This is a genomic window from Fuerstiella sp. (assembly GCA_022447225.1).
In the GTDB taxonomy this organism is placed as follows: Bacteria; Planctomycetota; Planctomycetia; order Planctomycetales; family Planctomycetaceae; genus S139-18.
The window spans coordinates 57,672-115,342 of the sequence record JAKVAZ010000008.1; the positions used below are offsets into that span (position 1 = coordinate 57,672).

At 52.5% G+C, this 57,671-nt stretch carries 31 protein-coding genes and 1 tRNA gene (2 of these 32 cut by a window edge); 18 read left to right on the forward strand and 14 right to left on the reverse strand.

The genetic code is table 11. From position 1 onward, the window contains the following. On the forward strand, nucleotides 1-126 hold the 3' portion of the coding sequence (locus MK110_09620; GenBank protein ID MCH2211550.1) for an efflux RND transporter periplasmic adaptor subunit. It extends 2,094 nt beyond the left edge of the window; the window shows 126 of its 2,220 coding nt (coding positions 2,095-2,220); the start codon falls outside the window, past its left edge; it ends in the stop codon at nucleotides 124-126. A gap of 77 nt (nucleotides 127-203) precedes the next feature. Here MK110_09620 and MK110_09625 read toward each other — a convergent pair whose 3' ends face one another. Beyond that, nucleotides 204-1,223: a hypothetical protein gene (locus MK110_09625; protein ID MCH2211551.1), complete on the reverse strand. Its 1,020-nt coding sequence runs from the start codon at nucleotides 1,221-1,223 to the stop codon at nucleotides 204-206. A gap of 362 nt (nucleotides 1,224-1,585) precedes the next feature. Between MK110_09625 and MK110_09630 the strand changes: the two genes are divergently transcribed. Beyond that, the gene (locus MK110_09630; GenBank protein ID MCH2211552.1) at nucleotides 1,586-2,545 is read left to right on the forward strand and encodes a carbohydrate kinase family protein; all 960 of its coding nucleotides are present in this window, start codon (nucleotides 1,586-1,588) and stop codon (nucleotides 2,543-2,545) included. A gap of 411 nt (nucleotides 2,546-2,956) precedes the next feature. Continuing rightward, the gene (locus MK110_09635) at nucleotides 2,957-4,567 is read left to right on the forward strand and encodes a serine/threonine protein kinase (protein ID MCH2211553.1); all 1,611 of its coding nucleotides are present in this window, start codon (nucleotides 2,957-2,959) and stop codon (nucleotides 4,565-4,567) included. A gap of 196 nt (nucleotides 4,568-4,763) precedes the next feature. On the opposite strand, the gene MK110_09640 is transcribed toward MK110_09635, so the two are convergent. Next, nucleotides 4,764-5,459, reverse strand: coding sequence for a YggS family pyridoxal phosphate-dependent enzyme (locus MK110_09640; GenBank protein MCH2211554.1), 696 nt, complete (start codon nucleotides 5,457-5,459; stop codon nucleotides 4,764-4,766). Between the two features lie 705 nt (nucleotides 5,460-6,164). On the opposite strand from MK110_09640, the gene MK110_09645 reads away from it, so the two are divergent. After that, on the forward strand, nucleotides 6,165-9,968 hold the full coding sequence (locus tag MK110_09645; protein ID MCH2211555.1) for a hypothetical protein: 3,804 nt from the start codon (nucleotides 6,165-6,167) through the stop codon (nucleotides 9,966-9,968). Between the two features lie 110 nt (nucleotides 9,969-10,078). Further along, nucleotides 10,079-10,783 carry a hypothetical protein gene (locus tag MK110_09650; GenBank protein MCH2211556.1) on the forward strand — a complete coding sequence of 235 codons (705 nt, stop codon included), beginning with the start codon at nucleotides 10,079-10,081 and terminating at the stop codon, nucleotides 10,781-10,783. 43 nt (nucleotides 10,784-10,826) lie between these two features. Here the strand turns inward: MK110_09650 and MK110_09655 are convergent, their stop codons facing one another. Then, complete coding sequence (locus MK110_09655) at nucleotides 10,827-11,315, reverse strand: BON domain-containing protein (GenBank protein ID MCH2211557.1); 489 nt, start codon at nucleotides 11,313-11,315, stop codon at nucleotides 10,827-10,829. A 385-nt stretch (nucleotides 11,316-11,700) separates the two neighbouring features. Between MK110_09655 and MK110_09660 the strand changes: the two genes are divergently transcribed. From MK110_09660 to MK110_09690, 7 genes are all read left to right on the forward strand, one after another. Continuing rightward, nucleotides 11,701-12,771, forward strand: coding sequence for a sugar phosphate isomerase/epimerase (locus MK110_09660; protein ID MCH2211558.1), 1,071 nt, complete (start codon nucleotides 11,701-11,703; stop codon nucleotides 12,769-12,771). A gap of 67 nt (nucleotides 12,772-12,838) precedes the next feature. After that, nucleotides 12,839-13,057 (forward strand): hypothetical protein, encoded by a 219-nt coding sequence (locus tag MK110_09665; GenBank protein MCH2211559.1) that lies wholly within the window; start codon nucleotides 12,839-12,841, stop codon nucleotides 13,055-13,057. After that, nucleotides 13,054-13,803, forward strand: coding sequence for a class I SAM-dependent methyltransferase (locus MK110_09670; protein MCH2211560.1), 750 nt, complete (start codon nucleotides 13,054-13,056; stop codon nucleotides 13,801-13,803). Before MK110_09665 ends, MK110_09670 begins: the two co-directional genes overlap by 4 nt. A gap of 118 nt (nucleotides 13,804-13,921) precedes the next feature. Continuing rightward, complete coding sequence (locus MK110_09675; protein ID MCH2211561.1) at nucleotides 13,922-14,452, forward strand: hypothetical protein; 531 nt, start codon at nucleotides 13,922-13,924, stop codon at nucleotides 14,450-14,452. Beyond that, a complete protein-coding gene (locus MK110_09680) occupies nucleotides 14,427-14,699 on the forward strand; it encodes a hypothetical protein (protein ID MCH2211562.1) in 273 nt (90 codons plus the stop codon). The genes MK110_09675 and MK110_09680 overlap by 26 nt, the downstream gene beginning before the upstream one ends. Nucleotides 14,700-14,920: 221 nt before the next feature. After that, the gene (locus MK110_09685; protein MCH2211563.1) at nucleotides 14,921-15,760 is read left to right on the forward strand and encodes a class I SAM-dependent methyltransferase; all 840 of its coding nucleotides are present in this window, start codon (nucleotides 14,921-14,923) and stop codon (nucleotides 15,758-15,760) included. 529 nt (nucleotides 15,761-16,289) lie between these two features. Further along, nucleotides 16,290-16,376: transfer RNA gene (locus MK110_09690), tRNA-Ser, on the forward strand. 424 nt (nucleotides 16,377-16,800) lie between these two features. Here the strand turns inward: MK110_09690 and MK110_09695 are convergent. Next, on the reverse strand, nucleotides 16,801-18,141 hold the full coding sequence (locus MK110_09695) for an OprO/OprP family phosphate-selective porin (protein ID MCH2211564.1): 1,341 nt from the start codon (nucleotides 18,139-18,141) through the stop codon (nucleotides 16,801-16,803). A 390-nt stretch (nucleotides 18,142-18,531) separates the two neighbouring features. Here MK110_09695 and MK110_09700 point away from each other — a divergent pair, with 390 nt between their 5' ends. The 3 genes from MK110_09700 to MK110_09710 all read left to right on the forward strand — a co-directional run bounded on the left by MK110_09700 (nucleotide 18,532) and on the right by MK110_09710 (nucleotide 21,457). After that, nucleotides 18,532-19,311, forward strand: a complete 780-nt coding sequence (locus MK110_09700) for a hypothetical protein (GenBank protein ID MCH2211565.1) — start codon at nucleotides 18,532-18,534, stop codon at nucleotides 19,309-19,311. Between the two features lie 38 nt (nucleotides 19,312-19,349). Then, on the forward strand, nucleotides 19,350-20,063 hold the full coding sequence (ureG, locus tag MK110_09705) for an urease accessory protein UreG (protein ID MCH2211566.1): 714 nt from the start codon (nucleotides 19,350-19,352) through the stop codon (nucleotides 20,061-20,063). A gap of 344 nt (nucleotides 20,064-20,407) precedes the next feature. Beyond that, complete coding sequence (locus MK110_09710; GenBank protein MCH2211567.1) at nucleotides 20,408-21,457, forward strand: adenylate/guanylate cyclase domain-containing protein; 1,050 nt, start codon at nucleotides 20,408-20,410, stop codon at nucleotides 21,455-21,457. Nucleotides 21,458-22,454: 997 nt separating this feature from the next. On the opposite strand, the gene ureC is transcribed toward MK110_09710, so the two are convergent. The 8 genes from ureC to MK110_09750 form a co-directional block, all read right to left on the reverse strand. After that, nucleotides 22,455-24,170, reverse strand: coding sequence for an urease subunit alpha (gene ureC, locus MK110_09715; GenBank protein MCH2211568.1), 1,716 nt, complete (start codon nucleotides 24,168-24,170; stop codon nucleotides 22,455-22,457). Nucleotides 24,171-24,221: 51 nt separating this feature from the next. Further along, entirely contained in the window at nucleotides 24,222-24,980 is a 759-nt protein-coding gene (ureB, locus tag MK110_09720) for an urease subunit beta (GenBank protein ID MCH2211569.1), read from the reverse strand. A gap of 13 nt (nucleotides 24,981-24,993) precedes the next feature. Beyond that, a complete protein-coding gene (locus tag MK110_09725; GenBank protein MCH2211570.1) occupies nucleotides 24,994-25,833 on the reverse strand; it encodes an urease accessory protein UreD in 840 nt (279 codons plus the stop codon). A gap of 249 nt (nucleotides 25,834-26,082) precedes the next feature. Continuing rightward, nucleotides 26,083-26,778, reverse strand: a complete 696-nt coding sequence (gene urtE, locus MK110_09730) for an urea ABC transporter ATP-binding subunit UrtE (GenBank protein ID MCH2211571.1) — start codon at nucleotides 26,776-26,778, stop codon at nucleotides 26,083-26,085. Between the two features lie 106 nt (nucleotides 26,779-26,884). Next, nucleotides 26,885-29,788, reverse strand: a complete 2,904-nt coding sequence (gene urtD / locus MK110_09735; GenBank protein ID MCH2211572.1) for an urea ABC transporter ATP-binding protein UrtD — start codon at nucleotides 29,786-29,788, stop codon at nucleotides 26,885-26,887. Next, complete coding sequence (urtB, locus tag MK110_09740) at nucleotides 29,781-31,691, reverse strand: urea ABC transporter permease subunit UrtB (GenBank protein MCH2211573.1); 1,911 nt, start codon at nucleotides 31,689-31,691, stop codon at nucleotides 29,781-29,783. Before urtB ends, urtD begins: the two co-directional genes overlap by 8 nt. A 246-nt stretch (nucleotides 31,692-31,937) precedes the next feature. Further along, a complete protein-coding gene (locus MK110_09745) occupies nucleotides 31,938-33,323 on the reverse strand; it encodes a transporter substrate-binding protein (protein ID MCH2211574.1) in 1,386 nt (461 codons plus the stop codon). 1,092 nt (nucleotides 33,324-34,415) lie between these two features. Further along, nucleotides 34,416-44,375 carry a hypothetical protein gene (locus MK110_09750; GenBank protein ID MCH2211575.1) on the reverse strand — a complete coding sequence of 3,320 codons (9,960 nt, stop codon included), beginning with the start codon at nucleotides 44,373-44,375 and terminating at the stop codon, nucleotides 34,416-34,418. 1,506 nt (nucleotides 44,376-45,881) lie between these two features. Here MK110_09750 and MK110_09755 point away from each other — a divergent pair. The 3 genes from MK110_09755 to MK110_09765 all read left to right on the forward strand — a co-directional run bounded on the left by MK110_09755 (nucleotide 45,882) and on the right by MK110_09765 (nucleotide 53,895). Then, nucleotides 45,882-48,509 carry a hypothetical protein gene (locus tag MK110_09755; GenBank protein MCH2211576.1) on the forward strand — a complete coding sequence of 876 codons (2,628 nt, stop codon included), beginning with the start codon at nucleotides 45,882-45,884 and terminating at the stop codon, nucleotides 48,507-48,509. Nucleotides 48,510-48,632: 123 nt separating this feature from the next. After that, nucleotides 48,633-49,097 (forward strand): hypothetical protein, encoded by a 465-nt coding sequence (locus tag MK110_09760; protein MCH2211577.1) that lies wholly within the window; start codon nucleotides 48,633-48,635, stop codon nucleotides 49,095-49,097. A gap of 142 nt (nucleotides 49,098-49,239) precedes the next feature. Then, entirely contained in the window at nucleotides 49,240-53,895 is a 4,656-nt protein-coding gene (locus MK110_09765) for a tetratricopeptide repeat protein (protein MCH2211578.1), read from the forward strand. Between the two features lie 142 nt (nucleotides 53,896-54,037). On the opposite strand, the gene MK110_09770 is transcribed toward MK110_09765, so the two are convergent. Next, nucleotides 54,038-55,789 (reverse strand): GspE/PulE family protein, encoded by a 1,752-nt coding sequence (locus MK110_09770; GenBank protein ID MCH2211579.1) that lies wholly within the window; start codon nucleotides 55,787-55,789, stop codon nucleotides 54,038-54,040. Nucleotides 55,790-56,237: 448 nt separating this feature from the next. Next, nucleotides 56,238-57,671, reverse strand: the final stretch of a protein-coding gene (locus MK110_09775) for a glycosyltransferase (GenBank protein MCH2211580.1). Its footprint extends 3,807 nt past the window's final position; the window shows 1,434 of its 5,241 coding nt (coding positions 3,808-5,241); its start codon lies beyond the right edge, outside the window; it ends in the stop codon at nucleotides 56,238-56,240.

Below are 57,671 nucleotides of genomic sequence, written 5' to 3' on the forward strand. Positions count from 1 at the left end.
CTTAATCGTGATTCAGGTCTGTTTGTCAGCGGCCTCCGGGGACGCGCCCGTGTCGTGATCTCCAGTCGTTCCCTGGGCAGCTGGCTGTACCGGTGGATTCGCAAGACCGTTCATTTTCGACTGTAAACAGGACGCCGGTCTTCCGAAGACTTACGCTTCGTCCGACATGGTCACAACCAACCACACCAATGACAGTCTTTGATTCATGCCGGTTTCAGCTGAGTTAACAACAGATCATCGTCCAGAGACCGATGGGGAGCGATTCCGGAGGATTTGAGTCGGGCGTGATAGTCCCGAACAGCTTCATCCGGTGCAATAAGCCCGTCCGCCAGTGCACGCAGGACGGTGACAAATTCCAGCTGATCTTCAGCCATATTGATTTTACGTCCGAACAGTGCAGCTCGTGCGCCGTATTTTTTTGCTTCCCAAAGCATCCGAAAAGCGTCATGCGTTGTCCCCGATGGTCCCCCCAGGATGCCAGGAATCAGGCGTGGATCGTAATGGGTAAGCTGTTCCATTGCCGCCGGACCAAAATACGGCATCTTCAGAAAAAGCGGACGGGCCGACTGCGTCACTCCGGCCAGACAACGTGCGATGCAGTCATTCACGAATCGGGGAATGTCGTCGGGAGTCCTGTTGCCTGTTGCATTTGGAGCAAACACTTCGAGAAAATGACGAAATTTCTTTTGTTCGGCTTCGATTCGAAATTCACGATATTTTTCCGCGGTTTCCAGATCGAGATCCCGATCATTATTAAAAGTCACGGAATACAGACCGAGGTCCGCACCGGTCTGAAGCTCATCGGACGGACATTCGATCCGCCCACACTGGATCTGCTCAATCGTGGCCGAACGAAAGGCACGTGACGGTTCACTGCCGTAACTACCGCTCATTCCAAGCCAGACGTCCGTGGAATCATTGGCACGCACTGCCGGAGTGACAGAACTGTCATCGAACTGCCGTTCGATAATCGTCAGCTGTTCACTGGTGCTGGCACTCATCAGCATGATATCCACAAGACCCTGCGCGGTAATCCGGCGCATGGACTCACGGTACTGCTCCAGACTCTGAAACGGAAACTGATCCTGGTCATTGCCTGTGTTCATTCCAGGAGCTCCGATACCAAAGCCCATGTCTCCATCTTTGGCATCTGCCAGAATGAAATCGTCAACCGACGGATCTGCAGCGATTCGGGATAGTTTTTCGTCCAGTGTCTTCTTCATGTCGGGTCAGAACAGGTCGCTCAATGGATTGTGAACAAATTCATACGCGCTTAAATCATCCTACCGGCTGATTATAACCGTGTCGAACGACTACAATTGCCGGCTATAATTGCACTGCTGATTAGGACTGATTTACTTATTCCCGGTGTCCGGAAGGACACGAGATGCCGGATAGACAACCGAAGCAGGCAGGCGAAAGAAACATTCAGACCGATTGCTCAGAAATGCGGAAAACGGTAACTCACATGCACTGGTTGCCGTACAGAATGCTGAGTATGGGATGTTGCCGAATCTGTTTTCCCCGGGTTCCGAAAGATCGTATTCAGTCAGGCTGAACAATTCCGAATCTGATGAACGATAAAATGGCTGAAAAACCCAGGGCAATTGACTGCATTGTCTGCGGAGAAATCTGCGTTGATCTTCCTGTATCCACCGTAGATCGCTCCCGACCATTGATCGAACTCCCCATCGGGCATGTTGATCCCATTCTTCCAGGTTCAGGGGGCATCGTGGCAAACAGCGGTATGGCCATGACCCGTCTTGGACTCAGGACCAGCGCTTTTGGCTGCGTGGGTGATGATCTGTGGGGACGTTTTCTTCGGGAACGTCTGGCCGAAGAAGGTGTTGAGACTTCACATCTGGTCACCATGAAAGGTCGGCCATCGAGTGTTACTGTTGTTGTCGGCGGTGACGACGGAGAACACACTTTTTTATTTCATGCAGGTGCGTCTCAACGCTTCAACCGCAGCATGATCGAGCAGAAATTAGAGGTGTTCAAAGAGTGCCAGTACGCTCTTTTCGGTTACTACGCCCTGATGCCGGCACTGGAAAACGAACTTTCAGATGTCTTCCGACAGCTGCAGGGGACGGGCTGTCAAATCGCAATGGACACGGCGGGTGGAGGTGGCTCCATGACGCCGCTCAACCGAATTCTGCCTCATGTCAATATCTACATTCCCAGCCTGATCGAAGCACAGTCACAAACAAAACAGCGAGATCCCCGATCAATGATCGAATTTTATCGTCGCTATGCTCCAAATGCTCTCCTGGGCATTAAACTGGGTAATCAGGGCGCAATTTTAAGCCCGGCAGATGGCGAATGGATCCATATCGATCCCGTGACACCACCAGGCGTGGTCATTGATACCACCGGTGCCGGCGACTGTTTTTACGCCGGCCTGATCACGGGGCTCGTCCGTGGCAGGTCAATTGAGGAATCCGGCAGACTGGCTGCAGCTGCCGGTGCGTGTTCCGTGACCCAAACTGGTGCTGTCAACGGTCTGGGAGATTTGACATCACTGTTGCAGCTGGCACATGCCTGATCGCGCAGCCGAAACCCGGTTTCCGGGTCCAATTAGTGCTTTAGAACGTCAAATCTATCGAATCAGGAACACTAATTTTACGGATTCCCGGAATCATAAATTAGGGCACCTGGAGTTCCTCGGATAGGACTCTGCACAACGTATATTAACATGTGCGCAGAGTAGCGTGAGTAAATGACGATGGATTGAGCTCATATTGATACTGATCCGGAGTCGGAAGATATTTAATCAACACCTGTATTTCCTAATCTTGGTTGCGTAAACATTGGACTATTGTCCACCGTTCTGCTCGCTTAGGTTTCGAGTTGTTGACTCACCCAGGACTTTTTGCCGGTTGTCTGCCGACAACCGGAATACGTGTTTCCGATGAGCAAGTAAGTTGGTCATTGACCGCCCATACGGAAAACAAAGTTGTCCGAAACAAACAACACGTTCCGCACGCAATCTTCTGATCCTGACGCAACCGCCATCACGGATCCAAACCACATTCTGTACATGAATGCGGTCTCGTCGGAAGACGCTGCCCGTGAAACACAGGCACTCCTCGATGTTCAGTCACGAAATCCGTCGGTCGCACTAGCATTTCGACTTGAAGAAGGAACTCGGCAACTCCTGCGGAAACGCTTATTGATTGTCGGCGCCTGCCTGATCGCCGTGATGACTGTTGTTGCCGTGAGCATGGCGTTAAATCTTGGGTTAATGCCAGGCAGCATCTGGTTCCGAACACTGGCAATTGCCTTTTTAATTTCCCTTATGCTGTTTCTGCGCTTCGCCGGTCATATCTCTGTGGGGTCGTTACGCAGAATCGAACTATTGATAGTGGCCGTGCCTGTTATCGAGATGGTCGTGCTGCAAACATTCAGAACTGAATTCCAGCTACGACTTGACGCACCGGATATGATTCCGGCGATACGAGCAACTGTCGCACTCGTCACCTGCCTGCTCATTGCAATCTACGGGATATTCATACCCGGTACATGGCAACGAACGGCCATTGTCGGCTGCTGTGTTGCCCTGTTGCCGACAGTTGCAGCATTGATTCATATTCGTCTGGACCCGCAACTCCGGCTTTATGATTCATTCAATTACGCAATCCCTACTCTCACCCTTTCGATGGCAGTCGTTGCCGCACTGGGGTCGCATCTTGTCTCTGAATTGAGACGTGACGTGGAAGCCGCCCGCCAGTATGGCCAGTACCGACTCACAGAAGAGATCGGGCGCGGGGGTATGGGCGTTGTCTACCGGGGCGAACACCGATTGCTGAAGCGGCCGGCGGCAATTAAGCTGATCCAGCCTGAATCGGCTGCCGACGAAATCGCAGTTGCGCGGTTTGAACAGGAAGTCCAGCTCTCAGCAACATTGACTCACTGGAATACCGTCCGCATTTTTGACTACGGACGCACCGATCACGGTGACTTCTACTGTGTCATGGAGTTGCTGGAAGGTTTGACCCTGCGAAGTCTGCTGCGGACTCAAAAGAGACTGTCGGTGGAAGAAACACTGCGCATAACGGAACAGTTGTGTGATGGACTTCAGGAAGCACATCGTAAAGGAATGGTGCATCGGGACCTAAAGCCGGCAAACGTATTTCTGGCCGAAACAGGTGGCCTGAGTCAGGTTGTCAAGATTCTTGACTTCGGCGTCGCAACGACGACAACATCCGGCAATTCACCCGACAACACACAACTGATCGGAACCCCCTACTATATGTCTCCCGAACAGATTCGGGGAGAAGTCACAGATATGACCGGGGACATCTACTCCCTTGGCTGTCTTATTTTCGAGTGCATCACAGGAGCCCCTCCATTCACCGCACGGAATGTGAAAGAGGTTTTGTCAGACCACTTAAAAAAAGATCCGCCCATCGATCAGCTTCCGGAATCACCTTCAGGTTTGCGTGATCTCGTCAGAAGATGTCTGGAAAAAGAACCAGCACATCGATTTGCGACGGTAGCGACACTTAGCGACGCCTGCCGAATTCTGTCTGACAGAAACCAGTATCTGCACAGGGTATTCAGCTGAGGTTCAGCGCACCCGGGAACTTAAGTACATCCTACACGGCAGGTGAGAGCCTTGTTCCCCCCAGGCCGCTGCGGTGTCAGTGTTGGCCTGACCCGCGGTCAGGATCCAACGCCTCGCACAGCGTCACCCGAAAAGAGACATCTGTTGATTCGTGGCAGCCCGTAACCGGTGCACAAAGAGCAACCAACTGTCTTTTCTAAAGCCCCTGGAACAGTGCCCTGCCAATTCGAATCATTGTCGCACCTTCCTCAATCGCCACATCGAAGTCACCACTCATACCCATCGACAGTTCCGTCAAGACAGCAGTTGAATCTCTCTGATTCAGTTCCTGTCGCAGTCGTGTGAGCTGCTTAAAGACCGGACGTGCGTCTTCAGACATTTCACTGATCGGTGCCATGGTCATCAGCCCGGTGAGTTTCGTGCAGGGTCCGGCTGTCCGCACAATCGCCTCCCATGAATCCAAAATGCTGTCCGGCTCGAAGCCGGATTTCGAGCTTTCACCGGAAATATTGATCTGAAGCAAAATTTTTACGGAGCAGGCTGACTGCTCAGCCAGCAGACTCAGGCGTTTCAAAAGCTGCAGGGAATCAACTGAATGGATGGTACTGGCATGCAGAACGGCGAGCCGCGCCTTGTTGCGCTGGACCTGACCAATCTGGTGCCACTGAATCTCAGGGAGCTGCGGTTGCCTGTCAGCAAGCTGCTGAGGACGACTTTCACCGAAGCTGGAATGAATTTCGGCAAGCGCCTGAACCCACTCCCATTTGGCATATTTTGTGACCGCAATCAGCTGCACATCATCCGAAGAACGACCGCAGGCGCGACAGATGTCAGAAATTCGAGCGTTGATGGATTCCAGATTCGCTCGGAGTGTTGTCCGGATTTGTTCCAATTCCTGTTTCCTGGTGACTGTCTGACGGAAAGTCTGAATCCAGACCACGATAACGGCCGCGGACCTCGCGGCTGTCCTCCGAAATCGGGTTTCCAGTCTGTTTTTATTAATTCCAGCAACATTCGAACGGCATGATCTGCCGGTTTATGACCATCAGTACTGTAACACCTTGACATCAGCATAGTTAAATCGCTCAGTTCGTCGCCGCCGTACAAATTCAGCGTGGCAATCGATCTTGACCAGTTCTGAAGATACTCATACGTTCCCTGCAGATGCGGTCAGGACAGTAGTTGTCTCATGCTACTTGAAAGAACCAATCGCCCCCGGAAGTAGCTTGAGTCCTCCGCCCCCCCTGGGATTCGCTGCTTCCGGGACATATTGGAAAACCTCTCGTTTTCATCACGAAAACGAGAGGTTTTCTTTATGCGCCCCAATTCACCACATACCCAGAGTTGTGTGTGTGAGTGTGTCAACACCATCCAGCAAATCATGCCAAACCGAGGCCACGTCCAACTGCCCGGGAACTTCAGTTGGTTCGCGTGTTCAGCGGGATACGCCGATACAGAACGCGACCGCCACAGGCAGTCAAAATACACATCTCACAGGCTGTGATCCCCCATTGCAGGTTTTTTAAACCCAAAATAGGTTGCGAATACTGAGTCTCCGAATGCGAGGAGGTCGGTAAAACTCAATGTGCGGATCGCCATGAAGTTAATCATCCTGTACGTCATTTCGTGTCTCACACTGGGCACATTGAACGTGCTGGCATTGGCACAGTCGGGTGACACGTATCGATCCTGGTCACTCCGGTATGTGGAAGCGTCTGAAGTTCAGCGCATGCTTGCCGACCTGACCGACGACGCCGCAAATGTCCGCATCGTTATCAACGACGAAACAAATGAGTTTTTGTTGCTGGCGCCACCAAAAATTCAGAAACTTGCTGCCCGACTGATCAACAGTGTGGACATACCCGATAGCAGTCGTGCCCGGAAAAAGGACGAACCGACTGAGCTGCACGCTTATTCTGTCGAGAAGGCCGAGCTGAACAATCGAGTGGAGTTGCTCAGAAAATCGCTCGGAACCGGCGCTCGAATCTCCGTACTTCGTCGCAACAGTCAAATCCTCGTGATGGCTAGCCCGCAAATTCACCGGCTAACTGAAAAACTGCTCAGCACGGGAAGCGTTTTAAAAACCGATTCAAGTGACTCTGTTCAGGATCGGATGTTTCAAAATGAAACAGATTTGGTCCGGGTGAGTGCCCCCTCAGCATTGTTTCCGAATGGTACGAATCACTCCGATTCACGTCCCTCTGTAACGAAAGTGTATCAGATACAGCATTACTCGGCGGAACAGTGTCAGACAGCACTCAACCGGCTGCTTAAAGATCAGCTCCAGGTTCGCCAGAACGGGACAGTCCGATACAAGTCCGCGAATAACGATCAAGTGATTCTGCGTTTTGACACAAAAACTCAGACCTGCGAGCTCAACGGAGACCAGGAACTTATTGCTCAGTTTGTTACGTTGTTTGAATTGTTCGAACGGTTAAAGGATCGCTCAGTCGGTCAGTCGATCCGTCTCGTTCCTCTTCGCAAAGTCCGTCCCGAAGTACTTGAGCGTGCGCTCCGGCTTTGGCGCGAGTCATCACACACTCGTAACCTGATGAAGGGCAGTCGGAGTTCCCCTAACACCAGTGGAACGATCCAACAGGCGATGTTCTCCCCGCAGGAGGTACAGCCAGCTGAAGAGACCGAAAAACCGGATGACGAAAAGAAACCGGGTGAACAGGACCTTCGTCCTCCGCTTTTGGGCGTCTCGGTGCAGCCGTTTCCCGGACTCGATGTCCTTGCCATCCAGGGTAAGGATGCCGATGTCCAGGAACTGATCCGAATTATCCGTGAGATCGAACGTCTCAGTGAACAAACAGTTCCGGAGATTGAGATCTTTTTTCTGCAACATGTACATAGTGGGGGCCTGAACAGATTTATCGAGCAGGTTCTGAACGCACTAACAGAGCCTCTGCAGGGGCGCGTCGCAGTGACACCCATTTCCAAACCAAATGCACTGCTGATTATTGGTTGGGGCGAATCAGTCGCCGCAGCAAAAAAACTCATTAGTCAGCTGGATCAACCGATTTCACCCGACAGAGACATGAGAATATTTTCGCTGAAAAATGCGGGAGTCGGCGAGGTCGTGACTGCTCTTCAGCAGGCACTGGACCGAACTGGAGGTTTGACTCCGGGCGTCGCCGTGACTCCCAATCTTCGTACCAACAGCCTGATCGTCTACGCCCCGTCCCGTGACATGCAGGAAGTTGAAAGGCTGATCAAACACCTTGATTCGAACTCATCAGCGTCCGTCAGTAAGGGACGCATCATTCGTCTGAAGAATTCTCTGGCGACCGACGTGGCAACGACCATCACAACCGCAATTACAGCTGCGGCCGCCGGAACAACCGGACGTCAGGCATCTGAACTGGAAATGCTGCTGGTACAGCCCGACGGACAGGAAATTGTCGCTTCCGGAATCCTGAACGATGTGAAGCTGACTCCTGATGCCAGAACCAATACGATTTTTGTCACCGGCCCCGAAGAAAGCCTGCCGCTCGTGGAACGACTGATCGAACATCTTGATGAGTCGCCCGCAGCTTCGGCGGTGATTAAGGTCTTTGAGATTGCCAACGGAAACGCTGCCGATCTGGTTACGGTGCTGAGGACACTATTCCCTGCAACATCGACGGGATCCGGCGTGCCCGCGTTAGCAACCGCTGAAGGAGAAACCTCACTGGTGCCGGTACGGTTCTCGGTTGATATACGGACAAACACCATCATTGCAACAGGAACGTCCAGTGATCTGCAGATTATGGAAGCACTGCTGATACGTCTGGATGAAGTTGCATCGCAGGAGCGTGTCAATGAGGTCTATCGCCTGAGAAACACGCCCGCCACGGCTGTTGCTCAGGCCGTCAATGAATTTCTGCAGAGCGAGCGTATCGTCAGTCAGGCTGCCCCGGGACGCCAAAACCCTTTTGAACAGATTCAACAGGAAGTGGTGGTCGTCCCTGAAGAAGTACGTAATCAGCTGATCATTAGTGCAACACCTCGATTCTTCGATCAGATTATGGAACTTGTCGAAGGTCTGGACAGCAAACCGCCACAGGTCATGATTCAGGTAATCCTTGCGGAAGTTGATCTCAGCAATTTTCACGAGGTTGGAATGGAACTGGGACTGCAGGACAGCCTGTTGTTTGACCGCAGCCTGCTGGGAGATCTCGTCCAGACAGCCATATCCACGACGTCATCCACCCCCGCCGGAGTCGTCACAACAACTCAGGAAAATATTGTCGCCGCCAGCAATACGCCTGGCTTCGACTTCAACAACAATCCACTGGGAAACAGCGGAAGCAATCGATCGCAGGCGACTTCCGGACAGGTTGCCGGCCAGGGACTGTCTCACTTCAGTGTGGGGCGGACAAATGCGAAGCTCGGGTTCGGCGGACTTGTACTTTCGGCAAGCAGCGAAAATGTCAGCGTTCTGCTGAGAGCCCTGGACCAGTCCGGCAGCGTGGAGATTCTGAGTCGTCCGCAAATCATGACACTGGACAATCAGGAGGCGTTTATTCAGGTGGGACAGAGCGTTCCACGAATCGCCAGCAGTTCGGTGACTCAGTTTGGCCAGGTCAACACCGTCGAAAACACTGATGTTGGTCTGCTGCTTGGTGTAATTCCCCGGATCAATCCCGACGGAACCGTCGTGATGCAGGTCGATGCCACGAAATCCGAAGTTGGATCTGAAGCACAGGGAATTCCAATTTTTGTATCGACAGAAGGAACCGTAGTCCGATCACCCCGAGTCAATATTACCAGCGCCCAAACAACAGTGAGCGCTGCCACCGGTCAAACGATTGTGATCGGTGGACTCATTACCACAAACAACACGGTCGAACATCGCAAAATCCCCTGGCTGGGAGACCTGCCGGCACTGGGCAAACTGTTTCGTTACGACTCTTTTGCCAATCGCCGCACGGAACTACTGATTATTCTTACACCGCATGTTGTTCTCGGACGCGGGGATGCTGAGTATCTCAAACAGGTCGAAATGTCTCGCATGTCGTGGGTTTCATCTGACGTGTTTGAATTCATCGGCTCCGGCCCCACAGGCTATTCTCCGAGCGATGATTCGGATGTTGAAGTGATCTATCCCGACGCGGTACCTGACGTACCTGACCTGAACAGGTCTGGCACCTCGCCGCCGGTGGAGCCAACTCAAATTCCGGTCACCGATCCGGTTCCCACCACGTCGCTCAACGACGTTTCCAACAATAATGTGGTTAACGACTTCGACGGTGATTTTGATCAGGTCGATTTTGATCAGGTCGATTTTCGCAGACATTTCGACGAGTCTGACTCGGATCAGGAAATACCGGACTTCCGAGATCAGCCTCCGCCAGAACTCCCAAACGAAAACAAACAGCGACGTTTCTTTGGAATCGGTCCGGGTGAGCAATCATGAGTCCGAACCCAACCAGCAATACGTTGCATCGATGGCTGTACAGTCTGCTGATAGTCTGCAGCTGCACCGCACTAACAGGTTGCACTGTTTTTGATTCCGGATTCACCAGCATGTTCGGGCAGACACCTGAATTCCAGGCGCCTCATCAGATGATTCCGCTGTGGACGGACACGATTCTGCACCAGCGTGGCAAGCGAGGCCGCCGGGGGTGTGGTGGTCGATTCATCTTCTATACCGGTGAACGCAAAGAAGGCGTACGGGTCGATGGTGCTGTTACAGTTTACGTATGGAACGACAGCCAATCCACGAAGCAGCGTAAGCCCGACCGAAAATACGTTTTTACTGCTGACAACCTTCAAAATCACTACAGCAAATCCAAAGTCGGTCACTCCTACAGTTTTTGGATTCCCTGGGACGGAGCCGGCAGCGAACGTACCGAATTGACGGTCGTTGCAAGATTTGTGGGCAGAGATGGTACCGACATAACCGCACCGGCATCGAAAGTGATCCTTCCTGGACCGGTCGCGATGCCCACAGCTCAGCAGAAATCTCATCAGGATACCGAAAACCGACAGGCAACTCTCGGTGACGGTGTGCAGCAAATTTCATGGACTCGACAACAGCATCGTCCGTCTCGAGCACGTCAATCGCTTCGTTCTTCTGAAATAGGCGTTAGCCCGGGATTCGTAAAACGCAACCAGCAGATTGACAGGAACAGTCTGTCCACATTCGATTTGTTCCCGGAACCGGAAGACCTCGGAACACCGAAAATCAGTGTCCGTTCCCCCCAAAACGACCTGACATCCAATGAATAATCCGGTGTTTCTCCCGGCGGGGACCGGACAGAGGAAAACCAGTTCAACGCGACAAATTCGGCATAACATTCAGCTCGTTCGTTACCGTCCCGATTCCCGGCTCGAAAAGTACCAGCAGCTCAGCAAGCCGCTTCTGCTGCGGCGAATCAACCTTCCCTCGCAACGTCACTGCAGAATTGCCGAGAGACAGTTGAACTTTCAGACCACGGTTTTGGACAATCGTCCGCAATGAGTCTGACAGCTTCGTTTTGGGCGGAAGACGGTACCTGCCGCCGGCAATCGGCTCAAACGCAATCGTCAGGCGTTCCGCATACATGCCGGACAGCGATGGAATGCGAGGAACATTCACCCGGGACACTGCCGGCTCTGCGGGCTCCGCCAGTCCGGTCACTGAACGAGTGACAGCACCAGTCGCCTTTGCCGCACCAACGAAAGTGGCATCCTCTGACCTGGACGTTCCGACAAAGTCACCGGCCTTCCGATTTCCCCGTACAAACCTTTCTGCTCCGGTGACTGCAGTGGATGAATCCACAGCTCTTTCGTTGCGATTCGAACTAATATCTCTGTTACCAAATAACTGTGCCGATGCATTGTTGCTGCTAAAAACAAAACAGACAAAAAACACGGAGGAACAGAAGAAAGTAATCATACGTTGAGATTTTCAACCGGGGACGACGCATCGCTTACTCGTCCCGTGAGCAGCCAATATTTTGACTGTATTCTCATCGTCCGCGTTCATGACTTCAAGCACTCCGGTCGCAAAAGCATTCTTAATTCGGTCGGAAGAAAAATTGTCGATCCAGAATCGCGGAATCCGGAAAAAACGAATCGGATTCTGCCTGTGATCCGACGGACTCTGTCTTTCGACTGATTTGATCCACCCCTCACCCTTGTCTCACTCCATCCACGGCGAAACAATGGCTGACATTGGGTCCTACCACTTCTTCTTCCCCGCCACCGATGCAACTATGACAAAACGACCATCCGTCCTGATCAGTGCCTTTGCCGACGAAGCAGCCAATCATCGTACGGCTCTGGAGCAAATGACAGCAATGGCAGCTATCGGACTGCGCAGTTACAGTCCCCGCTTCATTGATCTGTCCGGTAACGGCAACATTCAACACGTTGTTGATCTTTCAGCAGACCAGTACAAACAACTGAATCAATTTCATAATGAGTACGGCATCAGCGTCACCAGCATTGGAGCCCGAGTCGGTAAAGTCAAACTGCTGGATGTTGATGATGGTTCCCATAATGTATTTATCTCTCAGCAGGAATATCTTGCCGGTGAAGTCGCAAAGACAATCGCTGCAGCGAAGCAGCTCAATACGAAGCTGATTCGAGGATTTTCCTATTATCATCCGCGCGGTACCGATCCTCATGACCATCTTGACCTGGCCGCTGAAAACATCAGGCAGATTACAGACGCCTGTGCACAGGAAGGACTGATCTACGGACTGGAAATCGAACCCAATCTGGTTGGCGAAACCGGTCCACTGCTGGCTGAGCTTGCAAAGCGTGTCGACCATCCTTCCATGGTCCTGATCTTTGATGGAGGGAACGTGGCTGCCCAAAATAAGAATCCGGTGCAGGTCTACGAAGAGTACCTGGCTACCGTACCGTTTCTCGGATGGATGCATGTTAAGGATTATGCGATCGATCCGGACCTGGAATGGACTGGCGTCGTCGACGAGGATCGTCTGAAAAATTTCGTTCCGGCAAACGTTGGTGACGCCGGACACGAGTTAATCTTCCGAGATCTGCGTAATCGGCTGCCGGAAATCTGCAACCGTCTGAAAGCCCTGGGGCTCCCCGGCTTTTACATGGAAACCGAACCCCACCTGAAGGGCGGTGGTCAGTTTGGAGGATTCAGTGGTCCGGATGGCATGGGAGTGGCCGTTCGGGCCCTCTGTTCGTGTCTGGATTATGCGGGAATTGAATACTCACTGCGTAACTTCTCAGATATTCGCGCAGAACGTGGTTTTTGACACTGATTCATATCAGATGAGGTAAGTCACATCAGCGACGCATTGGCTGGACACTGGAACCATCAAAATGACTTTCAACTTCAAAGCTGTTTCTGACATCCTGGCCTGTCCGAAATGCAGGGGGGAGCTCGTATTTATTGGAGAGTCGCTGATCTGTGATTCCGATGAACACCGCCTGCAGTTTCCGATTGTGGACGGGATTCCACGTCTCCTCGTGGAAGAATCGGTGACTCTGTCGGATGACCAGTGGGCCCTGCTAAAGAACCAGACGGAAACGACGTTATGAAATCACTTCCAGCTGCAATCGTCGTCCTCGGGTGTTCGATCATCTCGATGGCGCAGGACCCGGAAACACCAAGTACAAATTTCGGAGTTCGCTACGAGTTCCGCAGACAACACGATCCCAACGGCATTGGCAAATTCTATCTGGACCGTGAAATTGCTCGTGTCATGGGTTTCGCAGGAGCTGCCTGGCTTGAACGTAATACGCGGGAACAGGAAGAACGGCTGTCGCTGATGGTGAAGTCTCTCAAGCTGAAAGCGGGAGATGTTGTTGCAGATATCGGTGCCGGCTCCGGCGTGATTTCCATGCTCATGGCGGAACAGATTCTTCCCCGCGGCAAGGTCATGGCGGTTGACATTCAGAAAGAGATGCTGCTGCGGCTGAAGAGGCGAAGCCGGCGGGCCGGCATCAGAAACATCAAACCCGTTAAAGGTACAGTTAAATCACCGAATCTGAAGCCGGAATCCGTTGATCTGGCAATCATGGTTGATGTGTACCATGAATTTGAATTCCCCTACGAGATGATGCTCGAAATCTCCAGAGCAATAAAACCCGGTGGCCGTGTTGTCCTGGTGGAATACCGCATGGAAGATCCCACAGTCCCGATTAAGCTCGTCCACAAAATGAGCGAAGATCAGGTCATCAAAGAATTGAGCCAGCCTGAATTCAGTCTCAAATGGGGCGAAACAGTAAATGTACTGCCATGGCAGCACATTCTTGTGTTTACGAAGCAGAATTCAGGAAGCTGAACGTCTGAGTTTTATTGATACCCGTCCAATCGTCGCACGACTGGTAAAGAATGGTGTGAGCGATATTCAGTGACTGCATCGCTCGATTCCTGTACTCGCTGCCGACCAGGTCAGGTCCGTGTATGAGGCCTGTGTCGAAGCCGGCGTCGATTACATGGAGATCGGGTACAAAAACGATCCCGAGGTATTTTCGCCCGATCAATTCGGACCATGGCGTCACTGTCACGAAGAAGACATGTGGCGAGCGGTCGGCGACCACTCTTTTAAGACCACCGGGATTAAGCTGTGTGCAATGGTGGACGCGGGCGCAAAGAGCAACTGGAAAAAACAGATCATTCCGGCAAACGACAGTGTCCTGGATATGATTCGGGTTGCCTGCTACATCCACCAGATTTTAGAGGCAGCAGATATGTTAAGACACTGCCATGAATTGGGATACGAGACGTGTCTGAACATTATCGCGATCTCGATTGTGCAGGACGCGGAAATAGATCAGGTACTTAAAATAGCCGCCACAACGCCGGCCCTCGCGGTGGTGGTCGTGGACAGCTACGGCAACCTGTACCGCGAACAGATCGACTACCTTGTCAAGAAGTATGCCAAACGCAGTGGAAGGAGCAGACATGGATGTCGGGACTCATGTGCATAACAGTCTGCAACTCGCCTTTGCGAACACCATTGAAGCAATCGTTCTGGGTGCGAACCGTGCCGACGGGACCCTGTTGCGAATGGGACGCGGGGCCGGAAATTGTCCGTTGGAGATCCTGCTCGGCTTCCAGAGGAATCCAAAGTTCGACCTGCGCCCGATTCTCAAAGTGATTCAGGATGTCATCCTGCCACTGCGAGAACAGTACGACTGGGGCCGTCCATTCCCTACAACATTACGGGGCAGATGAACCAGCATCCGCGGTCTGCTATCCAGTACCGAGGCGGCGACACACCAGACGATTACCCTGGATTTTACAATCAGGTAGTCTCGGACGTATAAAACAACCATCACAAACTCTGCGGTCGGGCCACTTTCCGGGTCGCTATGTGCTTCGACTGCAGTGTAGATTCATTTCGTATCACACACAGTGTGACTATCAGCCGTTTTACAATGAGAAAAGAGTCCGCTGTGGCACCTCAATTCATTGCTCACTGTATTCGACTCGACGACGGCACACTCACTCGCCCCAACGCAGGGTGGTCTTTGGAACGAGAACCCCGTTTCGTCTCTACTCGCAGATTGTTGGAAACTGTGTTTGTACAGGACCGAAAGACACTGCGGATTGCTGATCTGGGATGTCTGGAGGGAGGGTATTCCGTTGAATTTGCACGAATGGGATTTCAAGTCGTCGGAATCGATGTCCGCAGTTCAAACATAGATGCATGCAGGTACGTGAAGTCGAAAACGGACCTGCCCAATCTTGAATTCGTTCAGGACGATGTGTGGAACATCAGTCGGTACGGGGAATTTGACGCCGTCTTCTGCAGTGGTCTGCTCTATCATCTGGACCGTCCCAAAGAGTTTCTGGATCTCCTGGCTCACGTGACGAAAAAATGCCTGATCCTGCAGACTCACTTTTCGACAGAAAATCGACCGACCAACTGGTTCAGCAAACACTTTCGAAAGCCACTTCCTGAAGGGCGCGTTACTCACAGCCTGTCCGAAATGACCGTAAACGAGGGAATACCTGGGCGTTGGTACACCGAGTTCTTTGATGATGGTTCATTCGCGGATCGGGAGAATGCAACCCAGGCCTCCTGGGACAATCGACGATCTTTCTGGATTCAGCGGGAATACCTGATTCAAGCGGTCTACGAGGCTGGATTTGATACGGTTGTGGAGCAGTTCGATCATTTCGCACCGGACATTGCCGACAACATCCTCAACGGCGTTTATCGTGAACATGATCGAGGCACTTTTGTCGGAATTAAGTCAGGAGCTGCCGTACCAGGGTCATCGACCGGCTGAACAGACCACAGATTGCAAAACCTGGACTGACGGTGTGTTCTTCAGACGTAGAGTGTCTCGCGGTTCTGGCAGTGCATTTTTTCAGTCACCTCACGATTATGGTGTCCAGTGAGCTTTGTCGCGGGAAGGTCGGTAATGACCGCGTGTCGATTTGACGATTTGCAAAGTCACTGTAGTACCGTTTCCTCTGCCTGCAGGTGCGTTGACTCTGATATTCAATCCAATGGAGAAAACGATTCATCGGGTCCAGCGTTATGGGACTCTTGTTGGATTTTGCACCTGCCGCTAGACTGGAGACATTCAGTGAAGTGAGCCCTTGAGTCGGCGTGTGTGACCTTCGCAACATGTCCGACGTACCGGGACTCTCCTCCGGGTTCTGTTTATCAGTGTGTGATCCGGCCAGTTTTTTCTTTCGAAGCTTCGTTGCCTTTGGCATGGGGCACCCGTCAAAATGAAAGCGATAATGTTCGAATGAGAAAACGCCGGCTTATGCAGGAATCCCTTGTTTTTGAGGGATAAAACACACATCGGAGAGGTGGCAGAGTGGCCGAATGCACCGGTCTTGAAAACCGGCGTAGGGTCAAACCTACCCAGGGTTCGAATCCCTGCCTCTCCGCTTTTACACCGGCGACTTACGTCGTCTCATTGTTGGTCAGAGTCTGTGGTCTAAAAGTCGAATTGACATCTTCGTTGACTCAACAGCCCCGGAAACAGATTTCCGACACGCTCGTGGGTGTCCCCTGAGCAACACGAACCTGCTCGCAATGCGTAACCTCAGCACGGACACAACAGATGAGGCCGCCCAGCACGACATTTCAACATCCAATGGCACTCGGTCACTTTCGAATCAGGTAAGTCAAGTGACAGACATATGGGAAAGAGCACTTCGAGATCACGGCAAAAAGTCCCTGAACTGAGTCCTGAATAGAGAAAACCTCCCCGCACGACTGAAGTGATGGCTGCTGCCAAACTTCTTTTGAATCGTGAACGAGGAGGTGTTTGCTCTAACATGCGGTTTCGGGGCATTTCGCCCCGACAGATCAGAACTGGACCTGTGCACCCAGCGTGAAGGTGTCGCTGCTGGCGCCACCAACACGAGTCTGTGCCGCAGCAGTCTGGTTCAGCCGTGACCAAATTGCTGAAATTCGAGCATTGTGGCCGAACATGATGTAGTTCAGCTGAATGTCGACCTGATCATCCGTACCTGGCAGTGCAGCAACTGTAGGTAGTTCGCGATCATATTCCTGGTACCGTCCCATCACCTGAAATTTTCCGGCAATGTCGAAAATACAGCACTCCTGCGGGAACAGGTAACTGGCAAGCATAAAGTAACTTTGGCCCTGACGAGACCCCCCCGATGGAGGGAGTGTTGAATTTGGAGCCACAACATCATCGTCATCAAAGTCGTAGTAGGCACCTTCCAGAGAAACCACGCCACCATTGCTCAGTTTGGTTTCAAACAGGGCGTCAAGGTTCCAGCCAGTGTAGTCTGCGCCAGGCGCTACCACTGAGTTTGAATTATTTCGGTGCATCATCGCAGCACCAATGGCCAGGATGTCTTTTTCACCGTAATAAGTACTGGCGTTGTAATAGCCAGGTTCCGGGTCAAGCAGGTTCAAAGTGACGCGACCGGCATACAGTAGGTTGTCACTAGGGCCATTTGGGATGAAGTTGGGTCCGCCGGCGCTTTCACCTTCGTAAGCACCAATCTGCCACTTGAACGCTCCACCGCCCTGCTCTCCCCACAAAGCCGCTCCGTCATCACGACCCTGGAAAATGTTGGGGTAGCCAAACTGGGCGAAGGGGAAATTCCATGCGTTGAGATAAAACGGTCCATCAAGGTTTGAGCGGTCACTTGGCGGCAACATTCGCCCCATCCAGAAATGAACATTGTCCGTAAGCTGAAACTTAAGGATGGCATCCAGGACTCTCATTTCGTCAGCAACCGGACTGCCGCCTCCAAAACCCTGGGCATTGTTCAGATCAGTATTGAATTCGAACCCGATTCGTTCGTGGCCTTTCCCATTAAAATAAAGACGTGCGTTATTGATGGCGAAGTCCTCGCCACCGCCCTGTGCCGGGTCTCCCGAGGTGTAACTGGTTCGGATACCCGCACCAACGCTCAGCCATGTGTTTTCACCCCAGTTGAAACACGTTCCACAGCCACGGCCACAGCCCTCGCCACAATCCTCTGTAGCACAACTCTCAGTAACGCAACTCTTGTTGTTAAGCACGGAAGAAAAGCTGACCGGATTTGTCCGGGTCTGCTGTACCAACTCTTCAATAGAGCCGTTGAGCGCTACTTCCTGTGCTTCGGCAGCAAGTGAAATACCGACTAATACTGCGACGATTCCAATCGTCCTGGTTGTTCGAAACATCATACGTGACTCCTTGCGCATGTTAGGGGACCTCAACATCACCCAATGAAGTTCGCCTGTACAGGTGATCGCTTCGGTTATCCGAAATGTAGGCGGGGACAGCGGTGTGGAACACTTTGAATAAATCACCCAACTCAACGTGTGCCACCAACAATCAACTGCGACTGCTCCATCCGGAAGCAATTGGTTGCCTGCAACGCCAAGGCCCCGCATATCATGCCGTTCGACTCACTGATTGAAGTCCAGCCAGCGATTCGATAGTTTTCACCTTAAGTTAGAATAACCGACACAATCCACCGCTCTGAATTACATAACCGTCACATTTTATGATCTGGAGTTCTGCAATATCTGCTGCAAGTGAACCTGCCGGACAAAAGCAGTGAGAAACACCACATGCTGACTGTTACTACGCTGCCAATGCCCCCATCGCCGTCGCGAATTTCTACAACCGGAGACGAAACGCTGTGGCAACTTGTCGATGCAACCTTTCCTTCCGGGGGATTCGTTCACTCCGCGGGCCTGGAAGTACAGTTGCGGTGGAAACGTGTTACCGATGGCGCCACCCTGAAAGAACTTATCAAACACCATCTCGTTCATACAGGCAGGTCCGTTGTGCCGTTCGTTTCTGAAAGCTATCTATCTCCTGATCGACTAAAATCGCTTGATCACGATTTCGATGTGTTCCTTTCCAACCATGTCGCCAGCCGGGCAAGTCAAGCGCAGGGACGCGCGTTTCTGACGGCCGCCACTGCTGCCTTTCAGCATTCCGACAGCAGCCAGGACACAGAACGGTCAGGAAAAGAAATTTCCGGCGAATTTCTCAGACATCGCTGGTTGACAGAACTTTCCGGTGCAATGCGCGAAGGTGATCTGAAGACCCATTACCCTGTTATCTGGGGCTGCATTACCAGGCTGCTTGCGGTCACACACGAAACTGCCCTTCGATTGTTTCTGTATACGGCAGTACGTGACTTGCTTTCGGCCGCTGTTCGACTGGGTATTATCGGTCCACTTGAGGCACAGGCGCTGCAGTTCGAACTCGCCCCTCACAGTAAACGCATCGGAATGAAATGCAGAAGTCTCCGCGTCAGTGACGCCGTCCAGACAGCATCACTACTGGATCTCCTGCACGGAACACACGATCGGCTTTATACGCGTCTGTTTCAGAGTTGACACAGGGGCAACAAAAGACAAAAGCTTAGGAAGAAATCATGCATTCTCACGACCATGACCATGAACATCTCGACCATCCCGGAGAGTTTCATGAACGAACACAACCGCTGCCGGGTCGCAATTATAACGAACGTGCATTTACAGTGGGTGTCGGCGGCCCCGTGGGAACGGGCAAGAGTGCCCTGGTTCTTGCTCTGTGCCGCAGGCTCCGCGAGCACTTCAGACTGGCAGTCGTAACAAACGATATCTTTACGAAAGAAGATGCCGATTTTCTAATTCGTAATCAGGCTCTTGATGCTGAACGAATTCGCGCCGTTGAAACAGGTGGTTGCCCGCATGCGGCGATTCGCGAAGACATTACGATGAACCTGCTGGCAGTAACAGACCTCACTCGTGACTTCCAGCCTGACCTGGTTCTGCTGGAGTCAGGCGGTGACAATCTGGCAGCGGATTTCAGCCGGGAACTGGCTGACTACACAATCTATGTCATTGACGTCGCAGGAGGAGACAAAATCCCTCGTAAGGGAGGCCCTGGAACAACACAGTCAGATCTTCTGGTGATCAACAAAACTGATCTCGCTCAAATGGTTGGGGCAAATCTATCTGTCATGGACAGGGATAGCAAAAAAATGCGTGGTGAAGGTCCGTTTGTCTTTGCTCAGGCCAAAGCGGATCAAGGCGTCGAGGTAATCGCTGAACACGTAATCTCCGCGTGGAAAGAGCAAACGTCCGGGCAGGTCGCGCCTGATTGATCTGGAAAGATCAGTGCGCCGGCAGCGACCTGACAAAATCTTTCTACCCGCGTTGTTGTCCCCAAACGGAATAGTAATTCGGGCCTGCGACTGATTTCCTGACGGTTTCATCAAATTGAGTAGCCGGTCACCAAAACCGGAAGAATGTCGCACTCTGTTCAACCTCAGGGAAGGTGCCAACCTCAGCTCAAAATCGCAAACAGACCGGTTCAATACATACCCCACCTGATTTTCACCATTGCCGCCAGCCCTCGTTCCCTCCATCCTTCCCAGGACTCCATCCGGAGTCCTGCAGACAGAACACAACATTTGACATTGTTTTTTGGTGCATTAATCTCTGTTACATGCCGAATTTCGACTGGGATAAGTTGAGTCTTCAGGACTTCATTCAGCTGCAGGCCGAAGTTGCCAGCCAGCTTCGTCGTCGCTTCGAGCGGAAAATAGCATTGGCGTTTACCGACGTAGTAGGTTCGACTGCTTACTTCGAATTAAAGGGCGATATAGCTGGTAAGCGGCTAATGCAACGGCATCACGATTTAGTGAATGCGGCTCTGTCACTTCACGGAGGGCGCGTAGTTGATACAGCCGGTGATGGTGCTTTCTGTGTGTTTGATACCGCAGAACTCGCAGCGCTGTCACTGATTGCTTTCCAGGAAAAACTGGTCGAAAACAACGTGGACCACCCGCCGGATGAGTGTCTGACGATACGTTGCGGAATGCACTGGGGTGGTGCGCTCCTCGACGACATTAGTGTCTCCGGAGATACCGTCAATACCTGTGCCCGAGTGGCCTCCTCGGCGGATGGAGGAGAAATCCGTCTAACGGAACCGGCGTTTCAGCAACTTCCCCCTTCGCTGCGCGTTCGCTGTCAGCCCGGCAAGTCCGTCACCGGTAAGGGTTTGACTGAACCAGTTCGGATCCATCTGCTGCATTGGCAGGATCCCAACCGGGTTCCCACGGCAATTCACATCGAAGAACTCAATGAACGCATTGATCTTCCGTCACAACAATTTTTCTCCATGGGGCGTCTGGCTCTGCATCAGGGAAAGCGTGCCAACGCAATCCTGCTTAAGCATCCGGATCCCGAGCTGACAAAACGTATCAGTCGCTGGCACCTCAAATTCGAACGTACCATACACGGACTCACACTTTCTCCTGTCTCCCGGGGATCCACCAAGGTGGACGGAAGAACCATTCAGATTGGAGACGAAGTGAAGGTCGAGCACGGCACGATCGTCCAGGTTGGCAAAGTGCTGACACTGAGGTTTGCAGGAACGGAATCAGACGATGCGCTGTCAAACACAGATGTGGATTTCAGCGTGGAAGATCCGGAAGGCGGCGTGCCAACAAATGTCCTGCGCAAGCCTGAAGAGTCGGCGGATCCCTTAAGATAAGCTAGTTGGCCGGCACGTATTTGTTCTGTTGCTTTGTCACTAACATTAGTAACCGAGGATCTGCCTGGTTCGTCTGCCCTGAGTAGTTTCGGGATGTTGCCCAAACGGTGCCCGTTCAACATGTGTACACAGCACCTCTGTCGTCCGTTCCCGACTGGCCGGACTAATCAGCAGCGTCAACTGCTGGTGTTCCTGTCAGTCACGAGTCAGGCAACGGGAAAAACCCGATCACAAACGTCATCGGGTCAGTCATAACCGGCACGGAATGTTGACGTTCCAAACCATGATTTTTGAACCGCACACTGCCGCAGGAAAACGGCACCGATACCACGACTGACACGGTTTTCCAGTGGCCTCTTCGACCTCTCCCGCACCGAACTTATTTACCAACATCGGAATTGGAATTTCGGACAGCTTGGGAAAATTTTCGGAACTCAAATTTCCCGATCCGTAACGCAGGCAATTGTTGTAGTAGTCGTTCATTCCCCCGGACTGCAGTCTTTTGTCTGGCGCCTTTCGGCGACACAAACCTGTTCTGGCTCAGAAACCCGGTGCAAAGCCACCCATTGAAGAATTCGATGAACGCATTATCTACTGACTTCCCAGCACCACCGGATTCCGGTGTCACCCTGTCGAAACAGGGACCTTCGGCGTAAACAGTAATCCGACAGACGCTGCCTGTTTCCATCGCCGGAATCAGTTTTTTAACGATAGACACACTTCATATCGACTTCTCTACCTTTTCAGCGCGTTTACATAAGCAGTCCGCATTGTCCCAGGCGGCTCCACACTGCAGCCTCAGACAGATCTGTTCATCCATCGCAGACGGACAGTGTGACGTCAGGCATGACCGCTGCAGCAGACGACTGCTGATGCGACAGCAACAACGGGCATTGTTTACCGTTCACCAGGGTGAACTGACATCAGAACCTGTTCCCCCTGTGTTCAGTCGCATCTTCTTATGTTCAATGCAACAGTTTGCCAGGTAGAGAACAAATCAGAACAGGAAAAATTTCTGCGAGAGTGGCAACTGTTCGGCAGGTGCACAACTAAGTACCTCACCGTCAACCGTCACCTGGTAAGTTTCCGGATCAACCGTAATTTCAGGAGTCATGTCGTTTCGTTTCATGTCCTTCTTTCCGATCGACCGGCAGTTACTTACCGGTTTGATCATTTTCGCCAGTCCGTAGCCCTCGGTCGTTCTTTGGTCAACGGCCGCCTGACTCACAAACGCGATCGAAATTGGACTGGCAGCTCGCCCGAAACTTCCAAACATTGGTCGCATGAAAACCGGTTGAGGCGTGGGAATCGATGCATTGGGGTCACCCATCTGCGACCAGGCGATAATCCCTCCCTTAATTACCATTTCCGGCTTTGCTCCGAAATAAGCCGGATTCCATAGAGTCAGGTCAGCCAGTTTCCCCAATTCCACAGATCCAATGTGTTGACTCATTCCGTGGGCAATCGCCGGATTGATTGTGTATTTGGCGATATATCGTTTGATCCTTTCGTTGTCATTGTCCCCGGTTTCTTCCGGCAGACGTCCGCGCTGTTTTCGCATCTTGTCCGCGGTTTGCCATGTACGTGTGATGACTTCACCCACGCGTCCCATCGCCTGAGAATCTGACCCCATAATACTAATGGCCCCCATGTCGTGGAGAATGTCCTCAGCAGCTATGGTTTCGCCCCGAATCCGGCTTTCCGCAAACGCCACATCCTCCGGTAGATTTTTGTCCAGATGGTGGCAGACCATCAGCATATCCAGATGTTCATCGACTGTATTGACAGTAAACGGTCGAGTGGGATTGGTTGAGCTGGGCAGGATATTTGCTTCCCCGCAGACACGAAGAATGTCGGGGGCATGACCACCACCAGCTCCTTCGGAGTGATAGGTGTGGATCGTGCGTCCCTTGAGTGCTGCAATCGACCGTTCCACAAATCCGGATTCATTCAGTGTGTCTGTATGAATGCAGACCTGCACATCGTACTCTTCCGCCACATTCAGACAGCAGTCGATTGCCGCGGGCGTCGTCCCCCAGTCTTCGTGAAGTTTCAGTCCGACTGCGCCACCGATAATCTGTTCGGGTATCCCCTGGGGCTTTGCCGTATTCCCCTTACCCAGAAAAGCAAAATTCAGGGGAAGATCATCCGTTGCCTGCAGCATCATCCGAATGTGGTTGGACCCGGGCGTGCAGGTCGTCGCGCAGGTGCCTGTGGCAGGTCCGGTTCCGCCGCCAAGCATCGTGGTGATTCCACTGGCAACTGCCTCGTGAGCCTGTTGCGGACAGATGTAATGAATGTGAGTATCCAGACCACCAGCCGTCAATACCTTTCCCTCACCGGCAATCGCTTCTGTTGTGACCCCTACAATCATGCCTGGAGTGACGTCCGCCATCACATCGGGGTTTCCCGCTTTCCCAATCCCCACGATCCGACCATCTTTGATACCGACATCAGCTTTGACGATACCCGTATAATCGACAATCAGCGCGTTGGTAATCACCACGTCCAGAGCATCCTGCTGTCCGATCCCCGCTGCCTGTCCCATCCCTTCCCTAAGAACTTTGCCTCCTCCAAATTTGCATTCATCACCGTAAACGGCAAAGTCCTTTTCAACTTCCAAAATGAGTGACGTATCACCGAGACGAACCCGGTCACCTACAGTGGGTCCGTAGATTTCCGCGTAATTTGATCGGGTAATGCGGTAAGCCATCTGTTTTTGTCCTTCAAATTACACCGATGCCCGGTGTCCGGCCGGAGACAGTTATGTGGTTGCAAAATTCTGTGAATTAACGTTTTCCAGCGTCACCTGTTTTCCTTCAGCAGACACTTTTCCGTCGGCGAGATTGTTACCACCACGAATCACCCGATCGCCACCAATTGACACCAGTGTCACGGTCTTTGTATCACCCGGTTCAAAGCGAACCGCAGTTCCGGCAGGAATGTCAAGTCGTTTCCCGTAAGCAGCACCCCGATCAAATTCCAACGAGCTGTTTGTTTCAACAAAGTGGTAATGACTGCCCACCTGAACCGGACGATCACCATGATTAGTGACTGCAACTTCGACACACTCTCGTCCTTCATTCAGAACCAGGTCCCCGTCAGCCACCAGAACCTCTCCCGCTGTCACGCTCTCATCAGCGTGATCTGTATCGAAGACAGACAGGTCCGGTACGGGAAGAAAACTGCCGTACAAGGCCAATTCCAGGTCACCGTGTTCCGATGCAACGGGTGAGTGGACCGTCACCAGCTTCGTGCCGTCAGGAAATGTTCCTTCAACCTGAACTTCGTGAAGCAGGTCCGGAACACCGGCCTGAACCTGACATCGTCCCAGAAAGTGCCGCCCGAGATCCATGAGTTCGGCCACTGAACGTCCTTCACGGATAAACTCAAGGATCTGAGATGCAATCAGTCCCACGGCTTCGGGAAGGTTGAGACGCACCCCCCGAGCCAGACGTTTTTGCGCAAGAAAACCGACGTTGTGCAGCATCAATTTCTCAATTTCACGTGGAGACAGGTGCATATGTTCCTCCGCTTTACCACTTTCTGTTCCAGGGTGACTCACCCAGGATTGGTGTTAAAAACTCCAACCGACTTTTCAGTCGACGGGCGACCTGCTCGGTTGTTCGTCCGGCAATCCGCCAGATGGCCCCGTCTTTCAGCGAGCTGACGGAATCCACTACTTCATCCACCGGACGGATTTCCTGATTTCCAACTTCCTCCAGCAGCGATACAACGGCCTCCTGCGTCTGAGGGCCACACATCACCATCATAGCAAAACAGTGAAACGGACCCATCCGGAACGGACTGTCGAGCGGTCCGTCGTCGGGATCAAGCAGAAGAGAATCCGTCAGATAACGTTCACCGGCACGGTAAAGATCGAGCCGTGTGCGGTACCGTGAAAAGGCCCAGCACTCTCCTCGTGCACGACGTCCACTCGTCAGCCAGTCCACATAGACCAGCGTTGCATCCGGATGAAGCCGGATGATCTGTTTCTGACTGTAACGAGCTCCGCGAAAGCAGGTGACAGGATCGGGAGCCACAACCATCAACCCATCCCTGCCAACCGTGGCACCAAGGATCTGAGTACAGTCGGCGTCTGTGTCACTCCGATACACCTTCGTGGACGACTGGGTTGCCAAAACAGCCCTGGCTCCCGGCCCGACCCCCACCTGCATTTCAATTCGGTCGCCGGCAACAAGGCCTCCTCCAAATGTAGTGGCAAACCCCCAGGCAGCGGAGACAGAACGACGCGGAACAAGCCATTTCAGCGGGTTATAGGCTTCTGCCCGAGTGACTACAGTCCTGCCTGCTACCGAGCTGAATTCAAGGATTCCATATCCGTGGCGAATCGATTGAGGCGAAGCTGTCGTCACTGCTATATCCCCACGGTTCAACCCGGTCCCGGTGTCACCAGAAGCCGGTTACAGTGGACTGAACTGTTAAAAAAGTGTCATGCGACTGGGTAAGCTGACTATCCAGACTGATTGTTTTACTTCACAGTCCTGAACCGGCATCCTCGGGCAACAGTCTGGAACGCCCCGTTTGCGAAACCGAAGAGCAGCTTCCACATCTCAAGAAAATCATCAGGATGAATCGCGATCGATTCAGTGGATAAATTTAACTCAGACGCTCAGGTGCTTGTGGATGAGTTCCGAACTTAGATCCTCAGTAACCCCGTCTGCCACAACTCGTCCGCGATTCATAATGTAAAAATCCTGGCCAAATTCACGAACAAAATCCACATACTGCTCGACCAGCACGACCGTCATTTGTCGTTCTTCAACCAACGTTCGCAGTACACGCCCGATCTGCTGGATGACGTTTGGCTGAATGCCCTCTGTCGGTTCATCCAGCAACAGAACTGACGGATCTCCGGCAAGCGCTCGACCAATGGCCAGCTGCTGCTGTTGTCCACCGGACAGATCTCCTCCCATGCGTCGTCCCATTTCCTTTAAAACGGGGAACAAATCGTAGATCTCAGCGGGAACCGATCGAGTCCTGTCGCGTCTGGCCTGCAGCCCGACTTTTAGATTTTCTTCAACAGTCAGTCGGGGAAAAATCTGGCGCCCCTGCGGAACGAGTGCCAGGCCCTGTCTGGCGCGTCGATGAGGAACGAAACCGGTGATATCGGTTTCGCCGAGCCGAATGATTCCGGAATTCGGTTGAAGGTGTCCCATAATGTTTCGAATCAGCGTGGTCTTACCAACTCCATTGCGTCCCATGACACACGTCATCCGCCCCGGCGGCATCTGCATGGAAATGCCTCGCAGGGTTCCGATCGTCCCGTAACTAAAGAGCAGGTTGTCAATGGTAAGCATAATTCCAAATCAGCGTGGCTGCGTGCACAGTCAGGATTGTTTGAGACATCCGACTCGATGGACCTGAGTTAATTAATGGTATGGGCCATTCGCCCGATGTCGCGGTCTATCGTCCCAGATAGGCTTCTATAACCGCCGGATCCTTCTCAATGGCCTGCATCTCCCCCTGAGCCATCACGCTTCCTTCATTCAGAACCGTCACACTGCTGTTCAGGAGACGCACAAATTCCATGTCATGTTCGATGACGATCACACTGTGTTCTGCCTTCAGTTCCAGCAGAAGTTCGGCCGTCAGAATTGTCTCTTCATCAGTCAATCCCGCGGCGGGCTCATCAACAAGCAGCAAACGCGGATCAGAAAGAATGAGCATGCTGATCTCCAGCCACTGCCGCTGACCATGACTGAGATGTCGCACATCCTTTTCAGCGTGTTCCAGCAATTTAACACGAGCAAGGATTTCTTCGATCTTCAAACGTTCGGCTGCCGAAGGCCGGATTCCCACGTTGTTAACGAGTCGATGTCGACCTGGTATCGCCAGTTCCATGTTTCCATAGACGGTAAGACTGTCAAACACCGTGGGGGTTTGAAATTTTCGACCGACACCAAGTCGAGCAATATCAGCCTCCGTCAACCCGGTGATTTGATGCCCGCCTAAGTGGACCTGGCCTTCGGTCACAGGAGTTTTTCCGCTGATCACATCGCATAACGTCGTTTTGCCGGCACCATTCGGACCGATAATGACATTTAAGTCATAATATCCTGCTGAAAATTCGGCCACATCAAGAGCTTTGAATCCGTCAAAAACAACTTTGACCCCCCGGACTTCAAGAAGAGAGTTGTCGAGCGTACTTTTCGATGGTCCAATTTTTTGCTTAGCCACGATTCTGGCGAGCTGACTGGCCCGGTCCTGTACCGCAGATGCATCAGGCAATGCTTCGTCTGTTTGATCCTCTGCGGCATCTGCGGCGACTGTCGTTCGGACAGCCTGCCGACTTAAAAATCTATGGAAATAAAACAACGCTGCAGCAGACCACAAGGTCAGCACGGGCAGATGTGGGACTGTTGATACCAGCTCACTGACACGTGTAAAACCGGTGGTGCCCCAGTCAGCAATCCCACTTCGCAGCGTGCCAACGAAAAACAACCAGCCGACAGCAGTCACGGACAGCCCAATACTGATCGGAAGCGTTCTCTTTAAAATCATGCTTCCCCACACACGCCCGGTAATCAGCCCCAGGCCCGCCAAAACCTGAAGCAAGGCACTGACTGCAGTAAGCATCAGGATCAGGCCCACCACAACCGATGATCCGTTGCGCTGAGCCATCAGACCGTCATCCCAGGGCCTGGCATACTCCCCAAGCCCCCAGGCAGCGGAAAAACCAAATGTGACCGCAAGAATTCCGACAACAGCCAGTCGCACATCGATGCGGTCCTGTTGTGCTTCCGTAGAGTTAATCACCCCGGTGGAAGACCGTACTGTCTTTTGAGATATCGCCAGTGAGACCCACGATTGCCAGATGCCCATCAGGCCTCCGGGCAGGTACAGCGTGACCAGAATAAACAACAATCCAAGAACAATGGGCCACGCGTCTGGTGAATGACTGGTGAGCAGGGAATAAAGGTAGCTGACCACCAGTGCTCCAAAGATCGGACCGGACAACGTTGCCCGTCCACCCACTGCCACAAAGATCACAACCGCAATCGACTCCTTAGGTTCGAGATTAGTCGGTGTGAATATTTTCATCTGCGGGGCGTAAAGCATCCCGCCAAGTCCTGCAATCGCACCGGATATCCCAAAGACCAGCATTTTGAAGACGTAAGGGCGGTAGCCAGAGAATCGGAGGCGACTTTCGTTATCGCGAACTGCGATCAGGACACGACCAATTCTCGATTTCATCAACAGCTGACAGAGTAAGAAGACGGCCACAAGGACAATGACGGTCAGTAAATAGAGAGCCAATTTGACGTTTTTATTATTCAGATCGTAGCCCGCAATTTTCACTTCGGCGATGTCACTGAGGCGTTGCTGTTCGGCAACTGTCAGTTCCTCAAAGACCGCTAGAACCTTCCAGACATGGATCGATCTTGCGAGACGTATCATCATCGCACTGTTGCTGCCACGAACCTCAATGGGAACGGCATCCACATTGACAGCGGGAGGTGAGGCAAAATTCCGGGTAAGCAGTTGTCGTTTCTTTTCGACCTGTTCAATATAGGCTTGGCTGATCTCCATCGCTTTTTTCTCAACCGCTTCACGTACTGCAGCAGCTTCGAGATTTGCCTCCGCGAGTTTCTGCGGCGCGATCGTAATGGATATGTTCTCGCGGGAATCCAGAATAATACGATCGAATCGGGTGAGACCGTTCGTGCCTCCCAGTTTCATATTGTTCATGCAGACGACGAGCCAGAATGCCAGCACGATGGCTTGTGTCAACACAGCGAAAAACACGCCTCGTACGCGGCTGCGGAACACAAAAAAACCAATCACAGCAGCAACGACACCAGGGATCACAATTCCCAGAATAAGAGTGGTCCAAATATTCCAGAACGGTTTCCAAAAGAACGGCACGGTCCACTGATCCTGACTTTCCCCAACTCCACCAGGATACACAACAAACAGACACGCCGGAATCTTACCCCAGTTGACGGCATCGATGACCCCTTCCGGACCGCCGTGATGAGCACAAAACATGCCCATTGCGTAACCGCCCAGGGAAAAGAACAGGAACTGGCAGAGGCACAACATGCCACCGTAGCCCCAGACAAGATCCAGGCTTAATGCTGCAATCGCAAAGCACAGGTAACGTCCCAGCTGATTGACGGTTTCAATACTGACCGCACCACTCGCATGCAGCGCGGGAATCCCCACCAGTCCAATCAGCAGGAGTGTCCAGAACATACACGTGCGGCTGTACCACTGGATAGCGCTCAGCGGCACCCGTCCATGACGCAGGCCCAGGTCAGCTAAAGTATCCGTTGCTCTGCTAAAGTGATCGAGCAAATTATGCATCAGCCAGACGTCCTCGTGGTGGAAACAGCCCGAGAGGTCGCCACTGAATGAACAACACTACGCACGACAGGATAAGAACTTTTGCCCAGATCGCTCGAATTGGCTCTGTCAGCATGGCATCAACGGCCGTTACGAACGATCCCTCCCCAAACCATTCCACCAGATGACTGCCAGACCACGACAAAAAGATACTGACACACCCAATACAGTAAAATGTCGCGGCAGCACGAATGCCAGGAGTCACTGACGGACTGAATACGGGTGTGATCGGACCGGAAACCGGAATGAGCGACATCATTCCGAGTTTTCTGTCGATGCGAAAGGATCCTGCGACGCCGAGAGCCCACGACGTAACGACAATCACCAGTCCCATTGTCATCAACCCCTCTCCAAAGTTGAGAGGTTCGAGAATCTTGTTCAATGAGCCAATGCCGAGGCCGGCAAACACGGCACCAGCAAGTTTTCCGACTCCACCGGTCACAACAACCAAAAAGGAATCGACAATATGATTCTGCCCCATATCGGGCGTCACCCCCCCAACGGTTGTCCAGGCAAATCCCGCGATTCCGGCGAGACCTGACCCGACGGCAAATGTTAGCCCGTCAATCAGGCGAGTATTCACTCCATGGCCTGATGCCGTCTCACGGCCCTGAACAGTAGCCCGAATCAGCAACCCCGCCCGGGTATACCGAAAAAGAGCATGAACGGATAACACACAAAACCCGCAGAGAACCAGAATGAAAGCTCTGTTACGAGGTATGATCAGGTCCTGAAGCACTTCAAAACTGCCCACCAGCATAGAGGGACTGTTTACTCCAATGTTGTCCCCGTACTTTACACGTACGCACTGGATCAGCAGCAGACTGATACCCCAGGTTGCCAGAAGCGAATCCAGCGGACGGCCATACAGATGCCGTACGACCAGTCGTTCCATCAGAAAGCCGACAACAGCAGCTGCCAGGAACGACACCGGGAACGCAACAATATAGTAAAGATTGGTCGGAGTTTCCGGTGTATGACCGAACAGCAGCTGCATTTCGTACGTCGCGTACGCACCGACCATCATCAGTTCCCCGTGGGCCATATTAATCACGCCCATCTGTCCGAAGATGATCGACAGGCCAAGGGCCATAAGAATCAGGATTGAACCCAGCGAGAGACCATTGAATATGTTCTGAAGCAACCGGACTTTCTTTTGATAATTTTCAATCGTCTCAAGAGCTCCCCGGCAGGCTACATGCATTTGAGACTCTTTTTCGTTGTTCAGAATATCATTGAGCGCCGGAATTGCTCTGGCTACACACAAATCTCCAATCTCATTGATCGCGATAAGACGGTCGTCTGTTGTTTGGTCCTGAATATTGCCGGAAATGCGGATCAGCAGCGCACTTTCACGCGCCTTGCGTATCACTTTTTCCGGCGCATCAGAGTTCATCAGTTCGTTCAGTGAGTCCAGGAATTTCGGGTCTCGACTATCCCCAAACCGCTGAATGGCTGCGAGCCGTTTTTCGACGTCCGGCATCCAGACTTCAAGTTGCCGAATGACATCGGCAACAGCCCTGCGTTCTGATCGACCGGAGGGAGCCACGTCGCGTAACTCGGAAACATCCACTCTAACCGGTTGACCGTCAACTTTGAGAGGATCAAGCGTCAGTGGATCCAGAATCAGGGCAGGACTCTGGTTCAAATCCGTGCAGACAACTATTTGCGTGTTCCAAAGAAATACGGCGCCCTGGCTGTAATGTTCAAGGAACGGCACCATTCGCGGCTCTCGCGATGCAGCCAAGATAGCCAGCGCCTGTTGACGACTCTCTTCGTTCGAGCTGGCCAGCAACGCTAACGATTCACGCGTGTGACCGCCAGGTGGACTCCAGCCACAAGCGGGTGCAGAGCAGAAAAGCAAAGCGAAAACTGTCAGCACCCGGCCAGAGCAAAAGAGTCCGGATGCGTCCATTATTGAACAACTTTCTGTCACCGACGCAACAAGAGCAGGCGAGGCCAACGGATCACGTCACGGAGACAGATCAAAGCAGTCAGAAGCGCCTTTTTTTTAACTGTCTGGTCAGTCAATTTCCACCGAGCACACGACGCTCGGCAAAAACTGACTGAACCAGAGAAATTCAACATAACGGGTGTCGTACTGGCCCACCTATTTAAGTCCGTTTGCCTGACAGTACGCCTGAAATCCTTCCACAAAGGCGGTGTTTTCAGTGGAAGCGATACTCTGGAAATAGTTCCAGCACGCGAGATGACCTACCAGAGGTGGTACGTCCATTGCTCGCAATTCATCCTCAGCCACAGAAAACGCCATGATAGGGCAGTCGGCTGAGGTAAGTCCCTGATTAGCAAATTCCTTATAGAACGGAACGTTGCTGTCCCCGTTGATTGTGGACAGCACGCATGCATCACCACTCGCAGCAAAGTCTTTAACCTTCTGAACGATGGTTTGATAGTCCTGATGATGGAACGGAGTGTATTCTTCAATGATGTTTGTTTCCGGGACCCCCTGTGCCAGCAGAAAGGCCTTGAGCACCTTGTTTGCTGTTCTGGGGAATACGTAGTCAGTTCCCAGCAGATAGAATTTCTTGACGCCATCATCAAGCATGTACTGAGCGGCCGGTACAAGTTGCTGGTTTGGTGGCGCAGCGGTGTAAAAGACGTTCAAGGAGAGCTCTTCGCCTTCATACTGAACAGGATAGAACAAAAGATGGTTGTACTCTTCGAATACCGGCAGTACGGATTTCCGACTGACTGAAGTCCAACACCCGAAGACAACGGCTACGCCATCCTCAGTGATCATCTTGCGAGCTTTTTCGGCGAACAGATCCCAGTCACTGGCCGGGTCTTCGATCACAAGATCAATTTGACGGCCCAACACGCCCCCGGAATTGTTAATTTCATCGACCGCATACGAAACCACATCTTTCAGTGAGGTTTCAGAGATCGCCATTGTCCCACTGAGTGAATGCAGGATCCCAACCTTTACACTGTCATCTGTTACATCCGGCTGTGGATATTCTGCGCCGTCTACCGGACCACCTGTTGGACTGGGGACGTCTCCGTCGGGATGCAGATAAGAGGAATATGCGTCGGGTTCAACGAGTCCACCGTCATTAAACTCCTTAACAATTTTGAACTGCCCGTCTCGCAGAATCTCGCCGATATAAACCGGCTTGTAAGTGTGGTGGTTGGAATCATGGATCCGCTTTCTGCCACCAGGAGCATCGAATTCCAGTCCGTACGCAGCTTCACGCACCTTGTCGATATCAAATGAACCAGCCTTTTCAACCGCTGCCTTCCAAACATACACACCGAAATAGGCTGCTTCGATCGGATCGTCTGTCACACGTGCGGCCGCTACGGCGGAACCGTTACTTTCAGGCTGAGCTGAAGACGCACTGTCTGTTGCTGTTGCAGCAGATTCCTCGGAAGTGGCTGCAGCCGGCGAAGAGTCTCCGCCGCTGTCTCCACAGCCACAACAGAACAAAACAAACCCCAGGGCAACCACAAGCGATGATCTGCGAACTAACAACATTCGATTTTTCCGGCTAAAGAAAATGAAACAAAACTGAACGACTGGCCATTCAGTCACAACAACAGAGTCTCCGCAGTCTTTGGAGCGTCCCCCCCCCCCGCAGACAGCTAACAGATTCGAGTCTTGACCAAGTTTGTTGGCCTGATAGGCAAGTATCGCGCCAGAAGATCTCGTTTTACGATGCTGGCCCCGGGAGAAACTTCACTCACCGAATGCACTTGGCCGGCATGCCCGTTTTTTGCATGGAAAAAACCGAGCGATGGTCACAACCACTTTTGCAGTTCCTCTTTCCCGGAAATGCGGTGCATCAAGGGAACTCACTCCGGTCACAGATGAAAGTTCCAGCTTGACGAACTCGCGCAGAATCCATGACCGTTCTTTCAGCACATCTGCTCAAACAACAGGCACGACCGTGTGTGTGTGTGTGTTTGGGATAACTCAGCAGCACGAAAACGTAGTCTGTTTTCTAGACCATGCGTCAATCAAAAACTCTGTGAACACGGGAAACGTAAAAAAGATTTCTGTTCATTCCAATAGCCTGGAGAATTCCCTCATCATATTTTGACGATGAGCATGATGGGTACCTTCCGGTGACAAAAACAGAATTGACGGTGATCAAACCGTTTGGCGTGCCCCGGAGCTGAAGCTCTGTGCGAATTCACTTCTCAGCCAGCTGATTGTTTTTTGGTGCGTCAAACACATAGCAAGGTTTTTCTAAAACCCCTGAGGCTGTATGAACTGTTCGGCTGCTTTTTCACGGTGGATTCAACCGGACACCAACTGGGATCGTGGCTGAACATATTAATAACAGGGTCGCATCATTCCAGCTGAATCTTCGGATGTCCGCAGCAACAACTCACTCTGTATCTGAAGGAGTCCTCCGCGTATCGAACGCCAACAACAAATCGCATCATGCGTGAAACGGCAACAATGGATTCTGGTGGTAATACTCTGTGAAAGGTTTGAGCCTTTTTGAGTTTCGTTTATTGAGGCCATACAACCTTAAGAGGCCCGTGCTGTTCTGCACGGGCCTCTTAAGGTTGTGATATGGTGCCTCCATAAATATTTCAGGAGACACCAATGTTGCTCGAATCAAGCCACCAGGACCAGCCGCATCAACGAGTGCAGGCTGGCTTCGCCATCAGACCCGGCAATAGTGTCGGCAGACTTATCGACCGTCACGCCTTCGATCTTAGCCTGAGCGGCATTGGCATTAATCTGAGCCAAATTGAGTCTGTTCACAGCATCCATGGCGATACCTTGATCCCCTGTTGCGGCGCACACAACCAGCGTTGTCTGAGCGACATCCACACGGCACTTAGCAAGGTTGAATTCCGCAACAGCGATTTCATCAACGCTTCCGTGGTTTAGCAATTCAGCCAAGGCAGATTCAGCAGCCACCAACGACTGTTGGGCAGCATCAACCTTAGCCTGCGCGGCAGCAACTTCATCGCTAACAGTGGCCGGAGTCAGATTATTTAATTGAATCTTCGCAGCACCAACTCGCAACAGAGCTCTCATCGCCTTGAACTGGTCGTTTTGCTCGCTTGCCCTGTTCAGTGATGCCTGAGACACAGTCACATGAACTTGAGCAAGGTTAAGTTGAGCAGCAGCGACAGCTTCAGCGTCACCGCTGATTTTCGCTAAAGCCATAACAACTTCAGCAGCCCGGATATCGATTTCTTCCTGAGCCAAAGCGATCGCTTCAGAATCACCATCGCGTTCGGCCGCAGCCAATAATAGCTGAGCAGCTTCGAGAGCTCGTCGCGCATCGCTGAGATCAGGCGTCAAGGCATCGACTTCAGCCTCAGCAGCATCGACTTCAGCCTCAGCAGCATCGATCTCATCCTGCTCACCAACCAGTACGGCAATTGCCAGTTCTTGCTGAGCAGCCTCAAGAGCAGCATTAGCAGCCACCAATTCCGCTACAGCAACGTTGGCTTCGGCTGCCTCGATCGCTTCATCGTCACCGTTCAGCTCGACCTGAGCCAAAGCAGCTTCGGCATCGCTCACAACCTGTTCGGCAGCGGCAGCGTTGGCTTCAGCAGCGGCGGCAGCCGGTGTGGACTCAGCCACAGCCTGGGCGACAGCTGCTTCAGGACCAGCAGCATCAACTTCAGCCTGGGCTTCCGTAACAGCAGCATTGGCTTCATTGATGGCAGCCGCATCGCCTGAGGCAGTGGCCAAATCCAGTTCTGATTCAGCAGCTGCAAGGGCAGCATTAGCTGCTTCCAGCTCTGCATTGGCAGCAGCAGATTCGGCATTGGCAATCGCAACTGCGTCACCACCAAGTTCGGCAGCGGCAAGGGCCGCTTCGGCCTGGGCAGCTGCCTGTTCGGCAGCGGCAGCGTTGGCTTCAGCAGCGGCGGCTTCCGGTGTGGCTTCGGCCGCTGCTGCTGCACTGGCAGCTTCAGGTCCGGCAGCATCAACTTCAGCCTGGGCTTCCGTAACAGCAGCGTTGGCTTCAATGATGGCAGCCGCGTCGCCTGAGGCATTGGCCACGGTCAGTTCTGCCTGAGCAGCCTCAAGGGCAGCTGCAGCAGCATCCAGTTCAGCATCGGCTGCATTAGCTTCGGCGTTGGCAATCGCAACGGGGTCGCCACCAAGTTCGGCAGCGGCCAGAGCCGCTTCGGCTTCCGCAGCTGCCTGTTCGGCAGCGGCAGCGTTAGCTTCAGCTAAGACGGCCGCCGGTGTGGCTTCCACGACCGCACCTGCAGCGTCGGCAGCTTCCTGAGCAGCAGTCAGCTCTCGGTTTGCCGCATTACGTTCCTGGCGTGCTGCGACAAACTCTTCCTGAGCTTCATCGGCTTCGGCCTGAGCTTCAGCCGCAGGAGTCCCCCCGGCAGGAGCAATGACTACAGCAAATGAGCGGGCATCATTCCGTGCCCGTCGAGCCGCTACAAACGCTGCCTGTGCATTGGCCTGTGCCACGGTTGCAGCGGCAACTTCAGCATCAGCAACAGCAAGCTCTGCATTGGCAATGTCTACTGCGTTACCACCGAGTTCAGCATTAGCCAGATTCGCTTCTGCAGTAACCACGGCGGCTTCGGCCGCAGCTTCTGTATTTTCGGCAGCCGTTTCAACAGCAACTTCAGCGGCTTCTTCAGCAGCTTCGGCAGCAGCTTCTTCAGCTTCCGGCAACTCAGGAATACCGGCTTCGGCCGCGAGGGCACCCGCCAGGTCTTCTCGAGCAGCTTCGGTTTCAGCGACAGCGGCATCGAAAGTAGCCTGAGCTGCAGTCTGAGCACCTCGTGCGGAGTTCAGAGTCTGCAGAGCCAGTTCGAGACCAACACCAAGAGCATCAGCATCCACAACAGCCTGCTGAGCATTTGTCAGTGAACTGTTTGCGAGTTCCAGGGCAATCCGAGCCTGATCTTCAGCTTGCAGAGCATCGTTCAGTAACCCCGTCGCAAAGTCCACATCCAGTGGGACGTCAATAACGGGAGCCAGATCGACTCGAGTATCGATTTCCGCTACGTGGCGGTCGACACCAATGGCACTGGCTGTCATCTCAGCTGGAATGGTAATACCACGAGCCACTCTGACCACCCTCGGATCACCGGTGTCGGATCCAATATTAGGAGCCACATCACCTAATTCAAACAGTAGCGTGAACCGGTAGGTTCCGATGTCACCAAAGCCACCACCGAGGTCACCTCGAAGCAAGCCACCCTGATCGGCACCACCTGCACCAAGACCACCGAGACCAGTATTAGGAGTAACCGGGACCTGATAACGTCCCAGATCATCCAGCTCAAGAGTCACGAAACTCGGAATGGGATTATAAACAGCCGATCCATCGTCTTCGTTACCGCTGGCAATATCCGGTTTCACCTGACCACGGATGTCGATGCGGGCCGAAACGGCGTCCTGACGTCCGCGAGCACGGATGATACGGTTGGTACCGGCCGGCATGTATTCCGTTTCACCTTCGGTGATATGGAACTTCCCGTCGCCACCCACAATGGGGTGAGCGTAATGTCCCAACAGCAACACGTTCAGAGCAGACGGATGATTTACATTCATATTGCCGGTGTCGGTTGGACGTGAGGAAATGGTGATCTCTTCACCCCCCACATCCATGAAACCACCATTGAAGTAAATGTCCCGACTGATGACCTGTTCTGCAGGACCAGTCACTGCGACACCATTGAAACTCACTGAATCGAGGACAGCCTGATTGTTGGCCGGGCTGCCGTTCGTTGGCAAAATGTTATTCGCAGTTGCGTTTCCATCTCCGGTTGGACCGCCGTCCGTGCTGATATCCCATGTGACGTTGGATCCCATTACATTTTCGGCCACTTCCACGAACCTCATGCTGGTCATGATGATCTCGCCACCCGAACCGCGAATAGCCAGGCCAGCGAATGTAGAACCGACGGTGTCCACATAGGTCTCTTCACCCAGATTGTTAACAGGAACCACACGTGATCCCAGTTCCGGAAAATCTGCACCGGTGAATTCTCCACCCGCACGATTTGCCGAGATACCAGGGACGGCCATATCATTCGGAACGTGGATCAGGGCGTTCATCACCCTGATCTGGGTGCACAGAACTCCATCAACCTCGGCCGTGGTATCCAGGATCTCGGTGATTGGACCTTCGTAAGACAGGATAACGTTACCCAGGAAGTCCTCACCTTCGGCACCTGGATCCAGTTCCATTTCACGACAGGCAAAGGTACCAGGAGTCGACGTTGGCACCTGTGGAGTATAGTGCCCCACAATCGTTCCTGTGCGACCGACAGCAGCTTCCAGTTCTGCCTGAGTCACCACAGGCATCCCGGGCAATGTTGACTCGACAAGTTTGACACCGGCCATCGACAGATCGTTGTCGTCATCGAGTTCGATCACACCCTGCAAGACGTTTTCACGAGGTTCGATCAACCATTCCACCCACGGTTCATCAGGACCGATGAGACCGCTGATGGTAGCGGGGACGATGTTGTTATCGTTACCCAGCATGGCCGTACCTTTGATGATGTAGCCGATCAGCCGACCACCGTCAGGATCATCTTCACTCTGGCGAGCCAATTGCTCCTGATAGGTGGTGCCGGCCGCTGCAAAAACGCGACCAAGTTCCGCCCAGGACAGTTCACGCCCCTCTTCAGGAATCAATTCCGGTACTGCTTCGAGTTCTGTCAGCGTGATCAAACCCGCATCAAAGGCGGCTTCTGCATCAACACGAGCGTCAGACTTCACACCAGCACCGTGCGTACCTTCGATATGCTGCTTTTCATTGCTCAAATCGATAGTCAGCAGGTTCATGATAGTGACGCCATTTTCGTCAGCATGCGTAACCTGTCCTTCGTGGAAGAAGAACAGCCGGGTGGGATCACCCAGGGCTTCACCCACTGTGGTTGACAGAACCTGGCCGGCGTTAGCACCACCGTTGGCAGCAGCGATCTGAGCTGCAGCAACAGCTACGTGCAGATCTTCCGCCGGTATAGCAGCTGATCCGCCAGCTGCAGCCACGCTGCCACTGGCAATCGTGTTACGGATCGTGGCTAACAGTGGCTCAATGACCACAGCTTCCACAAATCCAGCCGGAGGTTCAGGTTCAGTAAAGTCAACCGTGGCGGTATCGGATCCGGATCCTAAGACACTGACAGTCACGACTTCATCCTGTGTAAGACCTGCCGTTCCAACGATTGGTCGGATCAACAACTCAAACAGTCCATCCTCAAGTGCAACCACCTGGTTCAGTTGGCGGTCAGCTGTGGTGATTACTGCACTACCCTCGGCAGCAGCATCATCCAGTGAGGCAAACCCAGAAACAATCAGTCTGTCGTCTGCAACGACTTCCAGTTCTTCGATCACAACCTGAGAACCTACATGTACTACTGCGGGGGGCTCAGGGTTGATGACGGACACCACAGTGAACGTAGTATCTCCATCACTGGAGATCGCCACAATTTCAACGGTGTCGTTGACCTCGTCAACAAGATCCGATTCTTCTGTCGGCGGTCGAACATTGATTCCAAAACCACCTGGAGCAGGAAAGGTATCGACGACGGCCGAACCAATTTCGATTCGACTGCCATCAGCTTTCATGAGAAACGCGATGACTTGAGCACCCTTGTCGGCATTACCCTGGTCATCGGTAAGATTCCCTTCAATCACCCAGCGATTTCCTTCACGGAAAGCGACTTCATCAACCGTGAAGTTTGTTGCAGTAACACCGATACCGGCAGCCAGTTGTGCCGAAATCAGAGCCGTACCAACTTCCGTGATGCTCAAAGCACCATCAGAACCCAGGGTGTCGTCTCCAAACGTGAATGTGAGAGAATTTCCACCAGAGGTGGTTACGGTCAGAACATCACCTTGTTCAGGATACAACTCATCGTCCTCGGCGAACCGCTGAGTGATAAGGAAGTATCCGTTGGCGTCTGCGACACCTTCGGCCACAGTTTCATCTTCATCATTCGTTACCCGAATACTTTCCCCCGGGCCAGCGGTACCACTGATACTGAAGACCACAGTCTCAGGTGCAGGTTCCGGAACCGGTACAGCAGTCGGTACTGGAGTACGTACAGGAACCGGTTGTCCTGCAGCCGGAATGTAGCTGATGACCAGCCCCTGATTCACCTGCTGCATGATGCCGTTCAACTGTTGAATGCGGGCATTGCGGCGGACATTAATGTCCTGAAGTGCACTGTTGATCTGTTGTGGTGAGAGACCAGCACTTTGAACAGCAGCAACTTCCGTGTTGAATGCATTCTGCGATCGAACGATCTCAGCATTGACGTCACTTGACGTGATTGGATTAGTAATGACTGGAACAACTGGAGCTTCGTCTTCAGCTTCATCAGCTTCGTCGGCTTCGTCTTCAGCTTCGTCGGCCCCTTCTTCAGCTTCATCAGCTTCGTCGGCTTCGTCTTCAGCTTCATCGGCCCCTTCTTCAGCTTCATCAGCTTCATCAGCTTCGTCGGCCCCTTCTTCAGCTTCATCAGCTTCGTCGGCTTCGTCGGCTTCGTCGGCTTCGTCTTCAGCTTCATCAGCTTCATCAGCTTCGTCTTCAGCTCCGTCGGCTGCAGGCGCGGGAGCTGCTTGCTCGTTTGCAATAACTTCCTGAATCAAGCCTGTCAGATGTTCGACACTGGCCTGGCGGCGAATGTTGATCTCCTGAATAGCGGCGTTGATTTCCTCCGGTGACAGATTCTCGCGATCAATCGCAGCAATCTCTGCATCGAAGGCATTCTGAGAACCTTGAATCGCAGCGTTCAGATCAGCAACAGTGGCGAAGTCCGCCGCTGTAATGACACCGTCATTGGCAGCTCTGACAACGGCAGCCTCTACCACAGCGGCCTGAGCGGCAAGAGCCGCCTCTTCAGCTGCTGCGGCAGCTTCGGCTGCGTCCGCTGCGGCGGCTGCCTCATCATCGGTGCCGATCGCTTCCTGAGCCAGTAACGCTGCTTCAGCTGCATCTTCAGCAGCCTTGGCAGCATCGTCAGCAGCGTCGACAGCAGCCTTCTCAGCGTCAGCGATAGCCTTCGTGGCTTCTTCACTGATGACAACTTCAACGACAGCTTCTTCAGCGACTCCGGCAGCAGGATCTTCCGCGGCTGTTTCTGCTGCTGCTTCAGCTGCTGCTTCAGCTGCTTCGGCTGCTGCCTGAGCAGCAGTTTCGATTTCATCTGCCAGTAATTCATGAGCATCCTGGAGTCCTCTCCGAGCGGCTTCAAGTCCGTCCTCAGCTGCTGCGACCGCGTCGTGCGCTGCCTGAAGGTCCGCTTCTGCAGCTTCGAGGTCGGTTGTCGCTTCAGTGATGTTCGCTTCAGCTTCCGCCTTATCGTCATCGTCGTCAGCTGTTTGAAGTTCGAGTTGCGATTCCGCAAGCTCGGCCATAGCCGCGTCAATTTCATCCTGAGCAGTGACGACATCTTCCTGAGACAGAACGAGTTCTGTTTGAGCAAGAAGAACGTCTGTCTCAGCCTGAGCCACACCGGCTTCAGCTGCCTGAAGTGCCTCATTCACTGGTTCTTCTTCTACAACCGGACCAAATTGTTTTGCCAAAACCGGCTGTATGAGTGCATTTAGTGTTTCAATAGTTGCCTGACGGCGACCTTCGATCTCCTGAATGGCAGCATTGATTGCTTCAGGTGACAGATTTCCGCGATCAATCGCCGCAATTTGTGCGTTGAAGGCTTCCTGTGAACGGTTCATTTCTGCACTGAGTGCTTCGATAGTATCGAAGTCGTCAACAGTATAGAGCGGTCCTTCTGCTGCTTCTTCAGCGATTGCTTCGGCAAGTTCAGCCTGAGCTTCTGCGAGATCAGCCTGAGCTTCGATAATTTCCGCTTCAACGCCGCTTGCTTCAGCTTCAGCCAGTTCGGCTTCAGCGACTCTGACGCCACGTTCTGCAGCAGCAATTTCGTCGATTTCAAGGAATTCCGGAACCGTGATCCCCAGACGATCACTAAAGCTGGGAAAGGCTTGCATAACACCGTCAGCACCGGTGGCGTCCATCGTGATCATGATGTCCACTTCAACGCCGTCAACGTGTTCACATCCGTTGGGAATATCAATCGACGGGTGATCGAACGGGGCTTGACGATAGCGAACGCGATCGTCGGTCAGTGTTCGCATCCAGGCAGCCATCGCAGTAATTTTTTCAGACTTGCCGTCCAGCTGACCAATACGTCGGATATCCGGATCGAGGTGTCGGTTATCAGAATGATCTCCACCACGAGCATAGAACTCCACGACCTGTTCCAGGGTCAGGTAACGACCGTTGTGGAAGTAAGGTGCAGTGAGTTCTACAGTACGCAGTGACGAAACTTTGAAGTGACCGTCGACCTGAGCTTCTGCGTCCGCAGCAATCAGCGACGGCAGGTTAGGCCATTGAGAAACATCACCTCTGTTGGACTGCATGGCCAGTGAGATCGGACCAAAAGGCAGGTCCAGACGCCCCCGTCCGACGTCTTCATCTGTATCAGACACACCAATGTTGTAGAAACCGGCATCGTACATACCCGGTCCGTCGGCATTGTTCAGCCGCATAGCTTCAATCGGTGCCACCAGCTGAAATTCAAAGGAAGCCGTACTGAACATGGGACCGTCGTGACAGCCGTTACAGCGTGTGCCACCGCTCAGAAAACGGTTGAAACCTTCTTTTTCCTGTTCGGTCAGATCAATTTCGCCGCGAGCGAACTTGTCAAACGGGGTCTGATCGGCGATCAGTGTCCGTTCATAAGCCTGAATAGCAATACCAAAGAAGAAAGCAAAGTTCGCTTCCATCTGGGTACATTCAATGATGTCTTCAGTGGTTGGATCGGCGTTTTCTACTCGTGCTTCGCCGACTTCAACAGCACTGGCGTCTGTAGAGACAAAGTTACGATCGATATTGATAATCTTATCACTGTCCCAGTAGTGTGCCTGGAATGCTGCTCGAATGAGGTCGGCATACGACAGATCAATGGCGCCGTTGTCATCAAGAATGTGTTTCAGCACACTGTCTTCGGCATGAATGGTCTGCAGTTGCAGTGGTTTAACATTCCCGTTCAGCATTTTCTGAGCGAGTTCCGGCCATGATCGGCTTCCATCCAGAGGGCCATGTGACATTTCCGTGCTGTTATTCGGTGGTCCCACGGCCTGTGAAGCCAGAGAGGAGAAATCGATCAGGAGATTGGTATTTTTGTGGCAGTCATCGCCTGTATTCACGTAAACACCTGCGGTTTTGTCACCAGGTCCCAGTGGGTTTTCCCCGTTGAAGAAGCGATGAGCCCGACCATCCCAGAACTGGAATGTCTGGAACGCAGCATTGATGACGGTCGGTGTGTTTCGACCGGTAACCTGACGAAGCTCACCCGGCATATCATTGCTGTAGTCCTCATACGGCGGATTAACTCCGACGAATGATTTGTTAAGGACTCCCTGTGAACCGGCAACGGATCCCGAACCCAGCGGGAAATCACCAGCTGTCAGTTCACGGTTTCCGATGATTCCGTTTCCTTCGTCGGTATTGTAATCGAACAGCTGATTTTTGGTTCTCCAGTCAGCTCCGGCGAAGTTATGACAGGTGGCACAGGCCACTTTGTTGTCACCACCGACCTGAACATCCCAGAACAGTGCTTTTCCAAGTTGAACCAAAGCGGTATTGTCGGCGATCACAAGTTGATCGAGTGTACCAAGAGTTTTGAAGTCGCGGTCTTTGACCAGCGGTGAAGGGAGAAACGCCGGATCGAGCAGATATTCGAGTGCTTCAGCGGCCATACCGGTAATGAATTTACCGATGAGCGCAAGGTCACCGTTGACACTGATAGCAATTTCAGCTTCACCGGCTTGCAGAGCTTCCTGGAGCCCGGCCGGAGCCTGAACGTTGCTGATATGCAGTCCCAGTTCCGGCGTCGGAGCCGGTGGTCCGACTTCCACTTCGGGAATTTCAGGTTCAATATGCGGCTCAACGATTGGTGGAGCCAGCAGTTCACCAGGATTGAGGTGCAGATAGATTTCCCCGGTGATGGTGTTGCGTACCACAATGGCGGTAATGGAAGAATTATCTTCAAATCCGCCGGTGACGACATCGACATCCATCTTGTCACCGAAGAAGGCAATGAGGGATTCACCGCCCACAGCAATCCCGTTTTCATCAGTCTGTGTGAATCCAACGACAGGTTCAATCAAACTGGCGAAGTCAGCGTCGGGTTCAGCTGCGATGGGCTGTCCGTTAGCTCGTTCCACTTCCAGTTGTCCGTCCTGCAGAGCAGCCTGCTGAGCTTCCTGCAGATCACGGTTTTGCTTTTGGTGATCTGCATTCAGCTCATTAAGCTGTTCCTGCAGCTCTTGAATTAGTTCCTGATCCACCGGCTGTGCAGAAGATGCCGCGTTAATCTGATCAATGATTTCATCGCGTTCCCTCTGATGACGTGCCTGCGTGTCCTGTCGTTCCAGTTCCTGAATCTCCAACAACAACTGGAATTCCTGCTGCACTTCGTTGATTTCCTGCCCCACCACAGTTGGCGGCATACGAAGTACCAGCATTAGTGTTAACACTGATGCTGTTAATGCTGTGAGAGGAAAGAAATATCCTCGTCGATTGGACTTGGCCACTTGTTTACTCCCGGAGAAATAATGTGTGTTCCGTCGCCTGATGCTTCACCAGTTCAGTTGCGACTTATTTTCATTTCCTGAGTTATGTCTCAGTGAGAGGGCGATATCTGTTTACTCTGTGCAGTCCTTAGACTTCTACAACGCGCAAAACTTTGCGCAGTTGCACATACATGGACCATGTATTCAGAGTCAGGCAAAAGACAGAAAGTCTTCACGTTGCGGAGACGATTCAGATGACTCTTTCTTGGCAGGCGGTGTAATGCTCATAATCGTTACACAGCGACCTCCAACCGGCCCGTTCAGCATAGGACCAACGATCAATCGGCCGTGTTTGCCCAGGTGCGGTCCTGATGTCGACCTGTTTCAGCAGTGACCTGTGACTACCACACAAACACGGCGCAAACAGCGACCCAGACTGTTCGACACCTGCAGAATCCGAACAGTTTTCGCATCAACAGCCCCGATTTTTGGACTGTCACCACGATCGAACCCGGTCGGGCGATTTCAGTAATTCCCCAGAGCCACATGTACGGGATCAACCCGTCTTGGAATTGTGAACAAAGGTCGGGTGCCCGGCTCAATAGGGACACAGGCGGACCTGCGTGCACTCCCCCCTCAAGAAGTTCGCTGACCGGCCCGGCGACCCGGACAACATTGAAGCGATGCGGACATACGTAGCGCAACTGTGTCCTGACGTCTCGTCCTAGCAATAGCCTGTCGATTTACTGCAACTGGCCGCGAAACAAACCAACGCTGACTAATGTCAACGTGTTGGCGGCGGTAATCATCGATCCACTGCAGACATAACCACTAGCCGGCAAAACAAAAAGATAAAAGCCTCACCGGTGCGACCCAACGACAAACTAATGTCGCCCGCATGAAGCTCGTCCAGCTCAAATCATGACATCACGAAATTCTGTGAATGCTGAAAGACGTAACATGCCGCAGAAATTATTAGCGTAGCGGCTACACCGACACCTGTTCAGCACGACAGACGTCGTGCCTGCAAATACCCCAGGAACCCCTCAACGAAAACCATCGCGCAAGACACAGAACAACCAGGAACGCACCTCAAAATATTCACTTCGCAGTAAAACGCGCAAAGGTCAGTTCTGTAAAAACAGTTATTTGAGTCCCCATCTGCAAAATCCTGCGTCAATCCGCCTGACTCTCCAATCCATATCTCATCACAGAATATTGGCTGAACATCGGAAATTTTTGCCGATGCTCGCGTGAACTTTGCTTCGCCCCCGGGACCAGCGGCAATGGACGCCGATCCATGTGCCACATCATGAAACGCCAGGTCAATTCAATGCCGTTTGCTGGTTGGATCGTGTTGCTGTGCAACCTCAGTCAGTCATAAAAACAGCAGTTCTGCAGAAACATGGTTACCGACGAACAGTCCGTAGATCCGCGGACATGGAAGCCTAAACACCGGAAAATATTTGTGATAACGGTTCTCAGCGGTGTGAACATTCCATGCCGTCGAGACGGTATGAACATTACGTGACCTCTAAAAACAAAAAAAAATCTCGATCGAAAACATCGCGCAGGCCAACCAGCCGTCCGCGGAAATGGCGCGGCTGGTACGGCCTGATTGCGGGATCTTTGTGTGGTGCAGCCATTGCATTCGTTACCGTTTTGGTATTTCAAATTCGGTTCACAAATCCAGTGATTGAAAAGAAGACTGACTTAGAAACAGCGGTCGTCGCCCTCACGCCACCCGCTTCTGCAGTCGCAGCGGAACAACCGGTTCCCGTCGTTGCATTGGAGTCACCCGCTCGCGTTGTTGCTGTTGACGGACATCTTAACGCAACAATACACACATCAGTCGGTTCGGATGCTCCACAGAAAGTGCACGAACCACCCGCTCCTGTGGCTGTCAGAGAATCTTTAGTACCCCCGGCGCCGCCAAACATTAATCTCGACTATGAAATTGGTCCACCTCATACAGACGTGAACGAAGCTCTTCGCACCGCCGTTTACCAGGTTCCGGTACAGTCAAACATCATCCCAATCGCTGCGGCCGGCAAAGAAAACGGCGACACGCCTATTGTATTCAATTTCGAAAATGCACCCTGGAATCTGGTTCTGCGTCAGTTCTGTGAGCGCGCCGGGATGGCGATGGAAATGAAAGCGCAGCCTTCAACACTCTTCACATATCGTGATGACCAGCCGCATACGGTCAATGATGCACTGGACATTCTGAATGGTTTTTTGATTCGTGACGGATTCGTCCTGATGCGACATGGCCGTCTGATGCTGCTGGTTGCCACGGACAATATCCCGCTGCACTTGATCGATTCGCTGCCTGTCGAGGAACTGAACACACGTAGTCGGTTCGAACTTGTCTCGGTTGAGGTCAAAGTGAACGAAGTGCCTGTAGTAGAGATGGCTCAGCAGCTGCAACCCCTGCTCAGCCCGCTTGGCAAGATCGTGCCGCTCACTTCTGCTTACCGACTGGTCGTGACCGATCTGAGGGAGAAAGTGCAGGAGATACTGAAATTCACCACGATGACCAACAAAGAAAGTGCGGAAGTCACCAGTGAAGTTGTCCAGCTCCGCAATATCAAAGCCGAAGATGTTGTTCAGTCTTTGCAACAGACAATGGGCAGCAACGTGACCGTAGTGAAACCCGGTCAGTCGCCAGTGTCTCCGCGACGCACATCACCGGTTGTATCTGTGGTGGAAACCAATGCCCTGGTCATTAAAGGCCGGCCTATCGAACTGGCTCGAATCCGAAATGTCATCGCGGATCTGGATCGTTCGCCGGCGCAGGTTCATATCCAGGCTCTGCTGGTGGAAGTGGAACTCGCCGACACCGACGAATTTGGAGTGGAAGTCGGTATTCAGGATAGTCTGCTGTTCCGCCGAAGCATTGTGGATGATGTACTGACGATCACGGAGTCAACAGCAGATCCGGGCACAGGAATCATCACCACTACGGAAAATATCATTTCTCAGGTGACGAACCCGGGATTCAATTTCAACGGAGTGGTGCCCGGAAACAACACGGCCCAAAATCCCGGGCGTCTTGCCGGTCAGGCGCTGGCCAATCTGAGTGTGGGACGAACAAATCCGCTTGAGGGGCACGGTGGTCTGGTCCTGTCTGCCGGAAACGAATCACTCAGTATCCTTCTGCGTGCACTGGCAGCCAACCGGAAAGTCAATGTACTCAGTCGTCCGACGATTCGCACCGTCCACAATCGCCCCGCTTCGATTCAAATGGGAGCTCAGGTTCCTGTGGTCGACGGTGTGAGTGTTTCACCAAACGGAAGTGCCAATCCTGTTGTCCGGCAGGACAAGGCCGGCATTATCCTGGAGGTCACGCCAAAAATTTCAGACCGAGGTCTGATTTTCATGGAAGTACGGGCCGAAAAAAGTGAGTTCCGCAGTGGACCAGGTTCCGGGACACCCATATTCACTGACGCCAGTTCGGGCAACGTCATCGAAGCGCCTATTAAGGACGTGACTGAAGCGATCGCCACTGTGAATCTTTCTACAGGCCAGACAATTGTGCTGGGCGGTATGATCACATCGGGCAGAATTGAATCAAAAAGGAAAGTCCCTGTGCTGGGAGACATGCCGATCCTGGGCCCGCTGTTCCGTTATGAGTTCTTTGAAGAAAGACGTAAAGAGCTGCTGATTTTCCTCACACCGGAAATTGTTCACGACGACGCAGAATCATTTCGAATTTCGCACCGTGAACTCACCAGTTCTTCAATCGAGCTTACGGATCTCGATCTGTCTCCGGAAACACCTGAGGTTTCAGGTGGCCACACAAACATTCTGTACGAAGACGCCCAACCTCTTGCCCCCGAATTCAAACCCATGGGCAACTGGAACGTTCCTCGTCTGAATCCAACATTCCAGACTTCGAACCAGGCCGCACAGAAACCTCAATTACCCAGAACATTCATGGCGGAAGAGTTCCTGAACCGGCATCAGCCGGCAATACCCGTCACACCCGTGGAATCGAATCAACCCTATGGAGGCTTCAGTTCACCTGCAGTTCCTCATCCAGCTCACATTTCCGGTTCAGCAGGACTACAGGTTCCTCCTGTACCCGCGGTGACCGTCGAGTCCACACGTCCGTCTCAACATTCAATCCCGTTACCGATTCAATCTCCATAAACAGACAGTGATACCCAAACCACATCAGTCATCTTTTAGAACAACACCGTGTTAACCAGATTTTTCTCACCAGCACGTACAAGAAACCGGAACGGCATACATGCCGTTATCCGTTATGCCTTGATGGGAACGTGGCTGATCATTCATTCGCTTGGGTGCGGGTCAACAAGCTTCTTTTCAGCAAAGAACATCTTCAGCAGCAATGACAAGACATCAACAGACGTCCGCATCAGACGCATTCTGCCGCTTTGGAACATGACGAGTCAGCAGGATTCCAGCGGTCTTCAGACCCGTGGTTTCCTGGGAAAAATCATGTTCTTTCGTGCCGGCAGTGACCTGTCCCAACAAATTGACCAGGGAGTTCAGGTTTTGATCTCCGAACGCGACGGGGAAAACTGGCAACTCAAAAGAAAATTCATCATCACACCTGAAGCACTCAAACAAAAACAGAATTCAACAGCTCTTGGCGAGGTCTACGAACTGTTTGTTCCTCATGAAACACAGCCGGACGGGCTGTACGGCATCGTGGTGGAATATACAGCGACAGACGGAACAAAAATCGTCTCACCGGCAACCAGCATCCCCTAGAAGACACAGAACGACTGCTGCCTTCGATGCAACTGCAACATCTGACAATCCTGTGCCAGTATTTTTCGCACAACTAAGTTCACCTTTGACATACTGCAGTCCGAATGCCCGTGTGTCCGCAGTGGTGTTGTGCGCACTGATAATGCTGACAGAGATCTCGGTCACTAAAGCAGTTGACCCGGTGGTTCGTTACACGCAGGAAACAAGTTTTTCAATTCCTTTCAATGTCAGCACAGGTCAGACCGGCCGGCACCAGGCAGTCCTGTGGCAACGCGGGTCCAAAAACATCGAGTGGAAACTCGTCCAGGCGATTCCTGCCCGGATCGGAGCATTCGAAATCGATGCTCCGCAAAATGGCAGGTATCGTTTTGCGGTGACCACTTCAACACCCGCCTCAACACTGGTGCAGCCGGATTCGCAGGCAGGAGAACTGTTGGTCATTGTTGACAACCGACACCCGGCCGTTTCGTTGTCGATACGCAACGGGGCGTGGCGTTCCCCTCAACTTGAGTGCCTGATTGCAGAATCAAATCCTGATCTCGAATCGATAAAACTTCGGATGACACTGGCCGATACCAACAGTGTGATTGACATTCCCTGCCAGCCTCAACTAGTACGGCAACAGGAATCCGGGATCTGGCATTGCCACGTCCCCCTGCCGCGAATCGCATGTTCGGCCACCCTGACTTATGAGATCAAAGATCTGGCAGGAAACAAGACCGTCGAAGAGTTCATTTATACTCCGTCGACGAACACACCTGCCGTATCAGCTGAATCGGGTTCCAATACAACTTCACCGGATGCGGAGCAACCCGCGATTTCATTTGATTTGGCTTCCAGTGTGCTGTCAGGCTCCGATGAATCTGTGCTTAAAGATGGCTCACAACAGGGCTCCTCTCAAAGTGCCGTCAATAAACGGTTGGTTTCGTCCGGAATGAAAACCCGAACACTTGTATTATCCACAAATGACGGAACGGGATCAGCAAACGATCCTATTCCCGATGCTCTCTGGAAATCATTTGGGTCCTCTGAAACCCGAACTGGCAGTGCCACTGAAGTCAAACAGAACAACTTGTCTGTCCCCATGAGTACCGGTACTTCAGACACCCAAACAATCCGTACTCACAGTCTGGAATCTCAGTTCCAGGCCCGGTCAGCATCACTAAAACAGGCAACAAACGATGGACAGAGATTGTCTCAAAACCATCTGAAGCTGCCACGTCTGGTTCGTCCGGCGGTCCCGCGAGGCGAAACAAATGTGCCTGTACCACTTCATCCTCCCCTGCCACCACTCTCAGCGTTACCGGCAGGGTCTGCGGACAAACCCGGGGCTTCTGAGCGTGAACTGCTACTCCCTGATAACCCCACAACTCCCGCCGAGTTGATAAAACCGCAGTCAGTGCGTGAATCACCTAAGACTTCACAGAATGGTACTGCATCAGCAAAACGCCCCGTGATGCGCAGCTCCGAGGCACAGCAAAACCCGGCAAACAGAACAATCACGGAATTCGACATCCTGCTTCGGTCAGCCAGAAACAATGTCACAACGGGCCATCTGAATCAGGCACTCAGTCAGTACGACCGCTGTTTGGAACTGAATCCTCTGTCATCGGAAGCTGCTCGCGAACGTACATTGCTGCTGGCCCGGATTGAACCGGCGGCTGCAGTACCGCACCTGCGAAATCTGATCGCCAGATCTCCGTCGGACTACGACGCCGCCCACTTACTTTCCAGAATTTATATGGACCAGGGGCAGCATGAACAGTCACTGGTCGTGATCGACAATGCTCTCAAACACCGTGCTGACGACATCCGTCTGAGATCCCTGCGAGTACAGTCGCTGGTCGCTGCGGGAAGAATCCAGTCCGCCATGTCGGCACTTGACGAGCTGTCAATGGATGAATCAAATGAACAGCCAAACTACAGTAGTGCTTCATTTGTTCGCAGCCTGGTGACGCTTCAACGCATGAATGAAGCAATAACCGAGGCACGAACACTGTACGAGAACTCTCCGCTCAATTCTGAATACGGCTTCCTGCTGGCAGAATCCCTGGCAACCAATAATGAGGAACAGGAAGCCATTGGTATTGTGAGTTCGATGGACAGTGATGATCCTGATTTTTCATCCAGGGTACGGCAACTCATTCGACTTGCGATCGAGAAAAACCTGCTGGATCTGGCAGAACTCTCGCTGAACAAAGCCCGGGAAAATAGCTCTGACAACACTGACCTGACCGAGTTAGACGTCGCACTCAGTCTGGCCCGTCGAGATTACAGGGGTGCCGAACTACGGATCTCTACAGCGCCGGACCAGTGGAAAAATGACGATCTGCTCATGGCCCGAGCCAAAATCCAAATGGAACTTGGGCTTTACGCTGAAGCCGAAACAGTTTTGGGACAGTTGTCGAAGGAAGCCGAAAACTCTGTGGATGCCAGCCTGTTGAGGGCTGAGCTGTATTCCCGATTCCAGGCTTATGACCTCGCTGAAGAAGCGCTGGCCGGCGGACTGTCACAACACCCTGCGAACCGACGACTGCAAAACACAATGGCTCGCATGTATATCGCGGCCGGCAAACCGGATCTCGCTATCGGAATCACCGAGTCACTGTTCGAGACTGATCCACTGAATGCTGACGCATGGACTCTGTGGGCCGTTGCACACACGGAAAATAAATCCACAACGGAAGCTGAAATGCGTCTGGCAGCACAGGATCCCAACAGCATCCATTTTCAACTTCATAAAAAACTGCTGCAGGTCCTTTCGGCGTACTTCAAGGCAGATCAGCACAACTATCCTGGAGCCCTGACTGAATTCGAGCTGACGAATTTCCCCAATGACCCTACACGATATCCGGCCGAATTCGGATACGCGTACTACCAATGCCTGGTTACCTGTCGATCTCAGACAGACGCCCAGCAGTTCCTCATCAGGATCACTGATAACGTTCCGTATTCAATTAATTTAACACGGGCTGCGCAAAGGCAGAATGATTTTCTGCTGGCCAAACAAATACTGCTTAGCATCGCAGCAGAACAGTCAGGTGATCCGGGTGTACTCGATGCATTGGGACAGATTCTCATTCTGACTGATGGTCCGGCAGCAGAAGGTGTCTTTAACGACATTATTGCCATGCAGCCGACTTCAGTACCCGGTCGCCACGGACTGGCAATTGTCAAATGGCGCCAGCGTGAGTTCGAAACAGCGCTGATGTTACTTGACTCGCTCATCAGCGATTCCACCCATTACCGGCCGGGCCTGCGGGACCGCGCACGTCTGGTTGCTGACTGGAAGGGTGCCGTCGCAGCAATGCCGGAATACGACAAAGCCGAACAGGCCCTGCGCAATCCGATTTCCAGCTCGGCTGAGCGTGCTCTTCTGTCAGATTCCGAACTGCTTCGCAGTGAGCTGGGCTATCGCTCACTTGCTGTTGAAGAGCTGTTCGCCATTCGCCTGGAGAAGCAGGCCCGATTCCTGGCAGACTGGCGTCCTGACAATGCGACAGCCACACTGCGGCGGCTGCAACAAATCCGCCCACAGGACAGTATGGTCGCTTTCTTACTCGCAGAACAAAACCTGCGAATGGGTCGGTATCGTCAGGCAGAATTTTCACTACTGGACCTGTTAATTCAGGATCCGGAAAACCCACAGGTCCAGTCAGCGATTCGATATACCCAAAAGCAGCTGCAGCCCACGCTGAACGGCGAGTTTACGTTCTTCGATCAGTCCGGGAGGAACGGGCTTTCAGAACTCATGCGTCTACGTTTTGGATCGTCGTTTTCGAGGTCTATCGGCACAGGAAACAATATCCTGTCAGTCGGATATCGCCATATCCAGCTGAAACCACCTACGGACTACGATGGCCTGCAGCTGGTCGCCAATGCGACTCAGGCACTTGCCGGCGCAGAGGCAAACGTGGAAGCCGCTAACCAGGCATTTATCGGCCTCGTGCCGGGAACTCCGGCTTTTCAACAGGCAGTCGATGACGTTAACGCAGCCAGAGCAGCTCGGGACAATGCTGAAAACACTCTGGGGACCGCCAACGCGGCTCTGATAAAAGACACTCTCGGAAATGCTTTGCAAATGGGTCTGCATCTGGAACCCAACCAGAATTTAACGGTAGATTTTGATCTTGCCGCCGAATTCTATGATTCAGGCTTCTCAAGCCGTCCCGTTTTTCAATTACGCGCTGTTCAGCGAGTCATGGACGGTTTTGATGCCGGGTTTTCCACGTTCCTGGCAAACGTGGCAGAGAACTCTGAATCAATTCGTCAGGACATCTTTCGCTATGGTGCGGGCCCGGAATTCCGCTGGCAGGCAACTTCCAGATGGACGCTGCAAGGGCGTTCCCGAGTCATTGGTTATTCTGACGACAATCTACTGTATGAATTTGACCTCAACAATGAAGTCGTCCTCTACAGCGCTCCCCACAGCCTGACAGCAATTTTAAGATTTCACGGTGAACAGTTTTCCGAAGAGACAGTCCGAAACCCGGTACTCACCAATCTGGCAGGTACGATCCATCCTTATTTTGCCCCAAGTGATTTTGCATATTTCACAGGAGGTCTGCGCTGGAGACACCTGTTGTCGCGTCTGGCTTTGGGTGAAAACGAACTCAGTTATTCAGTACGGTGTCTGGCGCAGTGGGATAACCTGGGCGTACTGTACGGTATTGTCGGAGGCTCATTTGACTGGGATGCCACCAACAACCTCACACTGTCCCTAAACTTCGACAGTATTAACTCCAGTGAATACGATGCCGTCAGCGCATTGGGTGCGTTCATTTGGTATTTGCCCTGAGAAAGGGCGTAATCTGAGCTGTGGAATGCAGTTCAAATCTCCCGGTGTTCTCACTGTGACTGGTAAGGAAACCGTCAGCCCCCGACGGTATACACGAAACCACAACCTGGGATTTCTGCTCTCAAATTATGAACGGAACCCGTCATAACGGGAGGTCTGCAGGTTGTTGTGAGTCAGTTTCAAAACCTGCAGTCAATGGTGACGCCTTACTCATACCAGCAGTACTCAGCCCTTCACCCCCTAGAACCCGCGAGAGTTCTTCCTGAGTCGTATGTCCTTTGGCAATTGCTGACTGTCCAACATCCCATAATGTCTGCATTCCAACAGCACGTGCGTGACTGCCGATTTCATGTGATGACGCTCGCCGATTGCATAACGTGCGAATCGGGTCATCAGCGACCAGCAGTTCCATAATTGGCATCCGACCTGTGTATCCCTTGTTTCTGCATTCATTGCACCCTGCCGACTCATACTGATTTCCGGCTTGATTCGGCAGGGCCGCATCAGCAGTTTGTTTTCTGCAGTACACACAGAGTGTGCGAACCAGTCGCTGAGCGGCTGCAGCCACGACCGTGCTTGAAACCAAATAAGGTTCTACGCCCATATCGATCAGGCGTGTAAATGCACCAGACGCATTATTGGTATGCAGTGAAGCAAGAACCAGATGACCGGTTAATGCCGCTTCAATTGCATGGCGCGCTGTTACCTGATCACGAATTTCGCCCAGCAGAATGATATCAGGATCATGTCTCAGAATGCTTCGCAGGCCTGTTGCAAAGGTGAGTCCAGTTGCCTCATTAACCTGTATCTGATGGACACCCGGCAGTGAATATTCTACAGGATCTTCGATCGTGATAATCTTGGCTTCCGGTTTGTTTGCTCTCAGTTCCGCCAGAACATGATAAAGAGTTGTGGTTTTTCCGCTTCCAGTCGGACCGGTCACCAAAAAAATTCCGTGAGCCTGCGAAACCACATCGCGCCACTGGCCAATCTGTGATTCAGAAATCTGCAACTGGTCAAGGCCCCACTTTTGGCGTCCCTGACGCAGCAGCCTCAACACAACACTTTCACCGTACATCATGGGAATTGTAGACAGCCGTACGTCGATATGTTCTGTCGGTGTGGTGAATTTGAAACGACCATCCTGCGGCAGTCGTCTCTCCGCGACGTTTAACCTTCCCATGATTTTCAATCTGCTGACAATAGCCGGCTGCAGTCGCATCACATCAGTGGGCATCGTCTGGTCCAGCAGTAACCCGTCAATTCGATAACGCACCCCAAATCCAAGTTCCGCGGGTTCAATGTGCAGATCACTGGCTCCGGAAGAAGCGGCGTCCTGCAGCATTTCATTGACAAGTGCAACAACAGACGACTCTTCGGCCAGCGCAGACGCATCCAGATCATCGCTGCTCACCGTATCGGCGAAGCGTTCATCGAACTCCGAATTGTCCATCAAATCATTTAATGCTCCGCCGGCGAGTCCAATTGCCCCCTTAAGAACATCACGGATCTGCTGCCCCGTGGCAATTGCTAAAGTAACTGCCTGACCGGAAGCGTGTTCCAGATCGGCCACCAGATCACAGTCAAACGGATCGGTAACGGCAACGGTCAACACTCCGTCAACGTCAGCAACAGGCACGACCTGCCGACGGAACAGGATATTGACGGGAATCGCTTCGATAACACCGATATCGATATCCAGTGCATCCAGGTCGTACAGAGGCAGAGCAAGGATGCGACTGATTACCTGAAGCACCTTATGTTCCGACAACCCGGGACACTCACTTATTTTCTGCAGCCATTCTTCGGGTGACAGTGATTCCAGGAAACGAATTTCCTCGTCACGGAAACCGATTACTGACAGGTCATCCCTTGGGAGTGTTTGGAGATACATTGGCAATGGCACACAATTACAAAGTGTAAGCTTTTACCGGCTCAATCCCGGGGCTCCTGACCGGTGCCGGATGGTTCATCCGCGCCGGTTTTACGATTCAATCACATAGATCTGGTCGTTTGAACCTGCTCCCCGACACCCCGATGTGGATCGGAATTGCTGTTTGAACCATAGCTCGGAATACAAAGCGTGGACGATTTCTTTTCGGGAGACCTCAATGGTCGCCAATGTGCATCGCGGCTGAGCTCTGCACATGACGTCCGGTTGTGTTGTAATGAACCTGTCTTTTATGCCGAACACGGTTGTGAGATACGCGAAAAGACCCACTGATACTCCACCAAACCAGACGCAGGAACCGACTGCGAACCCAAGACCAGATTCAGATATTTTCCTCCGGTACGCCGTTACCGCTTCGTTCGAATCACACGATCTGTTTCCCGACAGACTGCTATTTATTCAGAGTCCGCAGTGCCTGGTTGCTGGCTTCGATATCGCCAAGCTGAGCCGTCAGTTCCGCATACAGGAGTAAAAGATCACGACGCGTATCACTCAGATCAACGTTCAGTTCTTTCAGGAGCACGACAGCATTCTGAACATCATCCGACTGCACGTAGCAATAAACCACGTTTTCTTTGAGACGTGATCTTTCCGGAGACAGCGGAGCCCTTCCCATTCGCCGACTGATCTGCTGCAGGTAACTTGTATTGTCCGCCTGTGACTTTGCTGAATCAGAGTTCAAAAAACAGGATGTCAGACAGACCAGCGACTCCAGTTCACAGGAATCAACAGAAAGCTCACGGCGAAAATAGTCGACGGCTCCTGCAGTATCACCTGTCAGTGCAATCTGGCGAACATAACGTTCCTGTGCTTCATGTCGATTGGGAACCGAACCGGACAGATACTGCTGATACAAAGCTGCCGCTTCCACATGCCTCTTAAACCCGGCACTGATCTCCGCCAGTCGCCACAGAGCAGTCGGCGGCATTTCCAGCGAATCAAATCTCACCAACAATTCATCCAGTTCCTCACTGGTCCGCACAAAATCATCACCGGTTACCAGAAGCTGGAGCCGCAACAGACGGTGTGACAGTGACAGATCCGAGGTCCGAACAGGAAGAATGTCCCTCGCTTTTTCAAATTGTCCGTGGAGCAGCAGGACACCGGCATACTCGTACAGCGTTTCTGTATCAAACGGGCGAAGCCGTGCTGCCCGTTCAAAATAAATCACAGCCAGATCAGGGCGCTGAGCTCCAACACTGCTTCTGGCCGCAGCCAGATTTGCATCAACCAGCAACGTTGTTTTTCTCTCGTTAGCGTCTGCAATTCCGTCGAACCTGACGCCTTTGTATTCTGAATTTGCGAGAGCAACACGAGCAACAGCCGCCTGCTCATTTTCTACCTTCAGAATCACAGTCTGAAAACAGTCAATTGCCTGCTGATATTTCTGCAGACCGTGCAGTGCCAGTCCGCAGTTGAACTCAACCCAAACGTCCGCCTTCCTGAATTCCGGATACAGATCCGTCAACTGCAGTACAGTGCTGTAAGCCTGTCGCCGCAGCAGAAGTGAGGTCGTGGTATTCACCAGCTCAGCTGTCAAAGGTTCCTTCGAATCAACAATTCTGTTGTAACTCTGTGATCCAAGCCAAAGCTCATCCGACGTCAGATCATCGAGTCGTGAAACAGCAAACAGAATGGCCCGACAATCTTCGTTGGTCGTCGTGGAAGGATCCAGTCGGGTAACAACACTGAGCTCACGCAACCCGCGACGCCAGTCATTGTTCCAGATCTGTGTTCGGGCAACGAGGCATCGGGTCTTCAAAGCTCTCCGGGAATCTGTATCGAGTTCGACCGACAATTGCAGATCAACAAGTCCTTCTTCGAA

What these genes read in the sequence shown, in the direction of transcription:
- MK110_09625 (MCH2211551.1), bottom strand. Translation starts at nt 1,223, where the DNA reads ATGAAGAAGACACTGGACGAAAAACTATCCCGAATCGCTGCAGATCCG.
- MK110_09630 (MCH2211552.1), top strand. Translation starts at nt 1,586, where the DNA reads ATGGCTGAAAAACCCAGGGCAATTGACTGCATTGTCTGCGGAGAAATC.
- MK110_09645 (MCH2211555.1), top strand. Translation starts at nt 6,165, where the DNA reads ATGAAGTTAATCATCCTGTACGTCATTTCGTGTCTCACACTGGGCACA.
- MK110_09650 (MCH2211556.1), top strand. Translation starts at nt 10,079, where the DNA reads ATGTTCGGGCAGACACCTGAATTCCAGGCGCCTCATCAGATGATTCCG.
- MK110_09660 (MCH2211558.1), top strand. Translation starts at nt 11,701, where the DNA reads ATGGCTGACATTGGGTCCTACCACTTCTTCTTCCCCGCCACCGATGCA.
- MK110_09665 (MCH2211559.1), top strand. Translation starts at nt 12,839, where the DNA reads ATGACTTTCAACTTCAAAGCTGTTTCTGACATCCTGGCCTGTCCGAAA.
- MK110_09670 (MCH2211560.1), top strand. Translation starts at nt 13,054, where the DNA reads ATGAAATCACTTCCAGCTGCAATCGTCGTCCTCGGGTGTTCGATCATC.
- MK110_09680 (MCH2211562.1), top strand. Translation starts at nt 14,427, where the DNA reads ATGGATGTCGGGACTCATGTGCATAACAGTCTGCAACTCGCCTTTGCG.
- MK110_09695 (MCH2211564.1), bottom strand. Translation starts at nt 18,141, where the DNA reads ATGATGTTTCGAACAACCAGGACGATTGGAATCGTCGCAGTATTAGTC.
- MK110_09700 (MCH2211565.1), top strand. Translation starts at nt 18,532, where the DNA reads ATGCTGACTGTTACTACGCTGCCAATGCCCCCATCGCCGTCGCGAATT.
- ureG (MCH2211566.1), top strand. Translation starts at nt 19,350, where the DNA reads ATGCATTCTCACGACCATGACCATGAACATCTCGACCATCCCGGAGAG.
- MK110_09710 (MCH2211567.1), top strand. Translation starts at nt 20,408, where the DNA reads ATGCCGAATTTCGACTGGGATAAGTTGAGTCTTCAGGACTTCATTCAG.
- ureC (MCH2211568.1), bottom strand. Translation starts at nt 24,170, where the DNA reads ATGGCTTACCGCATTACCCGATCAAATTACGCGGAAATCTACGGACCC.
- ureB (MCH2211569.1), bottom strand. Translation starts at nt 24,980, where the DNA reads ATGCACCTGTCTCCACGTGAAATTGAGAAATTGATGCTGCACAACGTC.
- urtE (MCH2211571.1), bottom strand. Translation starts at nt 26,778, where the DNA reads ATGCTTACCATTGACAACCTGCTCTTTAGTTACGGGACGATCGGAACC.
- urtD (MCH2211572.1), bottom strand. Translation starts at nt 29,788, where the DNA reads ATGCATAATTTGCTCGATCACTTTAGCAGAGCAACGGATACTTTAGCT.
- MK110_09745 (MCH2211574.1), bottom strand. Translation starts at nt 33,323, where the DNA reads ATGTTGTTAGTTCGCAGATCATCGCTTGTGGTTGCCCTGGGGTTTGTT.
- MK110_09760 (MCH2211577.1), top strand. Translation starts at nt 48,633, where the DNA reads ATGGGAACGTGGCTGATCATTCATTCGCTTGGGTGCGGGTCAACAAGC.
- MK110_09765 (MCH2211578.1), top strand. Translation starts at nt 49,240, where the DNA reads ATGCTGACAGAGATCTCGGTCACTAAAGCAGTTGACCCGGTGGTTCGT.
- MK110_09770 (MCH2211579.1), bottom strand. Translation starts at nt 55,789, where the DNA reads ATGTATCTCCAAACACTCCCAAGGGATGACCTGTCAGTAATCGGTTTC.